This window comes from Micromonospora fiedleri (genome assembly GCF_016774385.1).
Taxonomy (GTDB): Bacteria; Actinomycetota; Actinomycetes; order Mycobacteriales; family Micromonosporaceae; genus Micromonospora; species Micromonospora gifhornensis.
Genome location: NZ_JAETXL010000005.1, coordinates 56,485 through 112,629 on the forward strand (window position 1 = coordinate 56,485; position 56,145 = coordinate 112,629).

Here is a 56,145-nt window from a genome sequence, read left to right on the forward strand (position 1 = left end):
GGCGGGGTATCCAGTGCAGTCGGTCGGCGTCGGCGTGGGCCTGTAGCGCCGGGCTGATCTCCGGGGCCACCAGCAGGACGTCCGCGCCCGCGTCGAGCAGCGCCGGTACCCGCCGGGTGGCCACGGCTCCCCCGCCCACCACGACGACCCGCCGGCCGGCCAGCCGGAGTCCGAGAGGGTACGGGCTGCTCACTTCTCCGCCACCCCGGCGGAGTCGAAGGTGGCCACCTCGTGCAGCACCCGGACGGCGCCGGTGACCACGGGCAGGGCGAGCAGCGCGCCGGTGCCCTCGCCGAGCCGCAGGCCCAGGTCGATCAGCGGGGTGAGGCCGAGTTGCCGCAGCGCCACGGTGGCACCCGGCTCGGCGGAGCGGTGACCGGCGATCATGGCGCCGACCGCGTCGGGGGCGAGGGCCGCGGCGGCCAGCGCGGCGGAGACCGCGATCACCCCGTCCAACAGCACCGGTACGCGACGCGCGGCGGCGCCGAGCAGCAGCCCGGTCAGCGCGGCGTGTTCCAGTCCGCCCACGGCGGCCAGCACCCCGAGCGGGTCTGTCGGGTCGGGTGTGTGGCGCAGCAGCGCGGCCCGGACAACCTCGATCTTGTGCTGGTAGGTCGGGTCGTCCACGCCGGTGCCCCGGCCGGTCGCCTCGGCGGCGTCGACTCCGGTGAACGCGGCGATCAGCGCGGCGGCCGGGGTGGTGTTGGCGATCCCCATGTCGCCGGTGACCAGCAGGGCCGCCCCGCCGTCGATCAGTTCCCCGGCGATGCGGATGCCGACCTCGACGGCGGACCTCGCCTCGTCACGGGTGAGCGCGGCGGTGACTGTCATGTCCCGGGTACCTCGCCGAACGTTGGCGTCGACCAGCCGCGGCACATCGACGCGGCCGTGACCACTGACCCCACCCCGTGCAGCGACGCGAGCGTCGCCCGCCGGTGAATGGTCGTCGGGGGTGGGCAGGGGGGTGGCCACGCCGACGTCGACCACGGTCACCGTGGCGCCGGCCTGCCGGGCGAAGGCGTTGACCACCGCGCCGCCGGCCAGGAAGTTGCCGACCATCTGGACGGTGACCTCCTGCGGCCAGGGGGTCACCCGCTGGGCGTGTACGCCGTGGTCACCGGCGAAGATGGCCACGGCCGCCGGGCTCGGCAGTGGTGGTGGGCAGGTGCCGGCCAGGCCGGCGAGGCGTACGGACAGCTCCTCCAGGAGGCCGAGCGAGCCGGCGGGCTTGGTCAGCCGGGTCTGCAACTGCCGCGCCGTGCTCATCGCCGCTTCGTCGAGCGGGCCGATCGCCGCGATCGTGGTCTCCAGCATCATGCCTCCAGAATCTCCGCCAACACCTTGATGAACGCATCGGTGCAGGCCCGGTCCCGCACCGCGATCCGCAGCCAGTCCGGGCCGAGGCCGGGGAAGGTGTCGCCGCGGCGTACCGCCCAACCAAGCTCGCGTAGCGCGGCGCGGATCCGGTCCGCGCCCGGTCGGTGGATCAGGACGAACGCGCTGGCCGGACGCCCGACGACGCGTACCCCGGGCAGGGCCGACAGGCCGGTGACCAGGTGGTCGCGGTCGGCGGCGAGTTGCGCGGCGATGGCGCGCTCGGCCTGCACCGCGGTGGGGCCGGCGCAGGCGGTCGCGGCGGCGAGGGCCGGCGTGGAGACCGCCCAGAGGGGCTGTACGGCCGCCAGCCGGTGCAGCAGTTCCGCCTCGCCGAGCAGGTAGCCGATCCGCAGTCCGGCCAGCCCCCAGGTCTTGGTGAGGCTGCGGACGACCACCAGTCCGGGCAGGTCCCGACGGGCCGCCAGGGATTCGGGCTCGCCGGGGTGTCCAGGGGCGGCGGTGGTGTCGGCGAACGCCTCGTCGACCACGAGCACGCGTCCCGGCCGGGCCAGGGTGGCCAGGTCGGCGGCGGGATGCAGCACGGAGGTGGGGTTGGTCGGGTTGCCGATCATGACCAGGTCGGCGTCGGCGGGGATCGCGTCCGGGTGCAGGCGGAAGTCGTCCGCGGGGTCGAGCAGTACCCGCTGCACCTGGTGCCCGGCCGCCCGCAGCGCGGCCTCCGGCTCGGTGAACTGCGGGTGCACCACCACCGGTCGGCGGATGCCGCGCAGCGCCTGGGCGAGCAGCACGAACCCTTCGGCGGCACCGGCGGTCAGCAGCACCTCGGCCGGTGGTCGACCGTGTCGGGCGGCGACGGCGGCTCGCGCGTGTGCCGGGTCCGGGTACGCGGCCAGGTCGGCGAGCGACGCCGTGATCGGTTCGGCCAGCCAGCCCGGCATCGGCGCACGCCGTACGTTGACGGCGAGGTCGACCAGCCCCGCGCCCACCTCCGCGTCACCGTGATGGGTGAGGTCCGGCTCGGTGGCCAGGGTCAGCGGTGCGTGCATGTCCGCGATCCTGCCGGGAAGGCGGCACGGGTGACAGCAGCGCGGGGGGTGGGCCGCATCACCACCGATCACTTCATGAGTATTTCTCATGGATGATTCGGAAATGTCATAACTTATCGGTGTGAGCAATCGACCCCTTGCTGCCGCTGGTCGTTTCGTTCCTCTCCTCCGTGCCGGGCTGATCGCCGGCATCGTCGTCGCCGCCGTGGCGTACCCCGTGGTCGCCCTGACCGGCGTCGGCGCCAAGGCCACCGCGCACGCCGTGGAGAGCAAGACCCGACTGCTGGCCACCGCCCTGCCCGCCGAGACCTCCTACCTCTACGCGCCCGACGGCAAGACCGTGCTGACCATGTTCTTCGAGGAGTACCGGCAGTACACCAAGCTGTCGGACATCTCGCCGCACATGCAGCAGGCGATCGTGGCCGCCGAGGACAACCGCTTCTACCGGCACCACGGCGTCGACCCGAAGGGCGTCGCCCGCGCCTTCGTGGCCAACGCGAAATCCAGCGGCGTCTCCCAGGGCGCCTCGACGCTGACCATGCAGTACGTGCGGATGGCGCTGCGGGACAGCGCGAGCACCCCGAAGGAGGTGCAGGAAGCCACCGCGCAGACCCCGGTCCGCAAGATCAAGGAGATGCGGATGGCGGTCGACCTGGAGAAGGAGTTGAGCAAGGAGGACATCCTCGAGTGCTACCTCAACTCGGCGTACTTCGGGCACCGGGCGTACGGCATCTACGCCGCCAGCGAGATCTTCTTCTCCAAGACCCCGAAGGAACTCACCCCCGTCGAGGCGGCCACCCTCGCCGGCCTGGTGAAGTCGCCCTCGCAGTACGACCCGGCCAGCTCGGACCAGAAGGAGGCCACCGCACGGCGCAACTACGTGCTGGACAACATGGCCCGGCTCGGTTACCTGTCGCCCGACTCGGTCGCGGCGGCGAAGACCGAGCCGATCCGGCTGCGGCTGACCTACCCGCCGAACGACTGTGCCTCGGTGCCGGAGAAGTGGAACAGCTGGGGCTTCCTCTGCGATTACCTGAAGAACTGGTGGAGCGCGCAGCCGGCCTTCGGCGACAACCGGCTGGAACGGCTGGACAAGCTGCGGCGCGGCGGCTACCGGATCGTGCTCAGCATGGACCCGAAGATCCAGGCGGCGGCCGAGGAGAACGTCGGCACCAAGGGCAACACCGGTAGCCCGTTCGCCAACGGCATCGTGGTCGCCGAGCCGGGCACCGGGCGGATCAAGGCGATGGCGGTGAACCGCACCTACTCGCTGCAGGTCAACGAGAATCCGCTCAGCTCCAACCCGGAGGCGGGTCCGAACGTACGGGCCAACTACCCGAACACGGTGGCGCCGTTGATGGGCGGCGGCGACCTGCCCGGCTACCAGGCCGGATCGACGTTCAAGATGTTCCCCATGCTGGCCGCCTTGGACGCCGGCATGACCTTGAACACCACCTTCAACGCACCGCACTCGTACCGGTCGGAGATCTACGACGGCTGGCAGCCGTCGAACGCCAGCGGTGCGATGAGCGGCATGCAGACCATGTGGTCCGGCTTCGGCAAGTCGGTGAACACCTACTTCGTCTGGCTGGAGGAACAGGTCGGCGCGGAGCGGGCGGTCCGGCTCGCCGAGCAGTTGGGGCTGCGCTGGCGTACCGACGTGGACCGGGAGCACGCCTCACCGTCGCGGGCCAACAAGTGGGGCGCGTTCACGCTGGGCGTTTCCGACGCCACCCCGTTGGAGATGGCCAACGCGTACGCCGCCGTCGCCGCCGACGGGCGGTACTGCGAGGCGATGCCGGTGTCCGCGATCTACAACCGGGACGGCACCCCGGCGACCTTCAAGACTCCCGGCGGCATCGAGCGGGAGGTCGCCAAGCCCCGCTGCCGCCAGGTGGTCAGCGCGGACGCCGCCCGGGCCGCCACCGACGCCGCCCGCTGCCCGACCGGTGACACCCCGGCCAAGGGTGGCTGCGGCGGCTGGTCGACCGCGGACAGCGTACGAGGCACGGTGGGTCGCCCGGTGGCCGGCAAGACCGGTACCACGGACAGCACCCGGTCGGCCTGGTTCGTCGGCTACACCCCGGAACTGGCGGCAGCGAGCTTCATCTCCGACCCGGACAACCCGTTCAACGCGGTGGGTGACGGCCAGTCGCAGATCCCGATCGCAGCGGTCGCGAACACGCTCCGCGACGCGCTCAAGGGCAAACCGGTGCGGGACTTCACTCCACCGTCGGACCGGATAGTCGGCTGACCACCGGCCCGGCGTCCGCAGCGGGCGCCGGGCCGTCTGAGCCGCTCGGGACGCCGGGTGAGCCGCTCGCGGCGGGCGGGCCGGGCACAACGGCCGGCGCAGCGCTCGGGGCGGCGTCGGGGTCGGCGGTCGCGGCGGCCACCAACCGGGTCGCCAGGTGCGGGTACGCGGCCCAGTGCGGCACCAGTTGAGAGGCGTGCACGCCACGCCAGACGAACCCCTCCGGGGCGCCACCCGCCCAACTCCAGGCCGGCCGTTGGCCACCGCGCGGGGAGAGCACCCCCTGGTGCTCCTTGTGCCCGACGACCACCTCGCCGCGTACCACGATCACGCTGTCGCTCTGGGCGGCCGCCTCCCGGTAGCCGACCACCAGTCCGTCGCGGAGGCTGCCGATGGCGTCGAGCACGCCACACATGGGCAGCCCATCCACCTCCCGGGCCAGCCAGAGCAGACCGGCACCCTCGGCGACCACCGGTCGGCCGGTACGGGCCAGCTCGGCGACCGCGATGCAGAGCCGCCGGTTGGCGGAGAGCTGCTCGACGTACGACTCGGGCAGGGCGCCACCGACCACCAGGGCCCGGGTACCGGCCGGCAGGGCCTCGTCGGTGAACGGGTTCACCGTCACCACGTCGGCCCCCGCCGCCCGCAGCAGTTCGACGGTCTCGACGTGGCTGAAGGTGCCACCGGGTCCGCCAGCCACCGCGATGACCGGCCGTGGCCGATCCGGGGCCGCCGTGTCATCGGCCGCCGCCGGCTGCGGTGACCAGGCCGGCATGCCCAGCGCCGGGGCGGAGCGGGCCAGGCCGAGCAGTCGTTCCAGGTCGACGGTGGCGGCCACCGCCTCGCCGAGTCGCCGGACCGCCCGGGTGGCCTCGCCGGCACCGGTGACCACCGGCACCACTGCGTGCCGTCGGGACGGCAGCACCGGCGGGAGGTCCTGCCGGCGAAGCGCGCCGTAGACCGGTACGCCGATGTCGTCGAGCGCCTCGCGCAGCAGCACCTCGTGCCGCGAGGAGGCGACCCGGTTGAGGATCACCCCACCGATCCACAGCTGCTCGTCGTACGCCCGGAACCCGTGCACCAGCGCCGCCACCGACTGCCCCATCGCGGCGACGTCGACCACCAGGACGACCGGGCTGCGCAGCGCGGTGGCCACCGCGGCCGTGGACTCGGTGTCGCCCCGGCCGCTGAGACTGTCGTAGAGGCCCATGCTGCCCTGCACGACCGCGAGGTCGGCGTCGGCGGCACCGTGCAGCAGCAACGGGGCGAGCCGTTCGGAGCCGACCAGCCGCGCGTCCAGGCTGCGCCCGGGACGGCCGGAGGCCAGGCCGAGGTACGCCGCGTCGACCTGATCCGGGCCGATCTTGAAGCCGGCCACGTCGAGACCCTGTTCGGCGAACGCGGCGAGCAGGCCGATCGCCACTGCGTTCTTGCCGTGCCCGGACGAGGGGGCGCTGAACACCAGACGCGGCACGACGGTCATCATCGACTCCTCGCGAACGGACGGGCGTACCGAGGTGTCGGCGCGCTCCGCCCGCGTGACGATAGCCGAACCGGACTACTGGCACGCACCGACCGGTACCCCTCCCATTCCGGCGTCCCGGCCGGCCCACGCCCCGCCCACCGCCCGGGTACGCTGCGCCACCACAGCCGCGGCGCGGCACGGTGGCGATGAGCCACCGGGTAGCCTCGTGGCGTGTACCGGTTCCTGCTGACGCCGCGCTGGCTGGGCATCCTCGCGCTGACTCTGGTCGCCGCCACGGTGATGGTGCTGCTGGGCAACTGGCAGCTGGACCGCTACCGGGGCCGCACCGCGATCAACGAACAGATCGACGCCGGCCTCCAGATGGCGGCGGTGCCGCTGCGTGAGGCGCTGGCCGCCCCGACCGGCGGTCCCGGCACGATCGGACCACCACCGGCGCAGGAGCGGACCTACACCCGGGTCACCCTGACCGGCCGGTACGACGCCGACAACATCGTGCTGGTCCGGGGTCGTACGGTCGACAGCAAGGTCGGCTTCGAGGTACTCACCCCGCTGGTGCTCACCGACGGCACGGCCGTACTTGTGGACCGGGGTTGGATCCCGCCGGCCCCGGGTGGTGCGCTGGCCCAGCCGGAGATGCCGGCCACCCCGGCGGGCGAGGTGACCGTCGAGGGTCGGGTACGCGCGAGTGAGAGCGGCGACGCCAAGGTGTCCCGCCGCGACGGCCAGCTGGAAAGCCGTCGGATCTCGCTGCCCCAGCTCGCCCCTCAACTGCCGTACCCGCTGCACGGGGGGTACGTGCTGCTCGACGAGCAGATCCCGGCTGCCGATCCGGTGTTCAAGGCGGTGCCGGTGGGGCACGCCAACAACTGGCAGAACCTGGGCTACGTCGTGCAGTGGTGGATCTTCGGGGCGATGACCGTGGTCGGCTTCGGCTGGATCGCCCGCCGGGAGGCCCGCCGCCTGGCCGGGGTGACCGACGACCGGCCCCGCGACCGCGCCGCCGACCCCTCCCCCGCCTGACCGCCGCCGAGCCGACAGCCCGCCGCTGAGCCGACAGCCCGCCGGGCCGACGGCCCGCTAGGACGACGGCTCGCTGCTACGGCGACGGCGCGGACGGTGGGCGGCCGGCGTGGATGGCGCGGACGGTGTCGATCGTGTCGGCCTCGGCGGCGGACTTGTCCTCGCGGTACCGCACCACCCGCGCGAAGCGCAGCGCCACCCCGCCGGGATAGCGCGAACTGGTCTGCACGCCGTCGAAGGCGATCTCCACCACCTGCTCGGGGCGGACCCGCACCACCCAGTCGCCCCGCTCCACCGCCAGGCCGAGGAAGCGTTCGGTCTGCCAGCGCAGCAGCTCGTCGGTGAGCCCCTTGAAGGTCTTGCCCAGCATCACGAACTCACCGGTACGCGGATCACGCGCCCCCAGGTGCAGGTTGGACAGCCAGCCGGTGCGTCGGCCACTTCCCCACTCGACGGCGAGCACGACCAGGTCCAGGGTGTGTCGAGGCTTGACCTTGATCCACGCCGCGCCACGCCGGCCCGCTTCGTACGGCGCGTCGGGCGCCTTGACCACGACACCTTCCTGGCCGGCATCGAGCGCGGCGGCGAACGCCTCGCCGGCCCGCTGCGGCTCGTCCACCTCCATCCGCCCCACCAGCAACGCGGCGTCGACAGTGCCGCGCAGCACCGCCCACCGCTCGCGGCCCGGCGCGTCGATCAGATCCGTGCCGTCCAGATGCAGCAGGTCGAAGAAGTAGGGCGTGAGCACCGTCGTGCCGGTGCTCGCGGCGGCGGCGCGCACCGCCGGGGCGACCGGCGCGGCAGCGGTTGGCCCGCCCTCCGACCGGGCACCGGCTGACCCGCCGCGTCGGGCGGCGGCGCTGGAGGTCTGCTGGAAGGGCAGGGGTCGGCCGGTCTCGTCCAGGCCGATGGCCTCGCCGTCGAGGACCAGCTCCCGGGCCGGCAGGGCCCGCACCGCCGCGACCACCTCGGGCACCCGGGCGGTGATGTCGTCCAGGCTGCGGGTGAACACGGCGATGTCCGACCCGCTGCGGTGCACCTGGATGCGGATGCCGTCGAGCTTGACGTCGACCACGGCGGGGATGCCCGTGGCGGCCAACGCCTCGTCGACCGAGGAGGCGCTCTGGGCCAGCATCGGCGCGAGTGGCCGCCCGACCCGCAGCCCGAAAGCGGCCAGGGCGGCAGCGCCACCGGCGAGCGCGGCCACCGCCACCTCACGCAGGTCACCGGCGAGCAGCAACGCCCGGCGTACGGCGGCGACCGGCACCCCGGCGGCGCGGGCGATCGCGTCGGCGAGCAGCCCGGCCTGAGCGCCGTGGCGCAGCTCGCCGAGGAACAACCCGGTGAGCAGCCGCTGCTCGTCGGCGGTCGCCGCCGCGTAGAGGCTGTGCACCAGGGCACGACGACGGGCCTGTGATCCGCTGCCGTGCACCGCGGCGATCGCGTCGATGGCCGCGTCGACCGCACCGACGGTCAGGGTCGGCTCCGCCGCCGGTGGCGGCAGGTCACGCAAGCCAGCCCAGCCGACCCCGGTCTGCCGCTGGCGCAGCTCACCGGCGAGCCAGCCGGCTCCCGCCGCGATCTCGACCGGATCGAGCCGGCGCAACGCCTCGGCGAGCAACTCGACCTTCGCCCGCCGGCCGCTGGTCGCGGCGACGGCTGCGGAGGTGGCAGCCAGGTCGAGGAATCGCACGCCCCAATCCTGCCAGCCACCTCCGACAACGCACGCCGATCACCGCACCGCCGTCACTCGCGTCGCCGTCGTCGTTCGGCGTTGGCCGGGTGTCGGCTCGCAAGCGTCGGTGTCAGGCCGGGACCGGTTCCTCCACGCGCAGGCCGCGGGCACGGACCCCCTCGGCGATGCGGGACAGCGACGCGTCCAGGGCGACCAGGGCGGCGGAAAGCTCCGCGAGCTGTTCCTTGAGCGTGTCCTCGGACCACGCGGAGACGTCGATGTCTCCCAGAGCGCTGACGGCGGCCCCCAGGCGGGCCATCTCCTCGTTCGTACGCATGTTCGAGAGGCTACAACAGCCCCGCGTCCGACACACCGGAAACGGCCACCATTCGTGCGAAGTTACGGGTTCAGCCGCGACCCGCCTCGGCCACCTTGGCCAGCAGCAACGCCTCGGCCAGGCAGACCCGGGCGAACTCGCCCAGGTGCAGGCTCTCGTTCGGCCCGTGCGCCCGGGCGTGCGGATCCTCCACGCCGGTCACCAGGATCGCCGCCTGCGGGAACATCTCCCGCAGGGTGGCGATGAACGGGATCGAGCCGCCGAGGCCGATGTCCACCGCATCGGTGCCGTCCCAGGCCGCCCGGAAGGCCGACCGGGCGGCGTCGAACATCGGGCCGGTCGAGTCGATGACACACGGTGCCCCGTCGTGCTCGAAGCTGACCTCGACCTGCGCACCCCAGGGGGCGTGCCGGTGCAGGTGTTCGCGCAGTGCCGCGTACGCCTTGGTCGGGTCGTCGCCCGGCGCGAGCCGTACGCTCAGCTTGGCCTTGGCGGTCGGCACCAACGCGTTGGGCGCCTCGCCGGTGGCCGGGGCGTCGATGCCGAGCACGGCGAGCGCCGGCTTGGTCCAGATCCGGTCGGTGATCCGACCGGTACCGATCAACTGCACCCCCTCCAGCACGCCCGCCTCGGCACGGAACCGCTCCTCGGGGTAGTCGACGGCGGCGCCTTCGCCCTGGACCAACCCGTCGACCGCGACGTTGCCGGCGTCGTCGTGCAGGGTGGCCAGCAGCCGGACCAGGGTGGTCAGGGCGTCCGGCACCGGGCCGCCGAACATGCCGCTGTGCACGGCCTGCTCCAGGGTGCGTACCTCGACGAAGCAGTTGACCAGGCCGCGCAGCGAGGTGGTCAGCCCCGGCACGCCGATGTCCCAGTTCGTCGAGTCGGCGACCACGATCACGTCCGAGGCGATCGTGTCGCGGTGCGCGGCGAGCAACCGCTCCAGCGACTCGGAGCCGTACTCCTCCTCGCCCTCGATGAACAGCACCACCCCGACCGGAAGCCGATCGCCGAAGGCGCGCAGCGCGGCGATGTGCGCCATGATGCCGGCCTTGTCGTCGGCGGCACCCCGCCCGTACAGCCGGCCGTCGCGCTCGACCGGCTCGAACGGGTCGGACTGCCACAGCGCCCGATCGCCGACCGGCTGCACGTCGTGATGGGCGTAGAGCATGACCGTGGGCGCGCCGGGTGGCGCTGCCCTGCGCCCGATCACCGCCGGCTGCCCACCGGCCCGCACGATCTCCACGTCGAGTCCGCAGCCGCGCAACAGTTCGGCCACCGCTTCGGCGGAGCGTTCCACGTGCGTGTGGTCGAAGCCCTCGAAGGCGATGCCGGGAATCCGGACCAGGCGCTCCAGGTCTTCCCGTACACCGGGCAGTTCCCGCTGCACAGCGGCCCGCAACTCGGCCTCCGTCATGATCGGTGTGGTCATGACCGGCATCGTATTCCGGCCTTACCCGACGCCGACGGCCAGATCGCCGCATCCGGTGCTGTGCGACCTGAATCGCAGCTCAGCCCGCCGCCATTCGCAGGTAGTAGCGGTCGGCGTCGTGCGGCAGCGTGGGTGCGCCGTCGACGATCAGGTCGGCCCGAGCCTGCGTGCCGTCGGCGCGGAAGTGCTCCTGCTCGCCGAGGTGCCATCGGCGCAGCTCGGGCAGGATTCCCGGGCCGTCGCGGGTCACCGCCCTGGTCAGCCGCAGCGACTGCGGCGCGGTGACGAAGACCGCCAAACTCAGCTCGGCCTCCGCCTCGGCGCGGGCCGCGCTGACCCCCTCCACGATCAGCACCGGCGCTGCCGGCACCGGCACCGGGTTGGGCAGGAACACCCGCCGCACCCAGCTGTACCGCTGGTAGGCGCCGGCCTGACCGGCACGCACCGGCGCCAGCACCGACGACTCCAGGCGGCGCCAGAAGGTGAGCTGGTCGTCCCAACCATCGAGCAGATCGTCGGTGTGCACCACCGGCGGGCGGCCCACGTCGGTGACGGCGAAGGCGTCGGCCAGCCGCGCCGCGAAGGCCGTCTTGCCCGCACCACTGGGACCGTCGACCGCCACCAACCGGGTACGCCCCAACCGCGCCGGCCGCCGCAGCACCCGGCGCGCCAGTTCGGCGTACGCCGCAAAGACCGCAACCACGGGCACGGACGTTACCGTTCGTGTTGTCCCACACCGCTTCCGGCCGCTAATCGGCTGCCCAGCAGGCACGATCGGGTCGTGTCCCATTCCGTGATGAGTCCCGGCGTCGAGGCGTTGCTGGAGCAGGCCCGCGCGGGCATGAACCGGTTGACCCCGCAGGAAACGGTGCAGGCCGCCGCCCGCGGCGCGCTCGTGATCGACACCCGTACCGACATGCAGCGACGGGAGCAGGGTGACCTGCCCGGCGTCCTGGTGATCGACCGGACGGTGCTGGAGTGGCGGCTCGATCCGGCCAGCGACTGGCGCATCCCCGAAGCCACCGGGTACGACATCGAGGTCGTCGTGGTGTGCCGCCAGGGCTACAGCTCCAGCCTCGCCGCGGCCAGCCTGCGCGCCCTCGGCCTGCACCGGGCGACCGACATGATCGGCGGCGTGGACGCCTGGCGCGCGGCGGGCCTACCCTTCTCCGATCGCCCGGCCGACGTACGCCTCTGACCGTTCTCGGAGAGCTTCGGCGGTAGGCCGGCTCAGGGCGTCATCACCGTGAACGTCTGCTCCGCGTAGGCGGCCAGCAGCGCCTCGGTGGTGGCCTCGTCGGGCACCTCGGAGCCCATTGACAGGAGATCGAGCCAGATCCACGCGTCACCGCGCGCCACGTACATCGACGCGCGGCGGGCCGTCACCGGCTCGGCGATGTCGGGAAGATCCAGACCCTCGTCGACCGGCATGATCCACACCCAGGCACGGTCACCGAGTTGCGGCAGGTCGTACCAGGTGCCGCGCGCATGCGGCTCCGGCTTCGGCGGCAGCGCTTCCCGGGCGCGTTCCGGGGAGCCGGCGAGTGCTGTGTGGACGGTGAGGGAGTGCTTGGCGATCGAATCCGCCTCGCCGGCCCCGAGCATGCACTTGCGCGACGGGTGACCCGGCCGCAACGGCCACTCCTTGGTCTTGGCCGCGCCGCCGACCAGATCGAGCAACGGCTGCGGGTCGAGCTTCGCGCACAGCTCGTCCACCAGGCGATAGCTGGTCGGAAACGGCGGCGGGTCGGTCGGTTCCGACGGGCTGGCACAACCGGCCAGCAAGGCGCCGATCAGCACGGGCGGCAGCACCAGGGCAAACCGGGACCAATGGCCGGGTAACGTCACGGGGGGATCCTGCCACGGCAGCCGGCACCTGTCAGACCCGTGGGGCTCCGGGCGGGACGAACGGGAGGTCGGTCGGCGGGCCGGACTCGATCAGCCGCCACAGGGCGGCCGTGTCCAGATGCTCCTCGACCAGGTCGCCGAGCAGGTCGAGGGTGCGTTCCCGGGCACCGGCAAACGAGGTGTCCGGGGCGACCCGGAAGCCGGTACGCCCGGCGAGGCGGGACACCCTTGTGAGGAACCAGCGGCGGAACTCGTCGGACTCGAAGGCGCCGTGCCAGTGGGTGCCGTGCACGACCCCGTGGACGGCCCCTTCGCCGACGCCGTCGAGGTAGCGCAGCAGCGGGGTCAGCGTCGGATCGGCGGCCGAGACGTAGCCGTGGTGGATCTCGTACCCGCGTACCGGCAGGTCATCGGAGAACGTGCCGGCCGCCGCCCGGACCGTTTTGCGCGGGTCGAAGGTGATCTCGATGGGCAGCAGACCGAGGCCGGGCACGCTGCCGCGCCGGCTCTCCACCGGGTCGTGGATGGCTCGGGCGAGCATCTGGAAGCCGCCGCAGATGCCCAGCAGCGGCCGGCCCGCCGCGACGTGCGCGGTGACCACGTCGGCAAGGCCGGTCTCCCGCAGCCAGGCCAGGTCCGCCACCGTCGACTTGGAGCCGGGCAGCACGATCAGGTCGGCGGCGGCCAACTCGGCCGGCTCGACGGTCAACCGCACCCGTACCCCGGGCTCGGTCGCGAGCGCCTCGACGTCGGTGGCGTTGGAGACCCGGGGCAACCGCACCACTGCGACGTCGAGCCATTCGGTGCCGTGCGGGGCGGCGGGTCGGCCGAGCACCCGGCCGTAGGCGAGCGAATCCTCCGCGTCCAACCACAGGTCCACCGACCAGGGCAGGACCCCGTACGTCGGGCGGCCGGTGACCTGGCTCAGCATCGCCAGCCCCGGTTCGAGCAGACCACGGTCACCGCGGAACTTGTTGACCACGAAACCGGCGATCAGCGCCTGGTCGGCGGGGTCGAGCAGGGCGAGGGTGCCGAACATGGCGGCGAACACCCCACCCCGGTCGATGTCGCCGACCACGACCGTCGGCAGCCCGGCCTGCCGGGCCAGGCCCATGTTGACGAAGTCGCCGCCGCGCAGGTTGATCTCCGCGGGACTGCCGGCCCCCTCACAGACCACCACGTCGTACGCCGAGCGCAGCTCGCTCAGCGCGGCGTAGGCGGTCTCGGCCAGCCGGGGACGCAGCGATGCGAACGTGTCGGCGGTCAGCGTGTCGACCGCCTCGCCCAACAGCACCACCTGGCTGGACAGGTCGCTGCCCGGCTTGAGCAGCACCGGGTTGAACCGCAGGTCCGGGGCGAGTCCGCAGGCCGCCGCCTGCATCGCCTGCGCCCGCCCGATCTCGCCACCCCGGCCGTCCGGACCGACGACGACTGCCGAGTTGTTGGACATGTTCTGTGCCTTGAACGGCGCGACCTTGACGCCCTGGCGGTGCAGCCACCGGCAGATGCCGGCGGTCAGCACGCTCTTGCCGGCGTCCGAGGTCGTCCCGGCGACCAGCAGACCCCCGCTCATCGCCCGCGCCCGGCCTCGACCGCAATCGCCCGCACGGCCGTGGACCGCACGGCCGTGGAGCTCGCCCGTGCGGCCCGGCGGGTGACGGCAGCGGTCAAGCGGCCGACGGTCAGCGGGTAAACGGCGGCGAGCCCGAGTGCCGCCAGCCCGACCGCGCCGGAGATCCGAGCGGCCCGGGACAGGTGGCGTGCCTCGGGACGTGGCCCGTCACCGAGGAACGGACGCGCCTCCGAGCGGCCGAAGTAGACGTTGCGTCCGCCCAGCCGTACGCCCAGCGCCCCGGCCATCGCCGCCTCGCACTGCCCGGCGTTGGGGCTCGGGTGGTCGGCGCGGTCCCGCCGCCACACCCGCCAGGCCTGCTCCCGGTCACCTCGCCCGACTGGGGCGAGGGCGACGGTCAGCAGGCCGGTCAGTCGCGCCGGCACCAGGTTGAGCAGGTCGTCCAGGCGGGCGGCCGGGGTGCCGAACCGGCCATAGCGGGCGTTACGGTGCCCGACCATCGCGTCCAGGGTGTTCGCCGCCCGGTAGCCGAGCAGCCCCGGCAGCCCGGCCACCGCGCCCCAGACCAGCGGGGCCACCACGGCATCCGAGGTGTTCTCCGCGACGGACTCGACGGTGGCCCGCGCCAGCTCCGGCTCGTCCAGCGTCGACGGGTCGCGCCCACAGAGGTTGCCGAGCCGGTGCCGGGCGGCCGGCACGTCACCGGAGCGCAGTTCGCGACCCATCGCCTTCGCCTCGTGGCGCAGGCTGCGGCCACCGAGCACCGCCCACGTGCCGGCGGCGACCAGCGTCGCGCGGGCCACCGGCCGGCGTCGGGTGGCGAACGCGGCAGCCGCCCCGACGAGCACCGGCGCGCCCACGGCGAGCGCGGTGAAGGCAGCGCCGGCCAGCCGGTCGGGCCGGTAGAGGCGGCGTTCCAGGGCGGCGGCGGCCCGGCCGAAGCCGGCGACCGGATGCCCGCGTCGGGGGTCGCCGAGCAGCGCGTCGAGCGCATACCCGGCGACCAGTCCTGCCGCGTTCGCCACCGCACCCGCGTGCTGCACCACACCACCTCCGGCCGGCAGCCTAGCCGAGCCCGGCACGTCGACCGGCTCGATCCAGCCCGGCCCTGCCGGTCTCCCGGCAGGGCTCGCGAGGACCAGCCGGCCGCCGTCCCCGGGCAGTCGGTCACACCGGCTGCGGCTGCCGCCCACGGCCGCGTCGTCCGCGTCCGGTCACCTCGGCGCCCGCCCCCGATTCCTCCGGACGCCCCAGCGACTCGACCGCAGCCTCGCCACCCTCGAACCGGCCCGCCGCCGACCCGCCCGATGCCGACCCGCCCACGTTCGACCCGCCCGCGTTCGACCCGACGGGCTCGGCGGCGAGCGGGGCCAACTCGTCGGAGCTCTCCGCCGGCTCCGCGCCGTCGAACGGGTCGGACGGGAAGGGCTCGTCACCACCGACCGGCCGGTACGCCCCACCGCCGGGCCGCGTGCCCGGGCTGGCGGCGTACTCGTCGGACCCCAGGTCGGGCAGCTCGAACTCGTCGTCGAGTCCGCCGAGGTCGGGTCGGGCCGGCGCCTCGGAGTCCGGCACCGGCTCGGTCGGCTCGCCGTGCACCCGCTGCTCGGCCTCGGCGTCGGAGACGGCACTGGTGCTCAGGCTCGGCCGGTTGCGCAGGAATCGGCCGCGCCCTCGGGACAGGTCGTGACCGACGGCGACCGCCTCCAGCTCGTACAGGGTGCGGTGGTTGCCCGCCTCGTCGGTCCAGTCACGGGTGTAGAGCCGCCCGCAGACGACCACCGGATCACCGACCATCACCGAGGCGGCCACCCCCTCGGCGAGCTTGCGCCAGCAGTTCACCCGTACGCGCAGGCTGTTGCCGTCGACCCACCGGCCGCTGTCCCGGTCGAGGCGGCGGGCGGTGGAGGCGACCTTGAAGTTGGCCACCAGTGTGTTGCTCTGGGTCGTACGCCGCCATTCCGGCGCGGTCAGCACGTTGCCGACGATCGTGACATAGGTGTCGAACATCGCCCCTCCAGCGGGGGTCGGGGGCTCACTGTGAGCCGACTCGCCACCGAGCCTGCTCCGGTGCCCGTTCCCGGGCAGCCCCGCGCGACGGATCTGTGGACAAGGCGAGCGCCTGTGGAAAAGTGCCTGATCAAGGTCCCGGTGTGGTAGTCCGGTCGGCCCTGTCACCCACCCGCCCGACGGGGCAATGATCGAGACAACGACAACGTTCCGGATGACTCCCGGCGGGGTAGTGATCTCCCCGACCGCGACGTCGACGAAAGGTCAGCGATCATGAGGATGACCGTCAGCCGTTCCGCCCGCGTCCCCGGTGAGGTGCGGCGATGAGCACCACCAACCCGGCTACCGTGGCGCAGTGCCTCCGGCTCAACGCCGGCTTCTCGCAGGCCGACCGGAACTGGATCGTCGAGCAGTTCGCCACCCTCGACGCCCGCCTGGCCACCTTCCACGCCGACGCGACCGACCTCGAACTCTCGATCAAGGACCGGGAAGCCAAGGGTCAGCGGGTCACCCTGGAGTGCCGGATCGCGGGCTGGGAGAAGATCGTCACCACCTCGTCCGAGCCGGATCTGCGGGCCGCGCTCAACGACGTCCGCGACGACCTGCGCCGCAAGCTCAACGACGCGAAGACCCGGCAGGAACCGCGCAACAACAAGCACCTGCGGGTCGCCCCGCCGCCCGGTCCGGGCGTGCCGGCCGAGGAGTTGACCGGCGCGGGGGCCACCAGCGACGACAGGTGAGCGAAGTCTCACCGACGCGTCCGGACAGCCCGAGGTGAGCCCCGTCCGCCAGGTGCGGGCGGGCGGGGCTACCACCCGGTAGGTGGTCGGCGTACCGTCGACACCGTGGAACCGGACCTGCTGGGACCGCCGTACGAGCGGCACACCATCGACCTGGGCAGCGACGACGAAGGCCCGGTGGTCGCGACCCTGGTCCGCCGCCGGGCCGAACGCCCGAGCCGGCGGGCCGTGCTGTACGTGCACGGCTTCGTCGACTACTTCTTCCAGACCCACGTGGCGGACTTCTTCGCCGCCCGAGGCTGGGACTTCTACGCCCTCGACCTGCGCAAGTACGGCCGCAGCCTGCTACCGCACCAGACCCCCAACTTCTGCTGCGACCTCGGCGACTACTTCCCCGAACTCGACGCCGCCGCCGAGATCATCCGTACCGAGGACGGGCACGACACCGTACTGGCCATGGGCCACTCCACCGGCGGCCTGATCATCTCGCTCTGGGCACACGACCGCCGCGACGCCGGCCTGGTCGACGGCATCGTCCTCAACAGCCCCTTCTTCGACCTCAACGCCCCCTGGCTGGTGCGTCGACCCCTCGCGGCCGCCGTCGCGCGCCTGGGCCGCCGGGCGCCGCAGCGCATCCTCCCGTTCAGCCTGGGCACCGTGTACGGCGAGAGCCTCCACGCCGACCATCGCGGCGAATGGACGTACGACCTGGCCTGGAAGCCGCTCGCCGGGTTCCCGGTGCGGGCCGGCTGGGTCGACGCCATCCGCACCGGCCAACGCCGCCTGCGGGCCGGACTCGACATCCAGGTGCCGGTGCTGCTCGCCTGCTCGACCCGCTCGTTCCGCAGCACCAAGTGGCACGACTCGGCCACCCTCGCCGACGCCGTACTCGACGTCGAACACATGGTCCGCTGGGCACCCCGCCTCGGCCCGCACATCACCCTGGCCCGCTTCGACGGCGGCCTGCACGACCTGACGCTCTCCGGCCCCGCCGTACGCGAAAAGGTCTTCGCCGAGGTCGGACGCTGGGCCGACGCCTTCCTCGGCGCCGGACCCACGCCGACCGACCCGCCCGTGCCCGACCCACGCCCCGCACCGTCGGGCAACCGCGAGGCAGGCGACCCCGAGCAGGCCGACGCGACCGCCTGAACACCGCCGACAGCCACGAGTAACCGAGTGCACGCCACCCACGACGCGTGCGACGCTGACCCGGCCACCCATTCCGCCGCGCGAGGCCGGGGCGGCGGTACCCTTCTCGCGCACTACCACGGCGCGCCCGTAGCTCAGCGGATAGAGCAGGGGACTTCTAATCCCAAGGCCGCAGGTTCGAATCCTGCCGGGCGCACCTGATATCTGTCATGAGAACCGACTGACTTGGACGGCTGTTGCCAGGCGGACGGGAGCGGGTGCCGCGCTCCCCCGGTGGCTGCCGTGGTGGGCGGCTCGGCGCAGGGCCGAGCCGCCCACGGACTGCCGACGAGCGAACTGCTGGACGCGCTGCGGCCGGGACGCGCCAGGCCGGCTCCCGTCCGCGTCTGCGACCTCAGCGACGGATTGTGGCGGCGAAGGCGCGCAGGTCGCCGACGAAAAGGTCCGGGACCTCCATGGCCGGGAAGTGGCCGCCGCGGTCGTACTCGCTCCACTGCACGATGTTGGGCAGCCCGCGCTCGGCGAAGCGCCGGATCGGCTGGCCCGGGTCGTGCTGGAACACCGCGATGCCGAACGGCGTGGGCAGCGGTGGGGGCGGGGGCGGCGGGGTGGTGGCGATGGGCAGCAGTGCCGCGTTCTCGTAGTAGAAGTGTGCCGAGGACGCCCCGGTGGAGGTCAGCCAGTACAGCATGACGTTTGTCAGCATCCGGTCCCGGTCGACCGCGTCCTCGGGCACCTTCGCCGAGTCGGTCCAGTCCTTGAACTTCTCCACGATCCAGGCCAACTGCCCGACCGGCGAGTCCGTCAGGCCGTACCCCAGCGTCTGCGGCCGGGTCGACTGGATGTGCATGTAGCCGGCCTGCTCGGTGGCGAAGCGCCCGAGCTTGCTCAGCCGGCCCAACTCGACCTCGGTGAGCGCCGCCATGTCTGCGGGGTCGTCGCTGGGCGGGGTGGGGAGGAAGTTCAGGTGGCCGCCGAGCACATGCTCGTGGTCCATGCCGGCCAGCATGACGGTGACCCAGGACCCGAAGTCGCCACCCTGAGCCACGTACCGGTCATAACCCAACCGGGCCATCAACTGCGCCCACGCACCCGCCACCCGCGGCATGCTCCAACCCGGCTCACGCAGCGGACCCGACAACCCGAACCCCGGCAACGTCGGAATCACCAGATGAAACGCATCCTCCGGGTTGCCGCCGTGTGCCCGCGGATCGGTCAACGGACCGATCACGTCGAGATACTCCACGAACGAACCCGGCCAACCATGCGTAATGATCATCGGGGTCGCGTCCGGCTCAGGCGAGCGCACGTGCACGTAATGGATGTTCGCGCCGTCGATCTCGGTGGTGAACTGCGGTACCTGGTTCAGTTCGGCTTCGGCGGCCCGCCAGTCGTAGCTGGTGCGCCAGTACTCGACCAGCTCGCGCAGGTAGTCGGCGGGTACGCCGCGCTCCCACCCCACGCCGGGCATCTCCGCCGGCCAGCGCGTCGCGGCCAGCCGTCGGTCCAGGTCGTCGAGGGCTTCCTGCGGGATCTCGATGCGGTACGGAACCATTCAACACTCCTTAAAGGACGGATCAGTGCCGCACGCCGCGCCCCGGAACGTTCGGAGGTCCACGCGAGGCGGTCGACGGGCGGCGCCGGACCACGCGGTCAACGACGCTCGCCACCTCACTGTAGCCATGCTGCCGCCCAGAAAAGCCTTGTGACCAGGGAATATCGAGCACGATGAAGGAAGCTTCGGCGGCACTTTCCGCTAGAGCATTGATCTCTGGAGGCAACTGTCCACACTCGCCCTGCGCGGTACCTGCCGACATCGAGCCATGGGAATCATTCCCGAGAAGAGGGGGACGACATGTCGGAATTCGAGGTCCAGATCGGGGCGGGCATCCATCCCCCGGCGAGGGTGCTGATCATCGGTGCCGCCGGGTACGTCGGCACCCACACCGCGCGCGCTTTCGTGCAGTCCGGATACCAGGTCACCGGGCTGCAGCGGCCCGGTGGCACGAAGGTCCCGGCCCGCTACCCCACCGTGCCGGGCGACCTGACCGATCCGGCGTCACTGACCGAGGCGGCCCAAGGCTTCGACCTGGTCGTCAACCTCGGTCCTCCGCTGGACGAGGAGCGGGATCTGGCCGCGATCGACGCGTTGCTCGCCTCGGGCGTACCGCTGATCCACACCTCCGGGTCGGACGTCTCCGGTGAGGGGTATCGCGCCGAGGACACCCTTCCGACGCCGCACCCGTTCGTCGGCTGGCGGGACACGGTGGAACGGCGCGTCGTCGAGGGCGGTGGCATCGTCGTACGGCCCGGTCTCATCTACGGCAACGGCGGCGGTGTCGTGGGCGACATGTGGATCCCGCTGCGTGACCGGGTCGGTGCGGGGGTGTACATCGGCGAGCCGGGTGTGCGCTGGGCCGCCGTACACGTCGAGGATCTTGCCTGGTTGTACGTGGCGATGGCCGCGAAGGCCGCGCCTGGCACCTACTGGCACGGGGTCGCCGAGAGCATCGAGGTCGACGCCATCGCCGACGTGATCGGCGGCGGCAAGACCATCTCCTGGCCGCTCGACGAGGAGCCGCCGGCGGAGATCGCCGTCCTCGCCGGCCTGTTCCGCCTGGATCAGGAGGTCTCCGCGGTGAAGACCCGGCACCTGCTGGGCTGGAGTCCGGCGTACCCGTCGATCGTCACGGCGCTGCGGCACGAGCTGCGCCGCGAGCCGATGACCGACTGGCGCGACCGGAGGTGAGCACCTCCGCCGCGGCCGGTGGCCGGCCGTACGGTCGGCCACCGGACGCTGTCGGCGGATCAGCTCGGGTACCGGTCGTGGAAGCGGATCGCCACGCTGCCGGGCCCCTCCATCTGCCGGCCCAGCGGCGTGAGGTCCAGGTAGTTGAACGTGTTGTGCAGGATGTCGTTCTCCCACCCGTAGGACGAGTAGGTGTGGAAGACGTCCTCGCCGTCGCGCAGGAAGACGCTCACCGCACCCTGCTCACCCTCGGTGAAGAAGTCCATTCCCTCGGCGAGCAGGGTGGCCTTGTCCTTGTAGTTGTATTCGACCGGGGCGACCGCCTCGTCGAGGGTGACGTGGAAGTCGTAGTTGAAGTCCGAGTCGAACGACGAGTACCACGGCAGCGGCCAGCCCATGCGCTCACGGTGGCGCAGCAGCTTGGCCAACGGCGCCCGGGACACGATGGCGAAGGTCGTGTTGCGGGCGTGCAGGTGGGCCGGGTGGCCGACGTTGTCCATCAGCAGCGAGCAGAACCGGCAGCCTTCTTCCCAGGCCGGGTCGAACATCATGTGGTAGACGATCAGCTGGCGTCGACCTTCGAACATGTCGGCCAGGCTCACGGTGCCCTGCGGCCCCTCGAAGACGTACTTCTTGTCCACGCGGACCATGGGCAGTCGCTGCCGCTCGGCGGTGGCGGCGCGCCGCGCCTCGTTCGCCGCAGCCTCGGTGGCCAGCAGCGCCTTGCGGGCGACCAGCCACTCCTCCCGGTCGACAACTGTAGGCAGACCCATATGCCCTTCCCTTCCATCCGAATTCCCGTCTCACAAGTGAGTCGGTGCCGGACGCGGGATTTCGACGTGACCGGTGCCGTACGCCGGCATCCATCGACCCGCGTGGCGTCGTTGTCCGCTTCGGGGCGATGCTCTAGCCTGGCTCAGTTGCCGGCCCGCCTGGAGTGCGAGCTGCCGGGATGTCGACATCGGCCTCTTCACTTCGACTTACCTTACGAGAGGCGCCGTGCGGGCGCCGGACCCCGAGGGTGAACCATGAAGTATGTCGTCCTGATCCACAGCAACCCGACCAAGTGGGCGCACCCGATGTTCCTCCACCAGCGTGAGCAGTTGGAGCCCGAGGCGCAGGCGACCCGGCTCAAGGAGTTCGGCGCGCTGCTGACGGAGATCGAGCAGTCGGGTGAGCTGATCGAGTCGGCCGCGCTCGACGCGCCGTCCACGAGCAAGGCGCTGCGCGTACGTGACGAGCAGCTGACGGTGACCGATGGCCCGTTCGCCGACGCCAAGGAGCACCTGGCCGGGTTCTTCCTGATCGACGTCGCGAGCGAGGAGCGGGCGATCGAGATCGCCTCCCGGCTGCCCGACTCGCGCTACGGCACGGTGGAGCTGCGCCCGCTGGCGGATCTGTCGGGTATGGAGAGTTAACCGTGCAGGATCTGCTGCGCGGTCTCGTGCCGCAGGTCCTCAGCGTTCTCGTCCGGCGGTACGGCGACTTCGATGCCTGCGAGGACGCGGTGCAGGAGGCGCTGCTCGCGGCCGTGGTGCAATGGCCGGAGCAGGGCATGCCCGACTTCCCGTTGGCGTGGTTGATCACGGTGGCCAGTCGCCGGCTGACCGACCTGCGTCGCAGTGAGGCCGCCCGCCAGAAGCGTGAGGTCAACTCTGCCGCGTTGACGCCCCGGGACGAGTTCGTCGCCGCCGGTCCGGGTGACGACCTGCCGCACGGTGACGACACGCTCATCCTGCTGCTGCTGTGCTGCCATCCGGCGCTGTCGCGGCCCGCGCAGATGGCGCTGACGCTGCGGGCGGTCGGCGGTCTCACGACGGCCCAGATCGCCAGCGCGTTCATGGTGCCGGACGCGACCATGAGTCAGCGGATCAGCCGGGCCAAGCGGCAGATCAAGGCGGCCGGCGCGACCTTCCAGATGCCGTCCGGCCCGGACCTGCACGAGCGGCTGCGGGTGGTCCGTCACGTGCTCTACCTGATCTTCAACGAGGGTTACACGGCCACCTCCGGTCCCGATCTGCGGCGACCCGACCTGACCCGTGAGGCGATCCGGCTCACCCGGGAGATCCATCGGCTGCTGCCCGACGACGGTGAGGTGGCCGGGCTGCTCGCGCTCATGCTGCTGACCGACGCGCGCAGTCCGGCGCGTACCGGCCCGGACGGGGCCCTGATCGCGCTGGCCGACCAGGATCGGTCCAGGTGGAATCAGGACCAGATCGCCGAGGGCGTCCATCTGGTGACCGGGACGCTGAGCAACGCGCCCATCGGGCCGTACCAGTTGCAGGCGGCGATCGCGGCGCTGCACGACGAGGCCGAGCGCGCCGAGGACACCGACTGGCCGCAGATCCTCGTCCTCTACGACCTGCTGGAGCAGGTCTGGCCCAACCCGGTGGTGCGGCTCAACAAGGCGGTCGCGCTGGCCATGGCGCACGGCCCGCGCCGTGGTTTGGAGTTGCTGGCCACGCTGGACTCCGACGAGCGTCTCGCGGGCAGCCACCGCCTGCTGGCGGTGCGCGCGCATCTGCTGGAACTGGCGGGCGACCGCCGGGCGGCGCTTGAGGCGTACGAAGCGGCGGCGCGGCGCGCGACGAACCTGCCGGAACGCCGCTACCTGGAGGCACGCGCCACCCGGCTGCACGGCTGAGCGCCTCAGCGCGGCTGACTCGGATGCACGGCTGAGCCCCGGCCGCAGGTGCCGGCCGGGGCCCGGAAACGCGTGCCGAGGGGTCAGAGGTGGTTGAGGGCGGGCGTGGGCGCGGCGAGGGCGGCGTCGGTGGCCCGCTTGCTGCGCATCATCGTCAGGGTGATGACCAGGCCCACGACGGCGAACACCACGCAGGCGGCGAACGCGGCCTGGAAGCCCGCTGTCGGCGAGGCCACGGCCGGGGCGTACGAGGCGATGACGGTCAGCACGACCGCGACGCCGAGGCCGCCGCCGACCTGCTGGGCCGCGGTGTTGAAGCCGGACGCCAGGCCGGACTCGGAGTACGCGACCCCGGACAGCGCCGCCGCCGAGGCGGCCGTGGTGCCCAGCCCGAGCCCCACCCCGAACGGCACCAGCGCCAGGAAGGTCGCGCCGTAGGACATCGACCCGGTCGCGGTCAACGCCATGATCAGGCTGCCCGCGCCCAGCAGGACCAGGCAGACCGCGGCGACCGGCCGGAAGCCGAGCCGGGTGACGAAGCGCTGCCCGACGTACGCACCGATGAACGCCATGGCCGGCATGATCGCCTGGCGCAGGCCGAACTCCAGTGGCGACAGCCCGAGGACGATCTGCGAGTACTGCGAGATCGTCACCGAGAAGCCGAACGCCAGCATGCCCATCGTCACCATCGCAAGGTTGCCGCCGGTGAGGTTCGGCTTGCGGAAGATGCTCAGTGGCACCAGCGGAGCGCTGGAGCGGCGTTCGATGACGACGAAGAGCGCGAACAGCACGCCGGAGGCGACGATCAGACCCAGCGTGACCGGGCTCAGCCAACCCTGCACCGGCGCGACCACCACCGCGTAGACCAGCAGCACCAGGCCGGTGGTGCTGGTGAGCGCACCTGCCACGTCGTAGGTGCGCGGGATACCCGCGTCCCGGCTCTCCCGCAGCAGCAGCGGGCTGATCACGAGCATGACCAGCGCGACCGGCACGTTGACGAAGAAGATCCACTGCCAGCCGATGCTCGCCAGCGCGCCACCGATCAGCAGCGCGGTGACCGCGCCGATGCCGGCGATGCCGGCCCACAGGGACAGCGCCTTGTTGCGCGGGGCGCCCTCGGCGAACGTCGTGCTGAGGATGGACAGCGCGGTCGGTGCCATCAGCGCGGCCGACACACCGTGCAGCGCCCGCGCGGCGATGAGGACCTCCGCGTTCGGGGCGAGTCCGGACGCGACCGAGACCAGCAGGAACAGCACCGTACCCAGGATGAAGATGCGCCGCCGGCCGAGCAGGTCAGCCAACCGACCGCCGAGCAGCAGCAGACCACCGAAGGTCAGCAGGTTGGCGTTGATCACCCACTGCGCCGCCTCGGGCGTCAGGTGCAGCGCCTCCGATATCGGCGGCAGCGCCATGATCACGATCTGCGAATCGAGGATGACCATGAAGTTCGCGGTGCACAGCAGGATGAGCGCCAGCCAGCGGCGGGTGTCGGGTTGCTCGGCGTGCGCCGGGGCGGCCGAGGTCAAGGGGTTGGCCATGGCAGGTCCTTCTGGAGGGGTGGGCGGGCGGCGCTGGCGCCGCAGGGGGCAGGGCCCTTCCCGCACGATGTGGAAGAGCCCTGCATCGGAAGGAATCAGGCCGCCGCCGGGACGGGTGCCTTGAGGTACACCGGGAGCGCCGCGTGGCCGTTCATGATGAAGGTGCCCTGCGGCTTGAGCTCCTCGGGCCGTACGGCGAGCCGCATGTCGGGGAAGCGTTCGAAGACCGCCGGCAGGGCGATCGCCGCCTCCAGCCGGGCCAGCGGCGCACCGAGGCAGAAGTGCACGCCGTGGCCGAAGGACAGGTGGGTCTTGTCGGCGCGGGTGATGTCGAACTCGGCGCGGGTCTCGCCGTGCACGGCCGGGTCGCGGCCGACCCCGGCGAAGCCGATCATCACCGGGTCGCCGGTCTCGATGAGCACGTCGCCGAGCTGGATGTCCTCGGTGGCGAACCGGAACGGCAGCTGCGCCACCGGCGACTGCACCCGCAGCGTCTCCTCGATGACCGCGTCCCAGCCGACCTGCCCGCTGCGGACCAGTTCGAGCTGGTCGGGGTGGGTGAGCAGGTTGAGGATCGCGTGGCTCAGCAGGTTCATCAACGTCTCGGAGCCGGCGCCCAGCATCAGGTGCAGGGTGCCGACCATCTCCTCGTCGGTGAGGATCTCGTCGTCGACGCTCCTGCGGGCGATCAGCAGGCTGGTGAGGTCGTCGCCGGGTCGGGCGTGCTTCTCGGCGACCAGGTCCTCCATCGCCTTGTGCCACTGCTCGACGTTGGCTTCCGCCTCCTCGCCGCTGATGTTGGTGCTGACGTTGACCTCGCCGCCCTTGAGGGCGTCGGCCCGCGCCTCCTCGGGCACGCCGAACAGGTCGCAGACGACCGAGGCGGGCAGCGGGTAGCAGTACGCCTTCTTGAGGTCGACCACCGTGCCCGCGGGGACCTGCTCCAGGTTGTCCAGCAGCCGCTTGGCGATGCCTTCGATCAGGGGGCGGGCCGCCTCGACCCGGCGCGCCGAGAAGCCCTGCGAGATGACCCGCCGCAGCCGCTCGTGGTCGGGGTCGTCGCGGGTGGTCATGTTGTCCATGACCACCCAGGTGATCATGGGCCAGTCGGGCGGGATCTCGCCGTTGATGAACGCGGGCCAGTGCTGGCGCGGGTCCTTGGCGAACCGGTCGTCGCTGAGCACCCGCTTGACCAGGTCATGGCTGGTGACCGACCAGGCGAGCACCCCACCGGGCAGCTCGACCTGGGCCACCGGCCCCTGCTTGCGGATCTCCTCGGTCTCGGCGTGGATGTCCTCGCCGTTGCGGTCCATGAGGTGCGGGCAGCGCCTCTGCATGGGATGCCTCCTACAGACACGTTCGATGGGGTGGGGAGGGACGGGTCACCGTTTTCCGAAGAAGACCCGGGACATCACGCTCGGCTTCATCAGCGCCGTGGGTGGATCGACGAGACCGGCCGTACGCAGGAAGGCCGCCGAGAGCACGCCGTCGGAGGCGGCGGCCGCCTGAACCCGGGGTATGTAGCTGTTGCCCAGGCGGGTCTTCAGCGTCCGTTTGCCCTCCACCCCGGGGAAGCCCAGGTCGGCGCCGGCGGCCATGTCCCACGGCGCGTCGACGATCGCGGACAGATCCCGGAAGTACGCCCGGGGCTGCGGCACCCCCTTGGCGAGGTGTTTGCCCAGCACGGTCGCACCGATCGCGGCGACGGTCATGCCCTGGCCGTACACCGGGTTGAAGACCGCTGCCGCGTCGCCGATGGCGAGCAGGCCGTCGGGCAGCCGGCTCATCCGCTCGTAGCGGCGCCGGATGCTGGCCGGGAAGTGGAACATCGCCGGGGCGCCCATCGGCTCCGCGTCGCGGAGCGCCTTGTAGATCTCGGGCACCGGCAGGGACTTGGCGTACTCCAGGTAGCCGTGCATGTCCGTCGGCGGCTTCTCGCCGAGGATGCCGGTCAGCGACAGGGCGTACCGGTCGGGCAGCCGGGCGAAGATCGCGCCGCGAGGCATTCCCGGTGTGGCCACCGGCAGCAGGGCGATGTCGTCACCGATCGGGTCGAAGTTCAGCGGGCCGTGGAAGTGGCAGGTGGTGTAGGTCAACTCCATCTTGACCCGTTCCTCGGGCACGCTCGGGTAGCCGAGTTGCTCCAGCCACCTGGGCGTCCGGGTGCCGCGGCCGGTGGCGTCGACGACCAGGTCAGCGTCGAGCACCTCCGGTTCGGCGGCGTCGTGCGCCTGGACACGGACGCCGGTGATCCGGTCGCGGCCGGGTGTGGCGACCAGGTCGATGATGTCGGTGCGCTCGCGGTAGGTCACGTTGGGCAGCGCCCTGACCCGGCCGCGCAGGCGGGACTCCAGCAGCGGCCGCCCGGCGGCGACACAGATCAGGCCGGTCTCCGCCTTCTGGATCATCCTGCCGTTGAAGTACCAGCTCAGGCTCGTGCCGAAGTCGCCGATCGGTACGCCGATCGAGGCGAGTTCGTCGGTGAAGCCGGTGAACAGCTCGTCCAGGATCTGCTGTCCCCGGGCCAGCAGAGCATGGATGTGGTGGCCCTGGGGCACGGCGCGACGCGAGTCGCCCTCCGAGCCGATGAGGGTGTCGCGATCAATCAGTGTCACCTGCCGGTAGTGGTCCGAGAGCAGGCGGGCCGCGAGCGATCCCGCGACACTGCCCCCCAGGACGACGGCGTGATCACCGAGATAGTCAGCCATCCGCGTGGCCCCCATCCGGAATTGATGTTCTCGATTGTCGGAAGCCATTCTTGTCAACTTCGGATCGACGTACATCTCGCATATTGCTGCGACATTCGCAGCCAGTGGGCCTTCTCGGCGTCCGACTCGGATCGCTAGCATCGGCGTGTTAAACGCTCATGCGACTCACAGATGAAGCACGCCGCAACCATTTTCGGCAGCTTCGGGATTGCGCATTAATGTGCACGGTCCGTGCGGCCCGACAAAGGAGAACCCGTGGACGTCAGCCAGAAACCCACCCGTGACGAAATCCGCCGGCGCGCGGCCGACCTGGTGCCCGTGCTGCGGGCCAACGCCCTGGCGTCGGAGCGCAATCGCGGGCTGACCGACGAGACCGTGCAGGCGATGACCGATGCCGGGATCTTCCGGCTACGCATTCCGGAACGGTTCGGCGGCTACGCCTGCGACACCCGGACCCTGGTCGACGTCGGCATCGAACTCGGTCGCGGCGACGGATCGGCCGCCTTCAACACAGCCGCCTGGTGGATCATGTCGTGGAACGTCGGCATGTTCCCCGACGAGGTGCAGGAGGAGGTCTTCACCTCTCCGGACGTACGCGTCTGCGGCACGCTGGCCCCGACCGCGATGGCGGTGCCCAAGGACGGCGGCATCGTGGTGTCCGGGCAGTGGAACTTCAACAGCGGCGCCGCGCACAGCCAGTGGAAGCTGCTGTCGGCGATCCTGCCCGACGGGGAGGGCGGTGCGGAGCCGGTCCTGGCGATCGCGCCGATGAGCGCCTTCGAGGTCGAGGACGACTGGGAGGTCTCCGGTCTGCGGGGCACCGGCAGCGTCACCCTGCGGACGCAGGATCTGTTCATCCCCACCGCGAAGTACATCAAGATCAGCGCGCTGATGCAGCAGCAGTACGCGTCCGTCCTCAACCGCGACCTGCCGATCTATCGCGGTCCGATGGTCGGCGCCGTCTCCGCCGCCACCACCGGCAAGATCGTCGGCCTGGCCCAGGCGGCGCGGGAGGCGTTCTTCGAGCGGGTACCCGGCCGCCCGATCACCAACACCGGGTACGCCAGCCAGATCGAGGCACCGGTCACGCACCTTCAGGTCGCCGACGCCGACCTCAAGATCGACGAGGCGGAGTACCACGCCCGGCGGCTCGCCGAGATGGTCGACGGGAAGGGCCTGCGGGCCGAGCCATGGAGCCTGAAGGAGCGCGCGTACGCCCGGATGGCGGTGGGCCGCGTCTGCCAGTTGGGCATGGACGCGGTGAACATCTACGCCATGGCCAGCGGCGCGTCCTCGATCTACTCGACCATCCCGATCCAGCGCATCCAGCGCGACATGCAGACGATCAACCTGCACGCGCTGAACCTGCCCAGCACCAACCTGGAGTTGTACGGCCGGATCCTGTGCGGCCAGGAACCCAACACCTTCTTCGTCTGAGCGCCACCCGAACCGCTGGCCACCCTGCACGGACGGTGGCCAGCGGTTCAGGCTCGGTGCTCCTGGACGGGCCGCGCCCCCGCGCCCCGGCCGTCGGGCTCAGCCCTGGCGGATCTTGGCGGCGAAGGCGCGCAGGTCGCCGACGAACAGGTCCGGCACCTCCATCGCCGGGAAGTGGCCACCCCGGTCGAACTCGCTCCACTGCACGATGTTCGGCAGCCCGCGTTCGGCGAAGCGCCGGATCGGCTGCCCTACGTCGCACGGAAACACCGCGACGCCGAACGGTAACGGCGGCGGTGGCAGCTCGGGCGGTGGCGTGGTGGCGATGGGCAGCAGTGCCGCGTTCTCGTAGTAGAAGTGCGCCGAGGACGCCCCGGTCGAGGTCAGCCAGTACAGCATGACGTTTGTCAGCATCCGGTCCCGGTCGACCGCGTCCTCGGGCACCTTGGCCGAGTCGGTCCAGTCCTTGAACTTCTCCACGATCCAGGCCAACTGCCCCACCGGCGAGTCGGTCAGGCCGTACCCCAACGTCTGCGGCCGGGTCGACTGGATGTAGAGGTGCCCGGCCAGCTGCCCGCTGGTACGCCAGAACTGGTAGAGCCGCTCCTGCTCCGCCTCGGTCAGCTGGGCCAGCTCGGACTCGGTCACCGCCGGGGTGGGCAGGAAGTTGAGATGCCCGCCGAGCACATGCTCGTGGTCCATGCCGGCCAGCATCACGGTGACCCAGGACCCGAAGTCCCCACCCTGAGCCACGTACCGGTCATAACCCAACCGGGCCATCAACTGCGCCCACGCACCCGCCACCCGCGGCATGCTCCAACCCGGCTCACGCAACGGACCCGACAACCCGAACCCCGGCAACGTCGGAATCACCAGATGAAACGCATCCTCCGGATCACCACCGTGCGCCCGCGGATCAGTCAACGGACCGATCACATCCAGATACTCCACGAACGAACCCGGCCAACCATGCGTAATGATCATCGGCGTCGCGTCCGGCTCAGGCGAACGCACATGCACGTAATGGATGTTCGCGCCGTCGATCTCGGTGGTGAACTGCGGTAACCGGTTCAACTCGGCTTCGGCGGCCCGCCAGTCGTAGCCGGCCCGCCAGTACTCGGCCAACGTGCGCAGATAGCCGACCGGCGCACCACGATCCCACCCTGCGCCGGGCATCTCCCCCGGCCAGCGCGTCTCGGCTAATCGCCGGTCCAGGTCGTCGAGGGCTTCCTGCGGAACTTCGATGCGGTACGGAACCATTCAACACTCCTCACAGGACGGAGCAGCGCCGCACGTCACCAACCGGAACACACTCGGGGGAATCAGCGCGAAGGCGATAGACGGCGACGCCGGACCTCACGGTCAACAGCACTCGTATCCCCACTCTAGTTCCGGACTAGACCGTCGATAACCCTCCCAACCACCTGGAATAGCGCACTACGGAGGAAATGCAACGCAAGGCATCACATTTCCATACCGGACAATCCCATCACCGGGCGTATCTCGACCCGGCCGTCACCGGCCGCGGGCAGTCGAGCGGCCACCTCGACGGCGCGCTGCGGACTGTCGACGTCCACGACCAGGAAGCCCGCCAGGTGGCTGCGGGCCGGCACCACGGGCCCGTCGGTCGCCAACAGGGCTCCGCCGCTGCGGCGTACTGTCGTGCTGGTGATCGGGTCGGCCAGCGCGGACGCGGCGATCAGTTCGCCCGACTCCGTGATCTCCCGCAGCAGCTTGTCGAAAGCCGCGGCCCGGGCGTCGCACAGGTCGACGTCGGTGCCGCTGGGCAGGAACATCGGATGCACCCAGCTGTCGGGATCACTGTGGATCAGCAGGACATATCTCACGCCACTCCTCCGCCCGGGCACCGTCGCGGCCCCCTCTCAAGAGGGTCGGATCAGCGGCCCCGGGTTCGACATCACGGCGGGCTCGCCGGCCCCGTGGTGCCGCTGTCGCGGCGATTCACCGCCGATCCTCGGGACCGCCGCACACCGCCACCGTGAGCCTCCCGGCGGCCGCTCACGCAGCGCCTCACCAGCCGCTCCGAACTGCGCATTCTGCGAAATGCACACCCCCGGGCCGGCCAGTGATGATGTGGCGGTCGAGACGGCCAGACAATGAGAGGCGACGATATGATCGACAGCACGACGACGCCGCACGCCTCGGTCATCATTCCCACCTACAACCGCGCCGACCTGCTGCGTCTCATGCTGGAGCAGCTCACCCGACAGACTCAGCCGCTGTCGGACTTCGAGGTGATCGTCTCCGACGACGGCTCCGCCGACGACACGGCCGACGTGGTGGCCTCGTTCCGCGAACGCCTGCGCCTGAAGTACTGCTTCCAGGAGGACCTGGGCGACCGCGTCAGCCTCGCCCGCAACCGAGGCGCCGCCCTCGCCGAGGCGGAAATCCTGATCTTCCTGGACGGCGGCGGGATGCTCGCGCCGGACCTGGTCGAGCGGCACCTCTCGGCGCACGTCGGCGCCCCACGGCGCAGCGTCCTGGGCTACGGCTGGGGCTACGACCCGCGCTATCCCGCGCTGGAGGGGCTGGACCGGGACCTGGCCACGATGCGCCCGGAAGAGGTGCTCGCCAAGTACCGCGACCTGCCCGCCTTCCGCGACGTACGGCACGACGCGCTGGCCGCGTACGACTTCGAACTCGAAGCGATGCCCCTGCCCTGGCAGCTGTTCTTCGCCCTCAACGTGTCCATGCGGGCCGAGGACTTCCACGCGGTTGGTGGCTTCGACGAGTCGATGACCGGCTGGGGCGGCGAGGACCTGGAAATGGGGTTCAAGCTGCTCCGCGCCGGGGTCGACCTGCACTTCGACAAGGACAATTGGATCATCGAGTGGCCGCACGAGCGGGACATGACCAAGCGGTGGCCGGAGATGGTGGCCAACACCTTCAAGTTCCTGCGCAAGTACCCCGAGCCGGTCATCGAGATCGGCTACGTGCTGTGCGTCGCCAACGAGTACTGGCGCTGGGAACAGTGCTGGCTGGAGCTGGAGCGTTGGTCGCAGCAGGTGGCCGAGGTCGACGTCGCCGCCGAGCTCGCGCAGGCCGCGATCCGGATCGGTCCCGGTGAGCGGATCGCCGTGTTCGGTGCCGGTGGCGTGCTGCCCCCGCAGCTGCCGCCGGCGTTCGTGGCCGACTTCGACGCCGCGCTGGTGCGGCAGGCCACCGCAGACACTGCGCACACCCCGCTGCACGCGCTGGGGGTGCGGACCCTGCTGGAGGACCAGTCGGTCGACACGGTGCTGATCACGTCGCGGCTGGCCGGGCTCTGGGACACCTGGGGCGGGCACGTCCTGGCCGAGGCGCAGCGCATCGGGCGCAAGGTGGAACTGCTCGGCCCCGGCATGACGGCCGGCTGACACAGACCAGAACGAGGGGCCGCCCATCGGGCGGCCCCTCGTCTTTGTCGCCTCAGCGGTACGCGCGTGCCTGTAACTCGAACAGCTCCGCGTACAGGCCGTTGGCGGCGACGAGCGATGCGTGGTCGCCCACCTCGGCCACCGCGCCGTCGCGCAGCACGATGATCAGATCGGCCATCCGCACCGTCGAGAACCGGTGCGAGACGAACAGGGTGATGGCGCCGGAGGCGCGCGACACCCGTCCCGCCTGCTCGGTGAACCGTTCGAACAACGCGTGCTCGGCGGCCGGGTCCAGGGCCGAGGCCGGTTCGTCCAGCACCAGCAGCAGCGGTTCACCGCGCATCATCGCCCGACCCAGCGCGAGGCGCTGCCACTGGCCGCCGGACAGCTCCTGGCCGTCGGTCCAGCTGCGGCCCAGTTGCGTGTCGAGTCCGTCGGGCAACGCGTCGACCACCGGCGTGGCCTGGGCCCGGTCCAGGGCGTCGCGTACGTGCGGCACCGAGTCGGCGTGCGGCAGGTCGCCGAGGCCGACGCTCTGGCGCAGGGTGAACTCGTACCGGGCGAAGTCCTGGAAGCCGGCCGAGATGCGTTCCCGCCACCGTTGCGGTGACACCGCCGTCAGGTCGACGCCGTCGACCAGCACCTGCCCGCTGGTGGGCTGGTAGAAGCCGCACAGCAGCTTGACCAGTGTGGACTTGCCCGCGCCGTTCTCCCCCACCACCGCCACCCGGGTCCCGGCCGGGATGTCCAGGTTGACGTCGCGCAGCACCTCCCGGCCGGTGCCGTGGTAGGCGAAGGACACGTCGCGCAGCGAGATGCCGGTACGCAGCCGCTCGGGCAGATCCTGCTCGGCCGCGCCCAGGTCCGCCGCGGCGACGTCGGCGCTCAGCCGCCGCAACCGGATGAACGCGGCGGAGATGCGCTGCAAGGTCTGGAGCAGGGTCACCGCCGTGGTCACCTGCTGGTTCACCTGCACCGCCAGGACGATCACCAGCACCACGTCGCCGACACCGCCCCGGCCGGTCATCGCGTCGCGTACGACAAGCAGCACCGCCGCGACGTAGGCCAGGGCGAACACGACCTGCCCCACCGCGTGGACCCCGGTGGCCAGGAAGTGTCCCCGGGTCAGGCCGCGAGTGGCCCGTTCCCACTGCTGCTCGTGCCGGGCAGTCAGTTCGTCGCCGAGTTGGAACACCCGCAGCTCACCGGCGACCTTGGCCGACGTGGACTGGTGGAACAGGTTCAGCGCGACCCGGGTCGGCTCGGCGGTCGCCGTACGGGCCCGGTCCCGGATCCGCTCGGCCACCCGGCCCGCCACCAGCGGCGGCAGCGCCGCCAGCGGCAACAGCAGCAGCAGCGGGTTCACCCCGGCCAGCAGCACGCCGGTCACGGCCATGGCCAGCACCAGGCCGAGCCCGTTCATCAGGGCGTCCATCGCGCCCTCCAACTGCCGACCTTCCCGGCGCAGCACGGTGATCTCGTCGGCCAGCTCCGGCCGGTCGTGATGCTCGATGCCCGGCGAGCCGTTCGACACGGTCATCAACTGCTCGTCGAAGTCCTCCTCGGCCATCTCCGCCAACTCGAAGTACGCGATGTGGGCGAAGTGGGAGAAGGTGAGCATCGCAATCGCCAGCGCCGCCACGAGCAGACCGCTGCGGGTCGCGGCGGCGGCCTGGCCGGTGACGACCTGGCCGGTCATCTGACCCAGCACGTACGCCATCAGCGGGGCCGCGGCCGCCCCGGCCAGCACCAGGACGACGGAGAGCGCGGCACGGCGACGGTCCAACCGCCACGCCGTGGCCAGCAGCCGCCCGGAACCACGGATCGCCTCGATCATGCGTCCACCTCCGCGGTCGCGAACCGGTCGGCCTGGAGGCTGAACAGCTGGTGGTAGCGGCCACCCGCAGCCATCAACTCCTCGTGGGTGCCCTGTTCCACCACGTCGCCGCCGGCCAGCACGACGATGTTGTCGGCGCGGCGCACGCTGGAGAACCGGTGTGAGATCAGCAAGGTGGTCGCTCCCTGGGTGAGGTCCGCGAACTCGTCGAAGAACTGCGCCTCGGCCCGTACGTCGAGGCTGGCGGTCGGTTCGTCGAGGATCACCACGGGTGCGCCGTGGTGCAGCGCGAACAGCGCCCGGGCCAGCGCCACGCGCTGCCACTGCCCGCCGGACAGGTCGACACCGCCGGTGAGGTGCCGGGCCAGCGGCGTGTCCTCGCCCTGCGGCAGCTCGGCGAGCAGCTCACCCAGGCCGACCGCTGCGGCGGCACGTCGCACGCCGTCCCGGTCGGACTGTGCCGCGACGGCACCGAAGGCGATGTTGTCGGCGGCCGACGCCTCGAACCGGGCGAAGTCCTGGAAGATGATGCCGAGCCGGGCCCGCCACTGGTCGACGGTGTAGGTCCGGATGTCGACGCCGTCGACCAGGATCGCGCCGCTGTCCGGTTCGTAGAGCCGGGCCAGCAGCTTGACGATTGTGGTCTTGCCGGCGCCGTTGACGCCCACCAGCGCGGTGCACCGGCCGACCGGGATGGTCAGGTTCAGGCCGGACAGGGTCGGTCGGTCCTGGCCCGGGTAGCGGAAGGTGACGTCCTGGAAACGGATCTCCGAGACCGGTTCCGGGGCGGGTGGCGCCGTGGTGGGCTGGGCATCGACCGGGACGGTGGCGTCGATGCGGGCGGTGAACTTCTGCAGCGCCCGGTAGCCGTAGATGCCGATGCAGGTCTGGGCATCGGCCTCGCCGTAGTACTCCGACAGCCGCAGCGCCCCGAGCGAGGACTGCACCACCAGCACGAACGCGGTGAGGGTGATCCCGTCGGCGGCGGACGCGCCCAGGCTGGCGAACACCGCGCCGGTCACGAGCACACCCCACACCGCGAACCACACGAACGGCCACAGGTACACCCGGCGGCGCGCGGCCCGCACCGGCCCGAGCAGTTGGGCGTACGCGTCGGCGAGCTGCTCGCGCAGCCAGCCGATCAGCCCGAACACCCGGATCTCCTTGCCGGCCGCGCTGTCGACGGCCAAGCCGCGCACGTAGTCGAGCCGACGGGACGCGCCCGCCGCGGCGAACCGCACCTTGGCGTATCTGCGCAGGCCGCCGCGCTGCCCGTGGCGGAACAGCAGCACGACCGTGACCAGCCCGGCCGCGGCGAGCCAGGAGAAGACGACCCCCACCACCACCGCGTAGCCGGCCAGTGAGGTGTACCGGGCCAGCAGCGCCAGCAGGCCCGGCACGGCCTGTCCCGGGCTCTGGAAGCCGAACTCCAGCTCGCGTGCGGCGTTGCGCAGATCGTCGAGCGTGTCCCGGTCCTCCAGCGGGCCGATACCGGGGCTGCGCAGCGACGCCTCCATCAGGGTGCGGAAGAGTGCGCCGTCGACGCGGCGGGCGGCCAGTTCGCGCAGCAGCGCGACCACCGGGGCCAGCAGCTGCTGGCCCACGAAAGCCGCCGCGCCGATCAGGAACGTCTGCACCAGCGACGCCCACTCGGGCGAGTCGAGGCCCGCTTCGACGGCCCCGGGAACCTTGCCGAGCATGATGCTGGTGGCGATGACGAACACCACCGGCAGTACGCCGAGGACCAGGTTGACCACGGCCAGCGCGGCGATCAGGCCGACCCCGGCGTGCCGGAACAGCTTGACGATCTCCCACCGCTCGGCGGCTCGTCGGGCGAGCCAGCTCATCGGGCGGCCGCCTGCGCTTCGTACTCGGCGCAGCTGGGCAGCCCTTCGGCCTTGATCACGTCGTTGATGTTGAACGGGTTGACCTCCAGGCTGGTGTACCGGTGCAGCAGCCGGGTGATCGGGGTGTCGTACTTGTCGGCCATGTAGGCGTAGTTGTACGCCTCCTCGCTCTTGCTGGCGCCCGGGTGCGGCATGTGCACCGCCGCCGCGGCACGGCTGAGGGCGACGTACGCGCCGGCGCGGTGCAGCCGGTAGCCGAGATCGCAGTCCTCCCCGCCCCAACCGCGGAATCCCTGGTCGAACATCCCGACCTCGCGGATCATCTCGGTGGGGGCGGACACGTTGCAGGTCCAGAAGATCGACCACGGGGCGGGCTCGGTGCCGAAGTCGTCGCCGTACTTGGCGTAGTACTCCTCGCGGAAGTCCGGCAGTCGCCCGTCGGCACGCAACCAGGCGATGAGTTCGTCGGCGTCGGAGCGGTCGAGGATCTGCTCCATCCGGGCGGCGTCCTCGGCCGAGACGTCGTGGTGCGGGGTGTAGGCCCAGACGTACCCGATCAGCGCGAGCGGACCGTCGGCCGCCTCGTGGGCCTCGACGTGCGCCCGCAGGCAGTCGGGGGCGGCCACGACGCCGTCGTCGAGGAACACGCACACCTCGCCACGGGCGGCGGTGATCCCCATGTTGCGGGCGGCGGAGACCCGCGCCCCGAGATCCTCCTGGTAGAGGTGGTGGACGTCGATCCGGTCGGCGTAGCCGACGACCATGTCGCCGGTGCCGTCGGAGGACCCGTCGTCGCACACGAGCACCTCGAAATCGGTACGCGGCAACGTCTGCCGGGTGAGCGAGTCGAGGGTTCGGCGCAGCAGTTCTCTGCGGTTGTAGGTCGAGATCACGACGCTGCATTTCGGCACGGCTGACTCCTGCGGGCAACGGATCGGCCTACGGCCGGTCTGCGGGCTCATTGGTTGTCACGGCGACGCCTGGCGCGCCGTCACAGGTGAGTCGTTGCCGCGGTGGCGGTTTTCGACAGACCCGAGTGCGCACTCCCGAAGTGGCGCGCTGTCGATGCGGGCCCGCCCCCGCACACAGGCAGCCCGGCCCACACCGCAGACCATGCGGTACGGACCGGGCCGGTACGCGGTCAGCCGATCTGACAGGTCGTGCCGTTGAGGCGGAACTCGCTCGGACGGTTGTTGGTGCCGGAGTAGGTGGCCTGGAAGCCGAAGCTCGCCGTGCCGTTGGTGGGCAGTGCGGCGTTCCACGCGGCGTTGCGTGCGGTCACGGTCTGCCCCGACTGGGTGACCTGGGCGTTCCAACCGCCGGTCACCTGCTGGTTACCGCTGAACGACCACGTCAGGGTCCAACCGTTGAGCGCCGCGCCCCGGTTGGCGACCCGCACCTCGGCGGTGAAGCCGGTGTTCCACTGGTTGACCGTCCAACTCACCGTGCACTCCGCCGGCCCGGGCGGCGGCGTGGTCGGGGGCGGCGTGGTGGGCGGTGGGGTGGTCGGCGGCGGAGTGGTGGGCGGTGGCGTGGTCGGCGGCGGAGTGGTGTCCCGGGGTGGGAAGCGCAGGATCCGGTCGTCACTGCCCGCCGGGGTGCCCCGGCCGTCGCGGTTGCTGGTGGTGACCCAGAGCCAGCCGTCCGGGCCGTACTCGACGGTGCGCAGCCGGCCGTACGTACCGACCAGTTCCGCGGTCGGGGTGCCCACCGAGCCGGTGCCGGTCAGCGGCACGTTCCACAGGCGGTTGCCGCGCAGGGCGGCCACGAAGAGCCGGTCCCCGGCGATGGTGGCGCCGCTCGGTGACGCCTCGGCGGGCGTCCAGGTGATCAGCGGGTCCCGGAAGCGGGGGTCGCCGGCCCGGCCCTCGACGGTGGGCCAGCCGTAGTTGCCGCCCGCCACGATCAGGTTGACCTCGTCCCAGGTGTTCTGGCCGAACTCGGTGGCATACAGTCGGCCCTGGGCGTCCCAGGCCAACCCCTGCACGTGTCGGTGGCCGAGGCTGTAGACGGGCGAGCCCGCGATCGGGTTGTCCGGCGGCACCGAGCCGTCCGGTCGGATCCGCAGGATCTTGCCGTTGCGGCTCTGCGGGTTCTGTGCGGTGGCCGTCTGTCCCGCGTCACCGACTCCGACATAGAGCATGCCGTCGGGGCCGAAGGCGATCCGGCCGCCGTTGTGGATCGACGCGCGGGCCAGTCCGGTGAGGATCGGCTGCTGGGTCTGCGGGGCGGTGAGCCGGAAGCGGGAGATGCGGTTGTCGGTGGCCGTGGTGAAGTAGACGTAGATCCAGCCGTCCTGCGCGTAGGTCGGGGAAACCGCGAGGCCGAGCAGGCCGCCCTCACTGGTGGCGCTCACGCCGGAGATCTGCACGATCGACTCGGGTGGCTGGCCGGGCCGGACCCGGACGACCTGCCCGGTGGGGCGCTGGGCGACCAGCGCACTGCCGTCGGGGAGGAAGTCCATCCCCCAGGGCACCTGGAGCCCGGTGGCGACCGTCTCCGGCCGGGTGAAGTCGAAGTCACCGACGGCGAGCGCTGCGGGTGCCGGGTCCGCCCCGGCACCGGACGGACGTTCAGCGCTCGGGACCGCGCCGGCCAGCCCGCCGAGGCCGACGCTGCCGGCGACCAGGCCGGCGGTGAGTGCGGTTCCGACTGCGAGTCGGATTCTCATGCCACCCCCTCTGATATCGGCATTGATCAATGCATATTATGTGATGTACAGGCGCCCGGCGACCGAGACGGCATGATCATCGATTTGCGGGTCGACGCGGCGACCTCACTGCCGTTCATCGGACAAGAGCCCAGGTCCGACAACTCACCCGACACTGAACGTCACCATCGACCTCGCATTATGTTATTCTCCGGCTTCGATTTCTCAGCGCGTACCCGGATCGGGTCGTTTGTCGCGAAGGACGCTCTTACCCGATGCCGGCCCTGGCCACCCTGACCGCGCCACCCACCACAGTCGACTCACCGGCGACCGGGGCCTTCGCGTTCATCTTCACCCGCCTGCCAGCGCTGCTTCGGCTCTCCTGCGGCCTGGTCTGCGCGGCGGTGGCGCTCGCCGTGCGCACCCCGCCGGTCCGCACCGACCTGCTCGTGCCCGCCGTGGCCGTGCTGACCGTCTGGTCGATCTGGTACGCGACGCGGGCCTGGCACCACGGCATCGACGCACCCCTGGTCGTCGGCGACCTGACGCTCACCATCGCCGCCTGTCTGGCGATCCCGGTGCTCGTCGCACCGGAGGTGCTGCCCGGCGAGGCGAGCTGGATCGCGGTACTGGCCAGCACCACGGTGATCAACACGCAGGCCACCGCCCCGGCCCGCTGGTCCATCCCGGCGGGGCTGCTGGTCGCCGCCGCCTACGCGACCGGCGCGCACGCGGCCGGCAACACCGCCGAGGCACGCGCCCACGCGGTCACCCTGCTGACCCAGGTCGCCTGCACGTCGATGCTGACCGCGGTGATGCGCCGCCGGGTGGCGCGGGCCGACGCCGACTTCGTGGCCGACCAGCGCGCCTCCCGGGCGGCGCTGGTCGCCCGCACCGCCCGGGAGGCGGAACGCCAGCAGAACCGCGACCTGCACGACACCGTCCTGGCCACGTTGACCATGGTCGGGCAGGGCGTGGTCGCCGGCTCGTCGGCGGCGCTGCGGGAACGGTGCGCCGCCGATCTGCGTACCCTCGCCACCCTGGCCGAGGCCCGGTCGGTGCCGGCGGACGCGACCCGGCGGCTGGACGAACGCCTCCGGGAGATGCTCGCCCGCCTGCCCGGCCTGCCGGTCAACGCGGACCTGCCGCCGTGCACGCTCCCGGCCGCGGTGGCCGAGGTGATCGCGGAGAGCGCACACGCGGCACTGTCCAACGTGGCCCGACATGCCCCCGGCGCCGCCACCATGCTGCGCCTGCGCACCCGTGCCGGCCGCGTCACGGTCGAGGTACGCGACGAGGGCCCCGGCTTCGACCCCGCCACCGTCCCCGCCCACCGGTACGGGCTACGCGAGTCCATCGTGGGACGGATGACGACCATCGGCGGCCGGGCCGAGGTGGACTCCGCGCCCGGTCAGGGCACCCGGATCCGGCTGGAGTGGTCGGATGTCAGCTGACCCGGAGGCGATCCGCCTGACCCCGGCGGTCATCCCCGTGACCGGCGGGTACGACGGCCGGGCAGCGACGACCGCGGTGAAGGTCGGCGTCGGGCAGGCGGCCGCTGCGGTGGCCCGGGTCTCCGACCGGGGCGCCCGGATCGTGGCGGTCACCATCGCGCTGATCTGGCACCTCGCGATCGCGCTACCCGCCGTGCTCAGCGCCCGTACCCAACTGGCCGTACCGCAGGTGGTGCTCGGCGCCTGGTTGCTGGTGGCGGCCGTCGGGCTGCTCGCCGGGGTCCGGCTGCTGCGGGACACTCCGCTGCCCACGCCTCCGTTGGTCGGGCTGCTGCTCGCGGTCGACGTGGCGGTGTTCGCCACAGTGGGACGCGCGCAGTTGTTCAGCCCGGCCAATTGGGTCTGGGGCACCCTCGCCTGGTTCTTCCTGGTGGTGCTCTGGGGCCGGCCGGTCCGGTGGCTGCTCGCCCTGCTGGCCGCACACGCGGCCACCGCGCTGACCGCCGTCGTGCTCCACGACGCCACCGGGGCGGCCGACCTGGCCCGCGCCGCGATGGCCCTCTACGGCACGTCGTCGCTGCCGGTGGCGGTCTTCGCCGGGGCGCTGATGCTCGGGTTGCTCCTGCGCGACCGGGCGGCCAGCGCCGCCGCCAGCAACGTGATGCTGGCCGAACGCGAGGCGGCCGAGCGGGCCCGTGGCGAGCGGCGCGATCGACTGGCCGTGGTCAGCGACGCCGCGACCGAGGTGTTGACCGAGTTGGCGCAGGGTCGGGCCGATCCGTCCGATCCGGACGTGCAGCGCCGGTGCGTACGCGCTGCGGCCCGGCTGCGGCGGCTGATCGCCGAATCCGACGACGTGCCCCATCCACTGCTGCACGAGTTGCGGGCGGCCGCCGATCTCGCCGAGCGGGACGGCCTGTCCATCGACCTTGTCACAATCGGTACACCACCACCACTGTCGGTACAGGTCCGTCGCCGGCTGGTCGAACCGCTCACCGCCACGCTCGCCGACGAGCGGGACTGGGCACGGCTGACCATCGTCGCCAATCCGGACGAGGTGGTGGTCAGCCTGGTCGTCCCGGACCGGGCCGGCCCGGACGCCACCGGTGGGCAGCCCGAGCAGGGCGACGAACAGGTGGAGTACCTCTACGAGCGGGACGGTGAGATCAGATGGACGCAGACGCGCTGGCGTCGATGACGCCGGGGCGGCCTGTCGGGGTGGCGATCGTGGACGATCACCCGGTGGTCGTCGACGGGGTGCGCGCCTGGCTGGCGACCGAGCCACGGTTGACAGTGCTGGCCACCGGTGACGATCCCGACGAGGTGCTGCGGGCCGCGCCCGAGGCCGACGTCGTCCTGCTCGACCTGCGGCTGCACGGCCGACTCGTGCTGGACAAGCTGGCCGAGTTGAGCGCGGCCGGCAGACGCGTGGTGGTCTACTCGGAACACTCGGATCCGCCGACGATCCTCGCCGCGTTGGACGCCGGGGCGGTGGCCTTCCTCGCCAAGCACGAGGGGCGGGAACACTGCGTGGCGACCGTACTGGACGCGGCGAGCGACCGCCCGTACGTGGCACCCGCGTTGGCCGGTGCGATGGTCGGCGACTCGCGGCCGGACCGCCCGATGCTGTCGGACAAGGAACGCGAGGCGCTGCTGCTGTGGTTCCAGTCGATGTCCAAGGCGTCGGTCGCGCGCCGGATGCGGATCAGCGAGCACACCGTCAAGCAGTACGTCGACCGAGCGCGGATCAAGTACAGCCGGGTGGGCAGGCCGGCCGCCACGAAGGCGGCCCTGCTGGCCCGGGCGATCGAGGACGGCCTCGTCCGACCGGAGGAGATCGGCATCTACCGGTCGCAGGCGTCGGCCGAGTGGCCGACCCCCTAACAGGCGTCATGACACCGCAGGCCGAATTGGGCGAGGCTCGTGCACAGATGCCGTCTGCACCGGAGGTTCGTCAGGATGCACGATGACGCGTCCCCATTCTTCATCGCGCCGCATCGGTTCGACGCGACGGACGACACCGGCCCGACCCTGGATCGGCGCCACGAACTGGTGCCGGCCAGCGACGAATGGATTCTCGGCCGGTGGCAGGTGGACGTGGCCGGCCACCTGCTCGGTCCCACCGAGTCCCGGCGTACCTGGGCGCTGCCGCACGCGGTCACGGTGACCGTCACCGACCACCGGCTGGTGTACGTCGGCGCCGGCTCGCAACTCGCCGTGGTCGGCGGCCGGCACCGGCGGGCCAACTCCGGCCTGGTCAGCGGGCAGATCCGCTGGCAGTGGCCGTCCCGACTGGAACTTTCGCCGTGCGGCCTGGACTCCCCTGCGCGCCTGCTGGTGGTCTGCGACGCACTGCGTACGATCCAGCAGCCGGCGCTCGCCCTGATCGGGCCGGACGCGCAGATCGCGCAGTTGAGCCAGGAGATCCGCCGCGCGGTGGCCACCTTCCGGCTGACCCGGCCCGAGTTGATGGACCTCTCCCCACCGGAACGGGACGCCCTGTCCCGGCTCGCCCTCGTCTCGCCCGTCCCCGGTCCGACGCGGGTGATCCTGCCCGGGTCGCTGCCGGTCGAGTTCCGCTCCCGGGACGACTACTACCGCCCGCGCACCGCCGTGCAACTGCCGTACGGCGAGGCCTCGGGCCAACGGTAGGGCGCCGGGTCAGCCCCGGCGGTCGGCGGCGTCCAGCGCGGCGGCCTCCGCCGGGGTCGGCGCGGTGCCGCCGAGGTGCGCCGGCAGCCACCACCGGTCGGCGTCGTCGGCGGGCTGGTCCGGGTACTCCCGCTGGGCCCGGTCGACCAGTTCCTGCAACCGCGTCTTCAGGTCGGCGCTCATCGCGTTCGCGTCCGGATAGGCGGCCGGGTGCAGGGGCTCGCCGACCAGGATGGTGATCGGGGTGTGTCGGCGGGTCAGCGTGCGGGGGCGCCCCTTGGTCCAGAGCCGCTGGGTGCCCCAGAGCGCCACCGGCAGCACCGGCACGGCCGCTTCGCAGGCCATCCGGGTGGCACCGCTCTTGAGTTCCTTGACGGTGAAGGACCGGCTGATCGTCGCTTCCGGGAAGACGCCGACGACCTCGCCCGCGCGCAGGGCGGCGAGCGCGGCGGCGTACGACTCGGCGCCCGCCCCCCGGTCCACCGGGATGTGCCGCATGCCACGCATCAGCGGGCCCGACACCCGGTGCCGGAACACCGACTCCTTCGCCATGAACCGGACCAGCCGCCTGGACTCCAGCGCACCGAGGCCGCAGAAGATGAAGTCCAGGTAGCTGACGTGGTTGCTGGCCATGACCGCCCCACCGGTACGCGGCACGTGGTGCGAGCCCTGCACGGTGAGCCGCAGGTCGAGCACCCGGAACATGGTCTTGGCGGCGGCGATCACGGGCGGGTACACGAGTTCCGGCATTCGCCAACTTTACCGTGAGTAGGTTACGCGCTGGTAGGGACCGTGGCCGGGCGCACGCCGCGCCCGGCCACCGGCACCGCCGGTCGACAACGGGTCAGCTGGCCAGTTTGTGCAGGTCGAGACGGCCACGGGCGAAGGCGTCCACCCGTCCCCAGCGTCCCGGGATGTCCAGCACCTCGATCCGGCCCATGCCCACCGGCAGACGCGGCTCCACCGCCAGATGCCCCTCGTGCGGCTCCAGGCCGAGCATCGTCCGCAGCAGCAGCAGCGGCGCCCCGGTCGACCAGGCCTGCGGGCTGCACGCCGTCGGGTACTCCACCGGGAACTTCGTCTGCTCGCGCCGGTAACCACCGAACGCCTCCGGCAACCGACCGTCGAAGTAGCGCGCGGCGTCCAGGATCCCGCTGGCGATGGTGGCGGCCTCCTCTGCGAACCCGTAGCGACGCAGACCCCAGGCGCAGAACGAGGTGTCGAAGGGCCAGACCGTGCCGTTGTGGTAGCCGATGGGGTTGTAGCGCACCTCGCCCTCGGCCAGGGTCCGCACTCCCCAGCCGGAGAAGAGTCGGTCGCCGACCAGGTGCGCGGCGACCTGCTCGGCCCGGTCGTCGGCGACGATGCCGCTCCACAGCAGGTGGCCGATGTTGGAGCTGAGCACGTCGCACTGCCGCCCGTCGGGGTCGAGGGCGAGAGCGTAGTAGCCGCCGTCGGCCACCCACCAGTCCCGGTTGAACCGCTCCTTCAGCTGCGCCGCCTCCCGCTCCAACTGCTCCGCGTACGCCGGGTCGTCCCAGAAGTCGCGGGCCAACCGGGCCGCGCGGATCTTCGCGTCGTACGCGTACCCCTGCACCTCGCAGGTGGCCCGGGGAAACGGTGGCAGGCTGCCGTCGGCGTACGAGATGGAGTCCCAGGAGTCCTTCCAGCACTGGTTCTCCAGACCGGTGTCGGTGTTACGCCGTTCGTACCAGATGTAGCCGTTACCGACCAGGTCGGCACAGTCGTCGATCCAGTGCAACGCCCGACGGCACTCCTGCTCCAACTCCTTGACCAGCGCGACGTCACCACTCCACCGCTCGTACTCGTCGAGCAGGATCACGAACAGCGGGGTGGCGTCCACCGAGCCGTAGTAGGGCGAGTGCGGCTGCTCCTCGAACGCCGCGCTCTCGCCGTAGCGCATCTCGTGCAGGATCCGACCCGGGTCCTCCTCGCGGAAGTCGTCGAACCGGGTGCCCTGCAGCGCGCCCAGGATGCGCAGGGTGGTCGCGCTCAGCTGCGGCGTGAACGGCAGCGTCTGCAGGCAGGTCAGGATGCTGTCCCGGCCGAACATGGTCATGAACCAGGGCAGGCCCGCGGCGGGCAGCGTCTGACCGCCGAGCGACAGCGGCGCGAACCGCAACGCAGCCAGGTCCACCAGGCAACGCCGGTACGTCGAGCAGAGCTCGCCGTGCTCGCTGTTCACCTTGGGTGCCTTCGCGATCCACTCTTCCAGGTCGTGCTGGAGGGCGAGCCGTTCGGTGCCGTGCACCCGCAGCCCGATGCGCAGGTCCCGGCCGCCGGGGCCGAGCGCGTGGGTGCGTACGTGGATGTCGGTGTCCCACTGCTCGTTCGGTTCCAGGTGGACGCGGTACGAGAAGCCGTTGCGGTCATAGCTCGCCGGCTCGGAGGACGAGATGAGCGTCTCCCGCCGGAAGTTGCCCCGCCGGTAGCCCAGCCGCAGCTGGTCCGGCTCCGCCTCGGCGTACGACTCGCCCTTCTTGTTCAGGATCTCGTCCTTGACCTCGAACAGGTCGGCGAAGTCGGCGGCGGCGTCCATCCGGATCTCCAGATCCACCGCCTTCTCGTCGTGGTTGAGGATGGTGATGCTCTCCCGGAAGCTGCCCCCGACGGCCCGCTCCCTGATGATCGACAACTTCGCGTCGACGTAGTGCGTGGCCAGCCCCGGCACCAGGAAGAAACGCGACTCGTAGTACTGGAGGTCGTCGTAGGAGAGGGCGTTGAGCCGCTCACCGTTGATGGTGAGCACCCACTTCGACAGGAAACGGGTGTCGATGGAGAACAGCCCGGTCGGCTCGGTCGGCGTCGCCTCGATGTCCCCGGTCGCCTCCGAGACGACGAAGGTGTTGCCGTCCAGGATCCGTACGGTGTGGCTCGGTGCCATCAGCGCACCCCCTTGCGGTAGCGATGCGGTCCGACGCTGTGCGGCGGCCCGGGGAAGATCCGATCCAGTTGCACGATCAGGCGCGCGTCACCGGTGATGGTCATGTCGCCCCGCAGCAGCGCGGCCAGCCCGTTCTCCCGGCCGGTGACCAGGTCCTCGAACAGCCCCGGGCTGGTCCCCACGACCGCGTCCGCCTCCATGTCCTCCCGGGCGACCCGGATCTGACCCCGGTCGATCCGGACCAGCCAATGCATGGTCTGCGGTCCCTCGTGCAGGTCGAAGCGCAGAGTTCCGGAGAGCTTCGCCAGCAGCGGTTCGTACCCCTGCCGGTCGAGATCCTCGAAGAACCGCACGGTCGCTTCCGCCATCGCCGCCTCTCCCCCCGTCGGTCGGTCCCGGCCGGATCGGCGTCCCTCCACGCTGCGACCCCGCCCTCGGCGTGCAGAGCAGGGTCCCCGGCCGGTACGCGGTCAACCTCGCCCGAATCGGGTGAGGCCACCGGAAGGCCGGCGCAGACCGGAAGACCGGCGCAGCACAGCCGAAAGCCGGCTCCCCGGTGGTCGGGAAGCCGGCAGGCGGGGCGTACGGGTCAGTTGTTGGGGTCGTCGGCGCTGATGTCGGCCAGTACCGACTGCGGCTCCCGCTCGACAGCCAGGTCACCCATCGACACGAGACCGATCAGCCGGCCGTCCTCGACCACCGGCAGCCGCCGTACGGCGTACGTGCGCATCAGGTCGGCGGCGGAGACCGCGTCGTCGTACTGGCTGACCGTGATCACGTCCTTGGTGGTGAGCTGGTTGAGCCGGGTGGTGTTCGGGTCCAGGCTCTCGGCCACCCCGCGGACCGTGATGTCCCGGTCTGTGATGATGCCGACCACGTTGTCGCCATCGGTCACCACCACGTCGCCGATCGCGGAGTTCCGCATCTCCTGGGCTGCCGCGACGAGTGTGTCGTTGCCGTCCATGGTCACCAACCGGGTCGTCATGAACTCTCCGACGGTAGTCATGGCGCCTCCCTCTCGGTGTCGGCCAACCATGGGTCTACCCGAGGGCCCCGACCAGTAACGCCTGGTCGGGGCCGAGAGGTCAGCGCTCGGCGGCCACCAGTTCGGCGATCTGTACGGCGTTGAGGGCGGCACCCTTGCGCAGGTTGTCGTTGGAGCAGAACAGCGCCAACCCGTGCTCGACGGTCTCGTCGGCCCGGATCCGGCCCACGAAGGTCGGATCCTGGCCGGCCGCCTGCAACGGGGTGGGCACCTCGCTGAGCGTCACACCAGGCGCGCCGTCGAGCAGCTCGGTGGCGCGCTGCGGGCTGATCGGCCGGGCGAAGCGGGCGTTGATCTGCAACGAGTGCCCGGTGAAGACCGGCACCCGGACGCAGGTGCCGGAGACCTTCAGGCCGGGGATCTCCAGAATCCGGCGGCTCTCGTTGCGCAGCTTCTGTTCCTCGTCGGTCTCCGCCGACCCGTCGTCGACGATCGAACCGGCGAGCGGCAGCACGTTGAACGCGATCGGCCGGGCGAACGAGCGGGGCGCCGGGAACTCCACCGCCGCACCGTCGTAGGTCAGGCCGGTGGCGCCCTCGACCACCTTGCGGACCTGCTCGTCCAGCTCGGCAACGCCGGCCAGGCCGGCACCGGACACCGCCTGGTACGTCGAGACGACCAGGCTGACCAGCTCCGCCTCCTCGTGCAGCGGCCGCAGCACCGGCATCGCGGCCATCGTGGTGCAGTTCGGGTTGGCGATGATGCCCTTGGGGCGTACGGCGGCGGCGTGCGGGTTGACCTCGGCGACGACCAGCGGCACCTGCGGGTCCGTCCGGAAGGCCGACGAGTTGTCGATGACCACGGCACCGGCGGCGGCGACCCGGGGAGCCAGCTCCTTGGCGGTGCCCTTACCGGCGGAGAAGAGCACGATGTCCAGCCCCGAGTAGTCGGCGGTGGCCGCGTCCTCGATGACGACCTCCTCGCCACGCCACGGCAGGGTACGCCCCGCCGAACGCGCCGAGGCGAAAAGCCGTACCTGCTCCGCCGGGAACTCCCGGTCCGCCAACACCTGCCGCATGACGCCACCGACCTGGCCGGTGGCCCCCACAATGCCGATCCTCATGCCCGCGAGGCTACCCAGGCCGGCCGGTCGACCGGGAACGCTTTCCCACCCCTCGGCGACCGACATCACACCGTCTCGGCCGGTGCGTGGTCGATCACCTCCCCCAGACCGGCGGCGACCAGTTCGTCGCGGATGAGCGCGGCGTCCCCCTCCACCACCAGGGTCAGCGAATCCGGGTGCAGGTGGGCGGCGGCGGCGGCCGACACCTGCGCCACGTCGGCGGCGAGCAGCGCCTCCCGCAACTGGGCGTGGTAGTCGTCGGGCAGGTCGTGCACCACGAGCGTGGTCAGGGCCGAAGCGATCGCCCGGGGGCTCTGCAGCTCCACCGAGAGCTGCCCGGCCCGCCAGGACCGGGCCACCGCCAGCTCGTCCTCGGTCACCCCGCCGGCCTGGGTACGGGCGATCTCCCCGACCGACTCGACCAGGGCCGGTGCGGTCACCGCCGTCTGCACCCCGGAGCTGACCGCGAACCGGCCGAAGCGGCGGGACGAGGCGAAGTCGCCCCGGATGCCGTACGTGTAGCCGCGCACCTCACGGATCAGGTGGTTCAGCCGGGAGGTGAAGGCGCCGCCGAGCACCGTGCCGGCCAACGCCAGCGGCACATGGTCCGGGTGGGCCCGGTGCGGCGCGACGTGACCGAGACGCAGCGTCGACTGCACCGAGCCGGGCCGGTCCACCAGGATGATCCGGCGACCGGTACGCAGCGGGACGTCGATCGGCCCACCGCGGTCCACCGGCCCACCGCCCGTACCGGCGAAGGCCGTTGCGGCGAGCGCGTCCAGGTCGATCCGGTCCAGGTCACCGGCGACCACCAGGGTGCCCGGCCGGATGAACCACTCGGAGTGGAAAACGGTGACATCCTCGGCGTCCAGCGCGGCCACCGAGTCCGGGTCGCCGTACAGCGGGCGGCCCCACCGGTTGTCGGCGCCGAACAGGTCGACACGCAGCACCGCGTCGGCGCGCGGGCCGGGGTTGGCCCAGTCCATCCGCAACGCCGTCGCCTCGTCGTCGCGTACCCGGCGCACGTCGTCCGGGTCCAACTTCGGGGTACGCACCGCCTCGGCGAGCAGTTCCACGGCCGCGCCCAACCGCTCGACCGGCACCTGCACGCTGGCCTGGAAGGTGTCCCAGTCCAGCCCGGTCACCAGCTCGGTACCGAGCGCCTCGATGGCCAGCGCGTACGCGGTGGCGTCCCGCTGGCTGGTGCCCTCCTCCAGGGCCTTGGCCAGCACCCCGCCGAGCCCCTCCTTGCCGACCGGCTCCCGGCCGGCACCGGCGTCGAGCAGCAGCAGCGCCACGGCGAGGTTCTGCCCGGGCAGATGCGCGGCGACCACCTGGCCGCCCGCCACCGCCCGGCGCACCACCTGCGGGAACCGGTACGGACGAGCCGCACCCGGCCCCGGACGTTCGGCGATCAGAGTCACTGGGCCAACCTTTCGTTCGCGACTGCGGGGCTCGCTGCTGCCAGGTCGCGGCGTCCCACCGGGCCGCGCCGCTCACTCCTCGCGCTCACAGTGCCAACCTTTCGTTCGCGACTGCGGGGCTCGCTGCTGCCAGGTCGCGGCGTCCCACCGGGCCGCGCCGCTCACTCCTCGCGCTCACAGCTTCTCCTCGGGGCGGTAGGTCAGGGTCACCCGGTCGTCGGCGCCGAGCACCTCGGCGGCCACCTCGGCGATCTGCTCGGCGGTCACCGCCTGCCAGGCCGGCAGCCGCTCGGCCACGGTGGCCGGGTCGCCGAACTGGGTGGCGTAGCGGCCCAGCGCGTCCGCCCGTCCGTCCACCGTGGACATCTGCCGCCACCAGGCAGTGGTCAGCAGGGCCTTGGCGCGGTCCAGCTCGCTCGGGGTCACCGGCACCGTGGCCAACTCGTCGACCACCTCGGCCAGCCCTTCGGCCAGCCGCTCGCCACTGACTCCGGGGCGGGCGGTGGCGGTGGCGATCAGCGGCGCGGGGGCGTGCGCCAGATCCACCCCGTACGCCCCGACGAGGTCGGGTTGGGCGATCCGTTCGCCGTCGGCGAGGCGCTGGTAGAGCCGGCTGCCCCGGCCGCTGCCGAGCACGGTGGCCAGCACGGTCACCACGTCGTAGCCCGGGGTGCCGAACGGGTAGGTCCGGTGTGCCACGTACACCCGGGGTGCCGGCACGTCGGTGACCACCGTCTCCACGGCCGGTACGCCGGTCGCCGGCACGCTGCGCCCGTCGGGTGCCGGCGGGATCTCCGCCCGGGGCTCGATGGCCCCGAAGTACTTCTCGGCCAGCGTGACGACCTCGTCGACGGTGGTGTCACCGACCACGGTGAGCACCGCGTTGTTCGGTGCGTAGTAGGTCTGGTGGAACGCCTGGAAGGTGGCCAGGTCGGCGGCGTTCAGGTCGGCCATCGAGCCGATGGTGGCGTGGTGGTACGGATGCCCCGGCGGGTAGAGCAGCGGCAGCAGCCGCAGCCACGCGTCGCCGTACGGCACGTTCTCGTAGCGTTGCCGCCGCTCGTTCTTCACCACGTCGCGCTGGTTGTCAAGCGTCTCCTGGGTCAGCGCCGGCACCAGGCCGCCCATCCGGTCGGCCTCCAGCCAGAGCGCCAACTCCAGATGCTCGGCCGGGACCGTCTCGAAGTAGTTCGTCCGATCCGGATTGGTGGTGGCGTTGAGCGACCCGCCCGCCCCCTGCACCAGTTTCATGTGCTCGGTCTTCGCGACGTTCACCGAGCCTTCGAACATCAGGTGCTCGAACAGGTGCGCGAAGCCGGTCTGTCCGGCCGGCTCGTGGCGGGAGCCGACGTCGTACCAGAGGTTGACCGCGACCGCCGGGGCGGTGCGGTCCTCGCTGACCACCACGCGCAGGCCGTTGTCGAGTCGAGTCGTGGAGATGGGCCAGGGGTAACCGCTGTCGGGCATGACTCCGACGCTATCCGATCTCCGCTGCGGCATGCGGTCGGGACGCGGGCGTGCCGCGCCCCACCCGCCCGGGGGACGCGGCCCGCCGCACCTGTCGCTCAGTCGGGCGGCTCGATCGGGGTCACCGTCTGTTCCGAGGTACGCCGCTCCAGGAACGTGTCCGGCGCGGCGTTGGGGTCGTCCTCCCGAATGTCGGACTCGGTCAGGATCGCGTCGGCCTGGGCCTCGGGATCCTCGCTGCCGGCCGCGGCCTCCTCGGGCAGCAGGTGGGCTCGGGACTCGACCCGCTCCTGGTCGCTCTTCGCGTCACTCATGACTGCCCCCATACCCCCGAGCCCCACCCCGCACGCGTGAAAGGAAGGGCCCCTTCTTAACGCCTCAGGTAGTAGCCGGGCCCCCTGTTAACAGTTCCATGCGGCGACCAGTCAGGAGCGGAACGGGCCGCGTACCTCGTAGGTGATGCCGCCCGAGGACGATCCCGAGGTGCCGCGCTGCGAGGAGAAGTAGAACCGGGTGCCGTCCGGCGAGAAGGCCGGGCCGCAGATCTCCGACGACGACTGACCGGTGATGCGCAGGAACGGCGCCACGATCTCGTCCGGCGTGATCACGCAGATCTCCATGTTGCCGCCGTCCTCGGCCACGAACAGGTCGCCGGAGCGGGCGCCGGTGATGTTGTCCACGCCGGTCAGCGGCGCGCTGCCGGAGACCCGGGCGGCGTCGTACGCCAGGTCGATGCGCTGGTTGACCGCGTCGTACGCCCAGACCCGGTTGTCGCCCTTGGTGGTGAACCAGCAGGTGCCGTCGGCGTACCAGCAGCCCTCGCCACCGTTGAAGCGCTTGGCCCCGGAGACCTGGTTACGGGTCAGCGTGCTCGCCCCCGACGGGTCGGGCACCCGCGCCCAGGTCACCGGGCCGCTGGTGGCGCTGCCGGCGACAAGCACCTCCAGCGTGCCGCCGGCCAGGCTGCCCCAGGTCGTCGGGCGGAACCGGTACAGGCAGCCGTTGCTCTCGTCCTCGGTGAGGTAGATGACCCGGCGGCCCGGATCGCAGGCGGCGGCCTCGTGCTTGAACCGCCCCATCGCGTCCCGGCGCACCGCGGCGGTGCCGCCCTGCGGGTAGGTCTCGTAGACGTACCCGCGGCTGACCTCCTCGCAGGAGAGCCAGGTGCCCCAGGGCGTGGCACCGCCGGCGCAGTTCTGGTTGGTGCCGGAGAGGATCCGGTACGCCGAGGCGATGCTGCCGTCGGCGTTGAAGCGGACCGCCGAGGCGCCGCCGCCCGGGGTGATCTCGGAGTTCGAGACGTAGATCCATCCGGCTCCGGCGGTGAAGCAGGCACCGCCGTCGGGCGCGTCGTGCCAGACGTACGACGTGTCGGCGACCGTCCGGCGGGACCGGGCGATCACCCGGCTGGTGAAGCCGGCAGGCAGCTGGATCCCGTTGGCGTCGGCGCTGCGCAGCGCCCCGTACGGGCTGGGGCCGGGTTGCGCCGGTGCGGCCACCGCGGCTCCCGCCCACAGGCTGCCGGAGAAGGCGGCAGCGCCGCCGGCGACGGTGGCGCACAGGACGGTACGACGATCCATCGAATACCTCCAGTTTCGCAGCGTTCGGTGTCGCTGAAATTACCGACCGATTCATCGATGGGGGTGAACGTGAGGAGAGGCTTTGCCGACCATGGGGTGAGCAGTTGCCCACCGTCGGGTACTCTTGGCGCCGTGACGCGGTCGTATCGATGGTTTAGGCAGCCGGCTCGTAAGCCGGTGACCTCACCATGATCTGACGTCACCGTTTTCGAGCCGGCCGGGCAGGAATGGATTTCCTGCCCTTTTGCCTACGAGCAGCCGGCTCGTCCCGGGCACCGGCCCCGGGGTGCGGTCGGCGGAAGGATGCCCACCGTGACGACCCCGGACAACCGTCGCGTCATCGATCAGCGGATCGACCGTGTCGTACCGCTGACCACCCCGGCGCTGCTGCACCACGAGCTACCTCTGGACGACGACCTGGCCTCGGCCGTGGTCGCCGGGCGGCGCGCCGCCGCCCAGGTCCTCGACCGCGTCGACGACCGACTGCTGGTGGTGGTCGGCCCGTGCTCGGTGCACGACCCCGCCGCCGCCCTGGAGTACGCCCACCAGCTGCGCGAGGCGGCCGACCGGGTCGCCGACGACCTGCTGGTGGTGATGCGGGTCTACTTCGAGAAGCCGCGCTCCACCGTCGGGTGGAAGGGCCTGATCAACGATCCCGGGTTGGACGGTTCCGGTGACGTCAACGCCGGTCTCCGGCTGGCCCGGGCGCTCCTGCTCGACGTGTTACGCCTCGGGCTGCCGGTCGGCTGCGAGTTCCTCGACCCGATCACCCCGCAGTACATCGCGGACACGGTGGCCTGGGGGGCCATCGGCGCCCGTACGGTGGAGAGCCAGGTGCACCGCCAGCTCGCCTCCGGCCTGTCCATGCCGATCGGCATGAAGAACCGCCCGGACGGCAGCATCGCCACCGCCGTGGACGCGATCCGGGCGGCCGGCGTACCGCACGTCTTCCCCGGCATCGACGTCTCCGGCACCCCGGCGATCATGCACACCCGGGGCAACGCCGACGGTCACCTGGTACTGCGCGGCGGCGGCGGCCGGCCGAACTACGACGCCGCGTCGGTGGCCGGTGCGCTGGAACTGCTGCGCGCTGCCGGGCTGCCGGAGCGGCTGGTGGTGGACGCCAGCCACGCCAACAGCGGCAAGGACCACCGCAACCAGCCCGCCGTGGTCGCCGACGTGGCCGGGCAGATCGCCGTCGGTCAGCGGGGCATCGTCGGGATCATGCTGGAGAGTTTCCTCGTCCCCGGTCGGCAGGACCTCGACCCGACCCGGGAACTGACCTACGGCCAGTCGATCACCGACGCCTGCATCGGCTGGGACACCACCGACGAGGTGCTCACCGAGCTGGCCACCGCCGTACGCGCCCGCCGGGCCACCCGCTCCAGCGCCGACCCGCACTCGCTGCCCGCCCCCGCCTGAGCGACGACCGGCCCGTCCCCGCTCGGGTCGGTCAGGAAGTTGTCCGCTCACGACAACTTCCTGACCGACGGAGCTGGGGCGGGGCCGGACGGGGCGGGTGTTTGGGTGCAGAGGGCGCGGGTAGCTGACGGGCGTGACCGACGACGTACCCGTGACCGGGGCACCCGCGCCGACGACGCAGGCCCGCCTACCGGAAGCCGTGCTGGCCGACGTGCCGGTGGTCGACACCGCCGCGCTCGACCCACCCGTGACCGACCTGCCCGGCACGCTCGCCGCCGTACCGGACGAGATCGAGGTCGAGGCGGTGGACACCCGGCCGTTGGACGAGCTGCTCGACGACCTCTACCACGGCCAGGAGCGGATCAGCCAGGTCGACATCTACCGCCGCGCGGTCGCGGCGGAGCTGCCCGCGCAGCTGCTCGCCCGGCTGAACGCGCTGCCCCAGGGCGAGTACGCGGTCGACGAGGTGACCGACCTGCTGGGCGGCTCGGTGGGCTGACCCCCTCACCAGCCGATCCAGCGGCGACCAGGAGAGGACCGTGATGTCGCAGCCCACCGAGGACCACGACCAGACGCCCGCGCTCGCCCAACCCCCGGAGGGCAGGGACAACCTACCCGAGCCGGATTTCGCCAACGAACACGAGACCACCGCCGTCGACGACGACATCCTGACCGGCGCCGACCAGGACGAGCGGGAGCCGGAGTCACCACGCGGCTGGTCGGGCATGCAGCGCTGAACCCGCATCCGTACGCAGAAACCGCCGGCCCGATGTTCCGGGCCGGCGGTTTTCGCTGCTTCGCTCAGTCCTCGGAGCGGTGGTGGCCTTCCGCACCCTGCTGGGCCATCGCGTACGCCATCTGGAGGAAGTCGGAGGCGGCCACCGCGGTCAGCGCGGTGGCGACCAGCCGGGTCAGCCGTGGCGCCAGCACCAGTCCCCCGGTCATGCCGGTGGCCACCCAGACCGCCAGGCAGAACGGGCAGCTGAGCAGTTCACCGATCGCGTGCCGGGTGGGGCTGCCGGAGTCGCGTACCTGTTCCATCACCTCGCCGCTGCCGATCGGCCGGTCGTAGCGGGTGAACGGCGCGCGCAGCGGGCTGGTCACGGCATCCTTCGACAGCAGCCGACTGAGCTTGTGGGTCGCGATCGACAGGAGCACCACGTCGGCGGTGGCCGGCCGCTGCGGCACGGTACGTCCGGTCGCCTTGACCAGAGCGGCGATGGCACCCGCCACCCCGGCGTAGGTGCCCATGGCCACCAGGTAACCGCCGAGGGGGCGGTGCTCGTGCGGGGCGTACGCCTGACGCAGCCTGGTCACCTTCTGCTTCAGCAAGCTCACCCGGGACTCCTTATGATCACGCTTGCCCAGGCGGGCGGTCAGCCGGCCTGGAGGTTGTCGGCTACTTCGCGGGCCAGGTTGGTCAGCGCCTGGTCGGCCAGCCGGTCGGGTTGACCGTCGCCGACCAGATCGAGCCGAGCCCGGGTGCCACCCGAGTCCTCCGCTGCCACCCGCAGCTCGGCCGTCCAGTCCGTGTCCCGCGCGCGCCAGCGGGCCCACAGTCCGTCGGAGTCCCCGTCGGGTACGGCGGACAGCAGCGGCTCGGGCAGCCAGGCGGAGCTCCGGTCGGGGTCGGTCGCGGTGTTGAAGACGACCTCGGGCGGCGCGGAGATGCCCCGTTCCGCGTACGCCATCACGCGTCCCGCAGCCGGCTCGGGTCGACCTCCCGACCGGGGTGGCGGGCCAGGTACTCGGTCTCCAGTTCGGCGGTACGCCGCAGGTGGGTGGCGAGCGCGGAGTCGGTCGCGTGCCGCAACGTGTCCAGCCGGGTCCGGTGCAGACTCTCCATCTCGCGGATGAGGTCCTCCTCGGCCAACTCCGCCGGGTCGATGCCGGGCAGGTCGGCGTCGAGGATCGGCGCGGCCACCCGGTCGTCACCCCATTCCGGGATCCGCTGCTCGGGGCTCACCTCGGTGCCGCCGGGAGGAAATCCGTCCTGTGCCCTCATCTCGCGCTCCCTAGTCGGTCGTGGGCCTGGCGTCTGTACGGTTGCCCACCGCCCGGACGGCCAAACCACCGCCGCCACTACGACACGGTGTCGGAGAGCAGCGCCGGTCCCGGTACCCTCGGTGCCATGAAGCGGCTCTGGACCCCGGCGTGGATCGCCCGCCACGTGGCCATGGTCGTACTGGTGACGGCCTTCCTGGCGCTGGGCTGGTGGCAGGTCAGCCGCGCCGCCGCCGGCAACGCCATCAGCTGGGGCTACGCGGTGGAGTGGCCGATCTTCGCCGGGTTCGTGGTCTTCGTCTGGTGGCGTGAGGTCCGCCACGCGCTGCGGGACGCCGAGGCCGGCCCGACCGCAGCCGTCGGCGAGGCGTCCGAGGCCGGCGACCCCACGGTCGAGAGGGCCGAGGCCGTCGAGGGGGCGGGCGTACGGCCGC

Annotated in this window: 52 protein-coding genes, 1 tRNA gene and 2 pseudogenes (2 of these 55 cut by a window edge); 19 read left to right on the forward strand and 36 right to left on the reverse strand. The window is 71.7% G+C overall.

The annotated features are described in order from the left end of the window. The 3 genes in view from cobA to cobC are tightly spaced (each overlapping or abutting the next) and all read right to left on the reverse strand, a layout consistent with a single transcriptional unit that may run on beyond the window. Positions 1-193, reverse strand: partial view of a uroporphyrinogen-III C-methyltransferase gene (cobA, locus tag JMF97_RS14360; RefSeq protein WP_203222044.1) — the 5' end (the start) only. It extends 1,049 nt beyond the left edge of the window; 193 of the gene's 1,242 nt are visible here — the first part of the coding sequence; the start codon lies at positions 191-193; its stop codon lies off the left edge, out of view. Next, entirely contained in the window at positions 190-1,314 is a 1,125-nt protein-coding gene (gene cobT, locus JMF97_RS14365; protein WP_203222418.1) for a nicotinate-nucleotide--dimethylbenzimidazole phosphoribosyltransferase, read from the reverse strand. The genes cobA and cobT overlap by 4 nt, the downstream gene beginning before the upstream one ends. Next, positions 1,314-2,384 (reverse strand): Rv2231c family histidinol phosphate aminotransferase CobC, encoded by a 1,071-nt coding sequence (gene cobC, locus JMF97_RS14370; RefSeq protein WP_203222045.1) that lies wholly within the window; start codon positions 2,382-2,384, stop codon positions 1,314-1,316. Before cobC ends, cobT begins: the two co-directional genes overlap by 1 nt. 121 nt (positions 2,385-2,505) lie before the next feature. Here cobC and JMF97_RS14375 point away from each other — a divergent pair, with 121 nt between their 5' ends. Next, positions 2,506-4,638 carry a transglycosylase domain-containing protein gene (locus JMF97_RS14375; RefSeq protein ID WP_203222046.1) on the forward strand — a complete coding sequence of 711 codons (2,133 nt, stop codon included), beginning with the start codon at positions 2,506-2,508 and terminating at the stop codon, positions 4,636-4,638. Here the strand turns inward: JMF97_RS14375 and JMF97_RS14380 are convergent. Beyond that, on the reverse strand, positions 4,607-6,121 hold the full coding sequence (locus tag JMF97_RS14380) for a cobyrinic acid a,c-diamide synthase CobB (RefSeq protein WP_203222047.1): 1,515 nt from the start codon (positions 6,119-6,121) through the stop codon (positions 4,607-4,609). The two genes, JMF97_RS14375 and JMF97_RS14380, sit on opposite strands and share 32 nt — an antisense overlap. Positions 6,122-6,334: 213 nt before the next feature. On the opposite strand from JMF97_RS14380, the gene JMF97_RS14385 reads away from it, so the two are divergent. Then, positions 6,335-7,144: an SURF1 family cytochrome oxidase biogenesis protein gene (locus tag JMF97_RS14385; RefSeq protein ID WP_203222048.1), complete on the forward strand. Its 810-nt coding sequence runs from the start codon at positions 6,335-6,337 to the stop codon at positions 7,142-7,144. Positions 7,145-7,220: 76 nt separating this feature from the next. On the opposite strand, the gene JMF97_RS14390 is transcribed toward JMF97_RS14385, so the two are convergent. The 4 genes and pseudogenes from JMF97_RS14390 to JMF97_RS14405 form a co-directional block, all read right to left on the reverse strand. Next, positions 7,221-8,837, reverse strand: coding sequence for an ATP-dependent DNA ligase (locus JMF97_RS14390; protein ID WP_203222049.1), 1,617 nt, complete (start codon positions 8,835-8,837; stop codon positions 7,221-7,223). 112 nt (positions 8,838-8,949) lie between these two features. Further along, positions 8,950-9,156 carry a hypothetical protein gene (locus tag JMF97_RS14395; RefSeq protein ID WP_203222050.1) on the reverse strand — a complete coding sequence of 69 codons (207 nt, stop codon included), beginning with the start codon at positions 9,154-9,156 and terminating at the stop codon, positions 8,950-8,952. Positions 9,157-9,226: 70 nt separating this feature from the next. Next, entirely contained in the window at positions 9,227-10,573 is a 1,347-nt protein-coding gene (locus JMF97_RS14400) for a dipeptidase (protein WP_203222419.1), read from the reverse strand. Continuing rightward, positions 10,572-11,378 (reverse strand): annotated as a pseudogene (locus JMF97_RS14405) (uridine kinase family protein); the annotation flags it as partial. The pseudogene JMF97_RS14405 and the gene JMF97_RS14400, both read right to left, overlap by 2 nt. A gap of 6 nt (positions 11,379-11,384) precedes the next feature. On the opposite strand from JMF97_RS14405, the gene JMF97_RS14410 reads away from it, so the two are divergent. Continuing rightward, on the forward strand, positions 11,385-11,786 hold the full coding sequence (locus JMF97_RS14410; protein ID WP_043721742.1) for a rhodanese-like domain-containing protein: 402 nt from the start codon (positions 11,385-11,387) through the stop codon (positions 11,784-11,786). A gap of 32 nt (positions 11,787-11,818) precedes the next feature. On the opposite strand, the gene JMF97_RS14415 is transcribed toward JMF97_RS14410, so the two are convergent. The 4 genes from JMF97_RS14415 to JMF97_RS14430 form a co-directional block, all read right to left on the reverse strand. After that, positions 11,819-12,436 carry a hypothetical protein gene (locus JMF97_RS14415; RefSeq protein WP_203222052.1) on the reverse strand — a complete coding sequence of 206 codons (618 nt, stop codon included), beginning with the start codon at positions 12,434-12,436 and terminating at the stop codon, positions 11,819-11,821. 31 nt (positions 12,437-12,467) lie between these two features. Continuing rightward, a complete protein-coding gene (locus JMF97_RS14420) occupies positions 12,468-14,009 on the reverse strand; it encodes a cobyric acid synthase (RefSeq protein WP_203222053.1) in 1,542 nt (513 codons plus the stop codon). Continuing rightward, complete coding sequence (locus JMF97_RS14425) at positions 14,006-15,052, reverse strand: cobalamin biosynthesis protein (RefSeq protein ID WP_203222054.1); 1,047 nt, start codon at positions 15,050-15,052, stop codon at positions 14,006-14,008. The genes JMF97_RS14420 and JMF97_RS14425 overlap by 4 nt, the downstream gene beginning before the upstream one ends. Before the next feature lie 124 nt (positions 15,053-15,176). Further along, positions 15,177-16,019 carry a single-stranded DNA-binding protein gene (locus JMF97_RS14430; protein ID WP_203222055.1) on the reverse strand — a complete coding sequence of 281 codons (843 nt, stop codon included), beginning with the start codon at positions 16,017-16,019 and terminating at the stop codon, positions 15,177-15,179. Positions 16,020-16,342: 323 nt separating this feature from the next. Here JMF97_RS14430 and JMF97_RS14435 point away from each other — a divergent pair, with 323 nt between their 5' ends. From JMF97_RS14435 to JMF97_RS14445, 3 genes are all read left to right on the forward strand, one after another. After that, a complete protein-coding gene (locus JMF97_RS14435) occupies positions 16,343-16,759 on the forward strand; it encodes an HPF/RaiA family ribosome-associated protein (RefSeq protein WP_203222056.1) in 417 nt (138 codons plus the stop codon). Positions 16,760-16,864: 105 nt separating this feature from the next. Continuing rightward, positions 16,865-17,908, forward strand: a complete 1,044-nt coding sequence (locus tag JMF97_RS14440) for an alpha/beta hydrolase (RefSeq protein WP_203222057.1) — start codon at positions 16,865-16,867, stop codon at positions 17,906-17,908. Positions 17,909-18,031: 123 nt separating this feature from the next. Further along, positions 18,032-18,104, forward strand: a tRNA-Arg gene (locus tag JMF97_RS14445). Positions 18,105-18,302: 198 nt separating this feature from the next. Here JMF97_RS14445 and JMF97_RS14450 read toward each other — a convergent pair. Then, a complete protein-coding gene (locus tag JMF97_RS14450) occupies positions 18,303-19,463 on the reverse strand; it encodes an epoxide hydrolase family protein (protein ID WP_126713031.1) in 1,161 nt (386 codons plus the stop codon). Positions 19,464-19,763: 300 nt separating this feature from the next. Between JMF97_RS14450 and JMF97_RS14455 the strand changes: the two genes are divergently transcribed. Then, positions 19,764-20,657 carry an NAD-dependent epimerase/dehydratase family protein gene (locus tag JMF97_RS14455; RefSeq protein ID WP_203222058.1) on the forward strand — a complete coding sequence of 298 codons (894 nt, stop codon included), beginning with the start codon at positions 19,764-19,766 and terminating at the stop codon, positions 20,655-20,657. 59 nt (positions 20,658-20,716) lie between these two features. Here the strand turns inward: JMF97_RS14455 and JMF97_RS14460 are convergent, their stop codons facing one another. Beyond that, a complete protein-coding gene (locus tag JMF97_RS14460; protein WP_203222059.1) occupies positions 20,717-21,430 on the reverse strand; it encodes a DUF899 domain-containing protein in 714 nt (237 codons plus the stop codon). Between the two features lie 255 nt (positions 21,431-21,685). On the opposite strand from JMF97_RS14460, the gene JMF97_RS14465 reads away from it, so the two are divergent. Further along, a complete protein-coding gene (locus JMF97_RS14465; RefSeq protein ID WP_013735525.1) occupies positions 21,686-22,075 on the forward strand; it encodes a YciI family protein in 390 nt (129 codons plus the stop codon). 2 nt (positions 22,076-22,077) lie between these two features. Then, positions 22,078-23,301, forward strand: a complete 1,224-nt coding sequence (locus JMF97_RS14470) for an RNA polymerase sigma factor (protein ID WP_203222060.1) — start codon at positions 22,078-22,080, stop codon at positions 23,299-23,301. Positions 23,302-23,384: 83 nt separating this feature from the next. Here the strand turns inward: JMF97_RS14470 and JMF97_RS14475 are convergent, their stop codons facing one another. From JMF97_RS14475 to JMF97_RS14485, 3 genes are all read right to left on the reverse strand, one after another. Continuing rightward, the gene (locus JMF97_RS14475) at positions 23,385-24,839 is read right to left on the reverse strand and encodes an MFS transporter (RefSeq protein ID WP_203222061.1); all 1,455 of its coding nucleotides are present in this window, start codon (positions 24,837-24,839) and stop codon (positions 23,385-23,387) included. A 95-nt stretch (positions 24,840-24,934) separates the two neighbouring features. After that, on the reverse strand, positions 24,935-26,176 hold the full coding sequence (locus JMF97_RS14480) for a cytochrome P450 family protein (RefSeq protein WP_203222062.1): 1,242 nt from the start codon (positions 26,174-26,176) through the stop codon (positions 24,935-24,937). 45 nt (positions 26,177-26,221) lie between these two features. After that, positions 26,222-27,454, reverse strand: coding sequence for an FAD-dependent oxidoreductase (locus JMF97_RS14485; RefSeq protein WP_307816912.1), 1,233 nt, complete (start codon positions 27,452-27,454; stop codon positions 26,222-26,224). 348 nt (positions 27,455-27,802) lie between these two features. Between JMF97_RS14485 and JMF97_RS14490 the strand changes: the two genes are divergently transcribed. Beyond that, a complete protein-coding gene (locus tag JMF97_RS14490) occupies positions 27,803-28,984 on the forward strand; it encodes an acyl-CoA dehydrogenase family protein (RefSeq protein WP_203222064.1) in 1,182 nt (393 codons plus the stop codon). Positions 28,985-29,083: 99 nt separating this feature from the next. Here JMF97_RS14490 and JMF97_RS14495 read toward each other — a convergent pair whose 3' ends face one another. Both JMF97_RS14495 and JMF97_RS14500 read right to left on the reverse strand, forming a co-directional pair. Then, positions 29,084-30,244, reverse strand: coding sequence for an epoxide hydrolase family protein (locus JMF97_RS14495; RefSeq protein WP_203222065.1), 1,161 nt, complete (start codon positions 30,242-30,244; stop codon positions 29,084-29,086). Positions 30,245-30,447: 203 nt separating this feature from the next. Continuing rightward, entirely contained in the window at positions 30,448-30,831 is a 384-nt protein-coding gene (locus JMF97_RS14500) for a YciI family protein (RefSeq protein ID WP_203222066.1), read from the reverse strand. 285 nt (positions 30,832-31,116) lie between these two features. Between JMF97_RS14500 and JMF97_RS14505 the strand changes: the two genes are divergently transcribed. Then, a complete protein-coding gene (locus JMF97_RS14505) occupies positions 31,117-32,361 on the forward strand; it encodes a glycosyltransferase (protein ID WP_203222067.1) in 1,245 nt (414 codons plus the stop codon). A 52-nt stretch (positions 32,362-32,413) separates the two neighbouring features. On the opposite strand, the gene JMF97_RS14510 is transcribed toward JMF97_RS14505, so the two are convergent. The 5 genes and pseudogenes from JMF97_RS14510 to JMF97_RS14525 form a co-directional block, all read right to left on the reverse strand. After that, the gene (locus JMF97_RS14510) at positions 32,414-34,198 is read right to left on the reverse strand and encodes an ABC transporter ATP-binding protein (protein WP_203222068.1); all 1,785 of its coding nucleotides are present in this window, start codon (positions 34,196-34,198) and stop codon (positions 32,414-32,416) included. Continuing rightward, positions 34,195-36,045: an ABC transporter ATP-binding protein gene (locus JMF97_RS14515; RefSeq protein ID WP_203222069.1), complete on the reverse strand. Its 1,851-nt coding sequence runs from the start codon at positions 36,043-36,045 to the stop codon at positions 34,195-34,197. Before JMF97_RS14515 ends, JMF97_RS14510 begins: the two co-directional genes overlap by 4 nt. Beyond that, complete coding sequence (locus JMF97_RS14520; protein ID WP_013735536.1) at positions 36,042-36,956, reverse strand: glycosyltransferase; 915 nt, start codon at positions 36,954-36,956, stop codon at positions 36,042-36,044. Before JMF97_RS14520 ends, JMF97_RS14515 begins: the two co-directional genes overlap by 4 nt. Positions 36,957-37,186: 230 nt before the next feature. Further along, positions 37,187-37,489 (reverse strand): cellulose binding domain-containing protein, encoded by a 303-nt coding sequence (locus JMF97_RS32330; protein ID WP_412101350.1) that lies wholly within the window; start codon positions 37,487-37,489, stop codon positions 37,187-37,189. A gap of 123 nt (positions 37,490-37,612) precedes the next feature. Next, positions 37,613-38,716, reverse strand: a pseudogene (locus tag JMF97_RS14525) (PQQ-dependent sugar dehydrogenase); the annotation flags it as partial. Positions 38,717-38,970: 254 nt separating this feature from the next. Here JMF97_RS14525 and JMF97_RS14530 point away from each other — a divergent pair. The 4 genes from JMF97_RS14530 to JMF97_RS14545 all read left to right on the forward strand — a co-directional run bounded on the left by JMF97_RS14530 (position 38,971) and on the right by JMF97_RS14545 (position 42,801). Next, positions 38,971-40,149, forward strand: a complete 1,179-nt coding sequence (locus JMF97_RS14530; protein ID WP_203222071.1) for a sensor histidine kinase — start codon at positions 38,971-38,973, stop codon at positions 40,147-40,149. After that, complete coding sequence (locus tag JMF97_RS14535) at positions 40,139-41,347, forward strand: hypothetical protein (RefSeq protein ID WP_203222072.1); 1,209 nt, start codon at positions 40,139-40,141, stop codon at positions 41,345-41,347. The genes JMF97_RS14530 and JMF97_RS14535 overlap by 11 nt, the downstream gene beginning before the upstream one ends. Further along, a complete protein-coding gene (locus JMF97_RS14540; RefSeq protein WP_013735540.1) occupies positions 41,320-42,033 on the forward strand; it encodes a response regulator transcription factor in 714 nt (237 codons plus the stop codon). Before JMF97_RS14535 ends, JMF97_RS14540 begins: the two co-directional genes overlap by 28 nt. A gap of 75 nt (positions 42,034-42,108) precedes the next feature. Further along, entirely contained in the window at positions 42,109-42,801 is a 693-nt protein-coding gene (locus tag JMF97_RS14545) for a hypothetical protein (RefSeq protein WP_203222073.1), read from the forward strand. Between the two features lie 9 nt (positions 42,802-42,810). Here JMF97_RS14545 and JMF97_RS14550 read toward each other — a convergent pair whose 3' ends face one another. The 9 genes from JMF97_RS14550 to JMF97_RS14590 form a co-directional block, all read right to left on the reverse strand. Next, positions 42,811-43,551 (reverse strand): lysophospholipid acyltransferase family protein, encoded by a 741-nt coding sequence (locus JMF97_RS14550; RefSeq protein WP_203222074.1) that lies wholly within the window; start codon positions 43,549-43,551, stop codon positions 42,811-42,813. A 94-nt stretch (positions 43,552-43,645) separates the two neighbouring features. Continuing rightward, entirely contained in the window at positions 43,646-45,706 is a 2,061-nt protein-coding gene (locus JMF97_RS14555; protein WP_203222075.1) for an amylo-alpha-1,6-glucosidase, read from the reverse strand. After that, positions 45,706-46,074, reverse strand: a complete 369-nt coding sequence (locus tag JMF97_RS14560; protein ID WP_203222076.1) for an SCP2 sterol-binding domain-containing protein — start codon at positions 46,072-46,074, stop codon at positions 45,706-45,708. Before JMF97_RS14560 ends, JMF97_RS14555 begins: the two co-directional genes overlap by 1 nt. Before the next feature lie 221 nt (positions 46,075-46,295). Then, positions 46,296-46,712, reverse strand: coding sequence for a CBS domain-containing protein (locus JMF97_RS14565; RefSeq protein WP_203222077.1), 417 nt, complete (start codon positions 46,710-46,712; stop codon positions 46,296-46,298). Positions 46,713-46,791: 79 nt separating this feature from the next. Beyond that, on the reverse strand, positions 46,792-47,814 hold the full coding sequence (locus JMF97_RS14570; RefSeq protein ID WP_203222078.1) for an aspartate-semialdehyde dehydrogenase: 1,023 nt from the start codon (positions 47,812-47,814) through the stop codon (positions 46,792-46,794). A 65-nt stretch (positions 47,815-47,879) separates the two neighbouring features. Further along, complete coding sequence (locus JMF97_RS14575) at positions 47,880-49,238, reverse strand: M16 family metallopeptidase (protein WP_203222079.1); 1,359 nt, start codon at positions 49,236-49,238, stop codon at positions 47,880-47,882. A gap of 174 nt (positions 49,239-49,412) precedes the next feature. Then, positions 49,413-50,705, reverse strand: a complete 1,293-nt coding sequence (locus JMF97_RS14580; protein WP_203222080.1) for a M16 family metallopeptidase — start codon at positions 50,703-50,705, stop codon at positions 49,413-49,415. Between the two features lie 98 nt (positions 50,706-50,803). Continuing rightward, positions 50,804-51,019, reverse strand: a complete 216-nt coding sequence (locus JMF97_RS14585) for a hypothetical protein (RefSeq protein ID WP_203222081.1) — start codon at positions 51,017-51,019, stop codon at positions 50,804-50,806. A 111-nt stretch (positions 51,020-51,130) separates the two neighbouring features. Beyond that, positions 51,131-52,285 (reverse strand): alkaline phosphatase PhoX, encoded by a 1,155-nt coding sequence (locus tag JMF97_RS14590; RefSeq protein ID WP_203222082.1) that lies wholly within the window; start codon positions 52,283-52,285, stop codon positions 51,131-51,133. Between the two features lie 303 nt (positions 52,286-52,588). On the opposite strand from JMF97_RS14590, the gene JMF97_RS14595 reads away from it, so the two are divergent. The 3 genes from JMF97_RS14595 to JMF97_RS14605 all read left to right on the forward strand — a co-directional run bounded on the left by JMF97_RS14595 (position 52,589) and on the right by JMF97_RS14605 (position 54,444). Beyond that, on the forward strand, positions 52,589-53,707 hold the full coding sequence (locus JMF97_RS14595; protein WP_203222083.1) for a 3-deoxy-7-phosphoheptulonate synthase: 1,119 nt from the start codon (positions 52,589-52,591) through the stop codon (positions 53,705-53,707). Positions 53,708-53,954: 247 nt separating this feature from the next. Then, positions 53,955-54,206 (forward strand): hypothetical protein, encoded by a 252-nt coding sequence (locus tag JMF97_RS14600; protein ID WP_203222420.1) that lies wholly within the window; start codon positions 53,955-53,957, stop codon positions 54,204-54,206. Between the two features lie 43 nt (positions 54,207-54,249). Next, complete coding sequence (locus tag JMF97_RS14605) at positions 54,250-54,444, forward strand: hypothetical protein (protein WP_203222421.1); 195 nt, start codon at positions 54,250-54,252, stop codon at positions 54,442-54,444. A 64-nt stretch (positions 54,445-54,508) separates the two neighbouring features. On the opposite strand, the gene JMF97_RS14610 is transcribed toward JMF97_RS14605, so the two are convergent. From JMF97_RS14610 to JMF97_RS14620, 3 genes are read right to left on the reverse strand one after another with little or no spacing between them, the layout of a single operon-like run. Further along, positions 54,509-55,045, reverse strand: a complete 537-nt coding sequence (locus tag JMF97_RS14610) for a DUF1360 domain-containing protein (RefSeq protein ID WP_203222084.1) — start codon at positions 55,043-55,045, stop codon at positions 54,509-54,511. 38 nt (positions 55,046-55,083) lie between these two features. Beyond that, positions 55,084-55,398, reverse strand: coding sequence for an SRPBCC family protein (locus tag JMF97_RS14615; RefSeq protein ID WP_203222085.1), 315 nt, complete (start codon positions 55,396-55,398; stop codon positions 55,084-55,086). Further along, positions 55,398-55,712 (reverse strand): DUF6158 family protein, encoded by a 315-nt coding sequence (locus JMF97_RS14620; RefSeq protein ID WP_050814650.1) that lies wholly within the window; start codon positions 55,710-55,712, stop codon positions 55,398-55,400. The genes JMF97_RS14615 and JMF97_RS14620 overlap by 1 nt, the downstream gene beginning before the upstream one ends. A 126-nt stretch (positions 55,713-55,838) precedes the next feature. On the opposite strand from JMF97_RS14620, the gene JMF97_RS14625 reads away from it, so the two are divergent. Beyond that, on the forward strand, positions 55,839-56,145 hold the 5' portion of the coding sequence (locus JMF97_RS14625) for a hypothetical protein (RefSeq protein WP_203222086.1). It continues 143 nt past the right edge of the window; only the first 307 of its 450 coding nucleotides appear in the window; it begins with the start codon at positions 55,839-55,841; its stop codon lies beyond the right edge, outside the window.

Bases quoted from the DNA above. Each gene is read 5' to 3' on its own strand.
- cobT (WP_203222418.1), bottom strand. From the start codon at position 1,314: ATGCTGGAGACCACGATCGCGGCGATCGGCCCGCTCGACGAAGCGGCG.
- cobC (WP_203222045.1), bottom strand. From the start codon at position 2,384: ATGCACGCACCGCTGACCCTGGCCACCGAGCCGGACCTCACCCATCAC.
- JMF97_RS14380 (WP_203222047.1), bottom strand. From the start codon at position 6,121: ATGACCGTCGTGCCGCGTCTGGTGTTCAGCGCCCCCTCGTCCGGGCAC.
- JMF97_RS14395 (WP_203222050.1), bottom strand. From the start codon at position 9,156: ATGCGTACGAACGAGGAGATGGCCCGCCTGGGGGCCGCCGTCAGCGCT.
- JMF97_RS14400 (WP_203222419.1), bottom strand. From the start codon at position 10,573: ATGACGGAGGCCGAGTTGCGGGCCGCTGTGCAGCGGGAACTGCCCGGT.
- JMF97_RS14410 (WP_043721742.1), top strand. From the start codon at position 11,385: ATGAGTCCCGGCGTCGAGGCGTTGCTGGAGCAGGCCCGCGCGGGCATG.
- JMF97_RS14420 (WP_203222053.1), bottom strand. From the start codon at position 14,009: ATGAGCGGGGGTCTGCTGGTCGCCGGGACGACCTCGGACGCCGGCAAG.
- JMF97_RS14430 (WP_203222055.1), bottom strand. From the start codon at position 16,019: ATGTTCGACACCTATGTCACGATCGTCGGCAACGTGCTGACCGCGCCG.
- JMF97_RS14435 (WP_203222056.1), top strand. From the start codon at position 16,343: ATGAGCACCACCAACCCGGCTACCGTGGCGCAGTGCCTCCGGCTCAAC.
- JMF97_RS14450 (WP_126713031.1), bottom strand. From the start codon at position 19,463: ATGGTTCCGTACCGCATCGAGATCCCGCAGGAAGCCCTCGACGACCTG.
- JMF97_RS14455 (WP_203222058.1), top strand. From the start codon at position 19,764: ATGTCGGAATTCGAGGTCCAGATCGGGGCGGGCATCCATCCCCCGGCG.
- JMF97_RS14460 (WP_203222059.1), bottom strand. From the start codon at position 21,430: ATGGGTCTGCCTACAGTTGTCGACCGGGAGGAGTGGCTGGTCGCCCGC.
- JMF97_RS14465 (WP_013735525.1), top strand. From the start codon at position 21,686: ATGAAGTATGTCGTCCTGATCCACAGCAACCCGACCAAGTGGGCGCAC.
- JMF97_RS14475 (WP_203222061.1), bottom strand. From the start codon at position 24,839: ATGGCCAACCCCTTGACCTCGGCCGCCCCGGCGCACGCCGAGCAACCC.
- JMF97_RS14480 (WP_203222062.1), bottom strand. From the start codon at position 26,176: ATGCAGAGGCGCTGCCCGCACCTCATGGACCGCAACGGCGAGGACATC.
- JMF97_RS14495 (WP_203222065.1), bottom strand. From the start codon at position 30,244: ATGGTTCCGTACCGCATCGAAGTTCCGCAGGAAGCCCTCGACGACCTG.
- JMF97_RS14505 (WP_203222067.1), top strand. From the start codon at position 31,117: ATGATCGACAGCACGACGACGCCGCACGCCTCGGTCATCATTCCCACC.
- JMF97_RS14510 (WP_203222068.1), bottom strand. From the start codon at position 34,198: ATGATCGAGGCGATCCGTGGTTCCGGGCGGCTGCTGGCCACGGCGTGG.
- JMF97_RS14515 (WP_203222069.1), bottom strand. From the start codon at position 36,045: ATGAGCTGGCTCGCCCGACGAGCCGCCGAGCGGTGGGAGATCGTCAAG.
- JMF97_RS14530 (WP_203222071.1), top strand. From the start codon at position 38,971: ATGCCGGCCCTGGCCACCCTGACCGCGCCACCCACCACAGTCGACTCA.
- JMF97_RS14535 (WP_203222072.1), top strand. From the start codon at position 40,139: ATGTCAGCTGACCCGGAGGCGATCCGCCTGACCCCGGCGGTCATCCCC.
- JMF97_RS14540 (WP_013735540.1), top strand. From the start codon at position 41,320: ATGGACGCAGACGCGCTGGCGTCGATGACGCCGGGGCGGCCTGTCGGG.
- JMF97_RS14545 (WP_203222073.1), top strand. From the start codon at position 42,109: ATGCACGATGACGCGTCCCCATTCTTCATCGCGCCGCATCGGTTCGAC.
- JMF97_RS14550 (WP_203222074.1), bottom strand. From the start codon at position 43,551: ATGCCGGAACTCGTGTACCCGCCCGTGATCGCCGCCGCCAAGACCATG.
- JMF97_RS14555 (WP_203222075.1), bottom strand. From the start codon at position 45,706: ATGGCACCGAGCCACACCGTACGGATCCTGGACGGCAACACCTTCGTC.
- JMF97_RS14560 (WP_203222076.1), bottom strand. From the start codon at position 46,074: ATGGCGGAAGCGACCGTGCGGTTCTTCGAGGATCTCGACCGGCAGGGG.
- JMF97_RS14565 (WP_203222077.1), bottom strand. From the start codon at position 46,712: ATGACTACCGTCGGAGAGTTCATGACGACCCGGTTGGTGACCATGGAC.
- JMF97_RS14570 (WP_203222078.1), bottom strand. From the start codon at position 47,814: ATGAGGATCGGCATTGTGGGGGCCACCGGCCAGGTCGGTGGCGTCATG.
- JMF97_RS14580 (WP_203222080.1), bottom strand. From the start codon at position 50,705: ATGCCCGACAGCGGTTACCCCTGGCCCATCTCCACGACTCGACTCGAC.
- JMF97_RS14585 (WP_203222081.1), bottom strand. From the start codon at position 51,019: ATGAGTGACGCGAAGAGCGACCAGGAGCGGGTCGAGTCCCGAGCCCAC.
- JMF97_RS14590 (WP_203222082.1), bottom strand. From the start codon at position 52,285: ATGGATCGTCGTACCGTCCTGTGCGCCACCGTCGCCGGCGGCGCTGCC.
- JMF97_RS14595 (WP_203222083.1), top strand. From the start codon at position 52,589: ATGCCCACCGTGACGACCCCGGACAACCGTCGCGTCATCGATCAGCGG.
- JMF97_RS14605 (WP_203222421.1), top strand. From the start codon at position 54,250: ATGTCGCAGCCCACCGAGGACCACGACCAGACGCCCGCGCTCGCCCAA.
- JMF97_RS14615 (WP_203222085.1), bottom strand. From the start codon at position 55,398: ATGGCGTACGCGGAACGGGGCATCTCCGCGCCGCCCGAGGTCGTCTTC.
- JMF97_RS14620 (WP_050814650.1), bottom strand. From the start codon at position 55,712: ATGAGGGCACAGGACGGATTTCCTCCCGGCGGCACCGAGGTGAGCCCC.